Origin of the sequence: Marinobacter shunpengi (genome assembly GCF_045449695.1) — a bacterium.
In the GTDB taxonomy this organism is placed as follows: Bacteria; Pseudomonadota; Gammaproteobacteria; order Pseudomonadales; family Oleiphilaceae; genus Marinobacter.
Genome location: NZ_JBJJKZ010000016.1, coordinates 56,267 through 113,937 on the forward strand (window position 1 = coordinate 56,267; position 57,671 = coordinate 113,937).

At 60.6% G+C, this 57,671-nt stretch carries 50 protein-coding genes and 1 tRNA gene (2 of these 51 running past the window's edge); 37 read left to right on the top strand and 14 right to left on the bottom strand.

Going from position 1 to position 57,671, the window contains the following annotated elements:
- Together ACJO2E_RS14880 and ACJO2E_RS14885 are read left to right on the top strand one after the other, a co-directional pair.
- Nucleotides 1-122: the 3' end of an ABC transporter ATP-binding protein gene (locus ACJO2E_RS14880; protein ID WP_406964856.1), read on the top strand. The gene continues 583 nt to the left of window position 1, outside the view; 122 of the gene's 705 nt are visible here — the last part of the coding sequence; its start codon lies beyond the left edge, outside the window; its stop codon occupies nucleotides 120-122.
- Nucleotides 123-244: 122 nt separating this feature from the next.
- Nucleotides 245-985 (top strand): TetR/AcrR family transcriptional regulator, encoded by a 741-nt coding sequence (locus ACJO2E_RS14885; protein WP_406964858.1) that lies wholly within the window; start codon nucleotides 245-247, stop codon nucleotides 983-985.
- Between the two features lie 77 nt (nucleotides 986-1,062).
- Here ACJO2E_RS14885 and gyrB read toward each other — a convergent pair whose 3' ends face one another.
- The 5 genes from gyrB to dnaA all read right to left on the bottom strand — a co-directional run bounded on the left by gyrB (nucleotide 1,063) and on the right by dnaA (nucleotide 8,602).
- The gene (gyrB, locus tag ACJO2E_RS14890) at nucleotides 1,063-3,477 is read right to left on the bottom strand and encodes a DNA topoisomerase (ATP-hydrolyzing) subunit B (protein ID WP_406964859.1); all 2,415 of its coding nucleotides are present in this window, start codon (nucleotides 3,475-3,477) and stop codon (nucleotides 1,063-1,065) included.
- Complete coding sequence (gene recF, locus ACJO2E_RS14895) at nucleotides 3,474-4,610, bottom strand: DNA replication/repair protein RecF (protein ID WP_406964861.1); 1,137 nt, start codon at nucleotides 4,608-4,610, stop codon at nucleotides 3,474-3,476. The genes gyrB and recF overlap by 4 nt, the downstream gene beginning before the upstream one ends.
- The gene (locus tag ACJO2E_RS14900; protein WP_406964862.1) at nucleotides 4,610-5,893 is read right to left on the bottom strand and encodes an ABC1 kinase family protein; all 1,284 of its coding nucleotides are present in this window, start codon (nucleotides 5,891-5,893) and stop codon (nucleotides 4,610-4,612) included. Before ACJO2E_RS14900 ends, recF begins: the two co-directional genes overlap by 1 nt.
- A 63-nt stretch (nucleotides 5,894-5,956) precedes the next feature.
- Nucleotides 5,957-7,060: a DNA polymerase III subunit beta gene (gene dnaN, locus ACJO2E_RS14905; protein ID WP_406964863.1), complete on the bottom strand. Its 1,104-nt coding sequence runs from the start codon at nucleotides 7,058-7,060 to the stop codon at nucleotides 5,957-5,959.
- A 45-nt stretch (nucleotides 7,061-7,105) separates the two neighbouring features.
- Nucleotides 7,106-8,602 carry a chromosomal replication initiator protein DnaA gene (gene dnaA, locus ACJO2E_RS14910; protein ID WP_406964864.1) on the bottom strand — a complete coding sequence of 499 codons (1,497 nt, stop codon included), beginning with the start codon at nucleotides 8,600-8,602 and terminating at the stop codon, nucleotides 7,106-7,108.
- A gap of 681 nt (nucleotides 8,603-9,283) precedes the next feature.
- On the opposite strand from dnaA, the gene rpmH reads away from it, so the two are divergent.
- The 11 genes from rpmH (at nucleotide 9,284) to ACJO2E_RS14965 (ending at nucleotide 19,365) form a co-directional block, all read left to right on the top strand.
- The gene (gene rpmH / locus ACJO2E_RS14915; RefSeq protein ID WP_406964865.1) at nucleotides 9,284-9,418 is read left to right on the top strand and encodes a 50S ribosomal protein L34; all 135 of its coding nucleotides are present in this window, start codon (nucleotides 9,284-9,286) and stop codon (nucleotides 9,416-9,418) included.
- A 13-nt stretch (nucleotides 9,419-9,431) separates the two neighbouring features.
- Nucleotides 9,432-9,815: a ribonuclease P protein component gene (gene rnpA, locus ACJO2E_RS14920; protein ID WP_406964866.1), complete on the top strand. Its 384-nt coding sequence runs from the start codon at nucleotides 9,432-9,434 to the stop codon at nucleotides 9,813-9,815.
- Nucleotides 9,816-9,820: 5 nt separating this feature from the next.
- Nucleotides 9,821-10,078, top strand: a complete 258-nt coding sequence (yidD, locus tag ACJO2E_RS14925) for a membrane protein insertion efficiency factor YidD (RefSeq protein WP_406964867.1) — start codon at nucleotides 9,821-9,823, stop codon at nucleotides 10,076-10,078.
- A 4-nt stretch (nucleotides 10,079-10,082) separates the two neighbouring features.
- Entirely contained in the window at nucleotides 10,083-11,783 is a 1,701-nt protein-coding gene (gene yidC, locus ACJO2E_RS14930; protein ID WP_406964868.1) for a membrane protein insertase YidC, read from the top strand.
- Nucleotides 11,784-11,877: 94 nt separating this feature from the next.
- Nucleotides 11,878-13,248 (top strand): tRNA uridine-5-carboxymethylaminomethyl(34) synthesis GTPase MnmE, encoded by a 1,371-nt coding sequence (gene mnmE / locus ACJO2E_RS14935; RefSeq protein WP_406964869.1) that lies wholly within the window; start codon nucleotides 11,878-11,880, stop codon nucleotides 13,246-13,248.
- A gap of 498 nt (nucleotides 13,249-13,746) precedes the next feature.
- Nucleotides 13,747-14,685 (top strand): oxamate carbamoyltransferase subunit AllG family protein, encoded by a 939-nt coding sequence (locus ACJO2E_RS14940; protein WP_406964870.1) that lies wholly within the window; start codon nucleotides 13,747-13,749, stop codon nucleotides 14,683-14,685.
- A 50-nt stretch (nucleotides 14,686-14,735) separates the two neighbouring features.
- Nucleotides 14,736-15,887, top strand: a complete 1,152-nt coding sequence (locus ACJO2E_RS14945; RefSeq protein ID WP_406964871.1) for an ABC transporter substrate-binding protein — start codon at nucleotides 14,736-14,738, stop codon at nucleotides 15,885-15,887.
- A gap of 63 nt (nucleotides 15,888-15,950) precedes the next feature.
- Nucleotides 15,951-16,823, top strand: coding sequence for a branched-chain amino acid ABC transporter permease (locus ACJO2E_RS14950; protein ID WP_406964872.1), 873 nt, complete (start codon nucleotides 15,951-15,953; stop codon nucleotides 16,821-16,823).
- A gap of 1 nt (nucleotide 16,824) precedes the next feature.
- Nucleotides 16,825-17,865, top strand: a complete 1,041-nt coding sequence (locus ACJO2E_RS14955) for a branched-chain amino acid ABC transporter permease (RefSeq protein ID WP_406964874.1) — start codon at nucleotides 16,825-16,827, stop codon at nucleotides 17,863-17,865.
- Entirely contained in the window at nucleotides 17,862-18,671 is an 810-nt protein-coding gene (locus ACJO2E_RS14960; RefSeq protein WP_406964876.1) for an ABC transporter ATP-binding protein, read from the top strand. The genes ACJO2E_RS14955 and ACJO2E_RS14960 overlap by 4 nt, the downstream gene beginning before the upstream one ends.
- Nucleotides 18,658-19,365, top strand: coding sequence for an ABC transporter ATP-binding protein (locus tag ACJO2E_RS14965; protein WP_406964878.1), 708 nt, complete (start codon nucleotides 18,658-18,660; stop codon nucleotides 19,363-19,365). Before ACJO2E_RS14960 ends, ACJO2E_RS14965 begins: the two co-directional genes overlap by 14 nt.
- A gap of 46 nt (nucleotides 19,366-19,411) precedes the next feature.
- On the opposite strand, the gene ACJO2E_RS14970 is transcribed toward ACJO2E_RS14965, so the two are convergent.
- From ACJO2E_RS14970 to ACJO2E_RS14985, 4 genes are all read right to left on the bottom strand, one after another.
- Nucleotides 19,412-19,921 carry a MarR family winged helix-turn-helix transcriptional regulator gene (locus tag ACJO2E_RS14970; RefSeq protein WP_406964880.1) on the bottom strand — a complete coding sequence of 170 codons (510 nt, stop codon included), beginning with the start codon at nucleotides 19,919-19,921 and terminating at the stop codon, nucleotides 19,412-19,414.
- A 92-nt stretch (nucleotides 19,922-20,013) separates the two neighbouring features.
- The gene (locus ACJO2E_RS14975) at nucleotides 20,014-21,159 is read right to left on the bottom strand and encodes a xanthine dehydrogenase family Fe-S subunit (RefSeq protein WP_406964882.1); all 1,146 of its coding nucleotides are present in this window, start codon (nucleotides 21,157-21,159) and stop codon (nucleotides 20,014-20,016) included.
- Nucleotides 21,156-21,965 carry an FAD binding domain-containing protein gene (locus tag ACJO2E_RS14980; protein ID WP_406964883.1) on the bottom strand — a complete coding sequence of 270 codons (810 nt, stop codon included), beginning with the start codon at nucleotides 21,963-21,965 and terminating at the stop codon, nucleotides 21,156-21,158. Before ACJO2E_RS14980 ends, ACJO2E_RS14975 begins: the two co-directional genes overlap by 4 nt.
- Complete coding sequence (locus tag ACJO2E_RS14985; protein ID WP_406964885.1) at nucleotides 21,962-24,349, bottom strand: xanthine dehydrogenase family protein molybdopterin-binding subunit; 2,388 nt, start codon at nucleotides 24,347-24,349, stop codon at nucleotides 21,962-21,964. The genes ACJO2E_RS14980 and ACJO2E_RS14985 overlap by 4 nt, the downstream gene beginning before the upstream one ends.
- Before the next feature lie 218 nt (nucleotides 24,350-24,567).
- Here ACJO2E_RS14985 and ACJO2E_RS14990 point away from each other — a divergent pair, with 218 nt between their 5' ends.
- Both ACJO2E_RS14990 and ACJO2E_RS14995 read left to right on the top strand, forming a co-directional pair.
- A complete protein-coding gene (locus ACJO2E_RS14990; RefSeq protein ID WP_406964887.1) occupies nucleotides 24,568-25,830 on the top strand; it encodes an amidohydrolase/deacetylase family metallohydrolase in 1,263 nt (420 codons plus the stop codon).
- Nucleotides 25,827-25,982 (top strand): DUF2959 family protein, encoded by a 156-nt coding sequence (locus ACJO2E_RS14995; RefSeq protein WP_406964888.1) that lies wholly within the window; start codon nucleotides 25,827-25,829, stop codon nucleotides 25,980-25,982. Before ACJO2E_RS14990 ends, ACJO2E_RS14995 begins: the two co-directional genes overlap by 4 nt.
- 43 nt (nucleotides 25,983-26,025) lie before the next feature.
- Here ACJO2E_RS14995 and ACJO2E_RS15000 read toward each other — a convergent pair whose 3' ends face one another.
- From ACJO2E_RS15000 to ACJO2E_RS15010, 3 genes are all read right to left on the bottom strand, one after another.
- A complete protein-coding gene (locus ACJO2E_RS15000; protein ID WP_406964889.1) occupies nucleotides 26,026-26,352 on the bottom strand; it encodes a hypothetical protein in 327 nt (108 codons plus the stop codon).
- A 62-nt stretch (nucleotides 26,353-26,414) separates the two neighbouring features.
- Nucleotides 26,415-27,113, bottom strand: coding sequence for a PspA/IM30 family protein (locus ACJO2E_RS15005; protein WP_406964890.1), 699 nt, complete (start codon nucleotides 27,111-27,113; stop codon nucleotides 26,415-26,417).
- A gap of 17 nt (nucleotides 27,114-27,130) precedes the next feature.
- Nucleotides 27,131-27,535: a YjfI family protein gene (locus tag ACJO2E_RS15010; RefSeq protein ID WP_406964891.1), complete on the bottom strand. Its 405-nt coding sequence runs from the start codon at nucleotides 27,533-27,535 to the stop codon at nucleotides 27,131-27,133.
- A 205-nt stretch (nucleotides 27,536-27,740) separates the two neighbouring features.
- On the opposite strand from ACJO2E_RS15010, the gene ACJO2E_RS15015 reads away from it, so the two are divergent.
- From ACJO2E_RS15015 to ACJO2E_RS15025, 3 genes are all read left to right on the top strand, one after another.
- On the top strand, nucleotides 27,741-28,397 hold the full coding sequence (locus ACJO2E_RS15015; RefSeq protein ID WP_406964893.1) for a hypothetical protein: 657 nt from the start codon (nucleotides 27,741-27,743) through the stop codon (nucleotides 28,395-28,397).
- 17 nt (nucleotides 28,398-28,414) lie between these two features.
- Nucleotides 28,415-30,352 carry a flotillin family protein gene (locus ACJO2E_RS15020; RefSeq protein ID WP_406964894.1) on the top strand — a complete coding sequence of 646 codons (1,938 nt, stop codon included), beginning with the start codon at nucleotides 28,415-28,417 and terminating at the stop codon, nucleotides 30,350-30,352.
- Nucleotides 30,353-30,445: 93 nt separating this feature from the next.
- Entirely contained in the window at nucleotides 30,446-35,689 is a 5,244-nt protein-coding gene (locus ACJO2E_RS15025; RefSeq protein ID WP_406964896.1) for a DNA repair ATPase, read from the top strand.
- A 66-nt stretch (nucleotides 35,690-35,755) separates the two neighbouring features.
- On the opposite strand, the gene thpD is transcribed toward ACJO2E_RS15025, so the two are convergent.
- Entirely contained in the window at nucleotides 35,756-36,691 is a 936-nt protein-coding gene (gene thpD, locus ACJO2E_RS15030; protein ID WP_406964897.1) for an ectoine hydroxylase, read from the bottom strand.
- Nucleotides 36,692-36,963: 272 nt separating this feature from the next.
- On the opposite strand from thpD, the gene ACJO2E_RS15035 reads away from it, so the two are divergent.
- The 19 genes from ACJO2E_RS15035 (at nucleotide 36,964) to ACJO2E_RS15125 (ending at nucleotide 57,271) form a co-directional block, all read left to right on the top strand.
- On the top strand, nucleotides 36,964-37,473 hold the full coding sequence (locus ACJO2E_RS15035; protein WP_406964899.1) for a DUF3833 domain-containing protein: 510 nt from the start codon (nucleotides 36,964-36,966) through the stop codon (nucleotides 37,471-37,473).
- A 35-nt stretch (nucleotides 37,474-37,508) separates the two neighbouring features.
- Nucleotides 37,509-38,603 carry an efflux RND transporter periplasmic adaptor subunit gene (locus tag ACJO2E_RS15040; RefSeq protein ID WP_406964901.1) on the top strand — a complete coding sequence of 365 codons (1,095 nt, stop codon included), beginning with the start codon at nucleotides 37,509-37,511 and terminating at the stop codon, nucleotides 38,601-38,603.
- Nucleotides 38,604-38,605: 2 nt separating this feature from the next.
- A complete protein-coding gene (locus ACJO2E_RS15045; protein WP_406964902.1) occupies nucleotides 38,606-41,752 on the top strand; it encodes an efflux RND transporter permease subunit in 3,147 nt (1,048 codons plus the stop codon).
- 384 nt (nucleotides 41,753-42,136) lie between these two features.
- Entirely contained in the window at nucleotides 42,137-44,023 is a 1,887-nt protein-coding gene (mnmG, locus tag ACJO2E_RS15050; RefSeq protein WP_406964903.1) for a tRNA uridine-5-carboxymethylaminomethyl(34) synthesis enzyme MnmG, read from the top strand.
- A 12-nt stretch (nucleotides 44,024-44,035) separates the two neighbouring features.
- The gene (gene rsmG / locus ACJO2E_RS15055; RefSeq protein WP_406964904.1) at nucleotides 44,036-44,698 is read left to right on the top strand and encodes a 16S rRNA (guanine(527)-N(7))-methyltransferase RsmG; all 663 of its coding nucleotides are present in this window, start codon (nucleotides 44,036-44,038) and stop codon (nucleotides 44,696-44,698) included.
- 2 nt (nucleotides 44,699-44,700) lie between these two features.
- Nucleotides 44,701-45,495, top strand: coding sequence for a ParA family protein (locus ACJO2E_RS15060; RefSeq protein ID WP_328190213.1), 795 nt, complete (start codon nucleotides 44,701-44,703; stop codon nucleotides 45,493-45,495).
- Nucleotides 45,496-45,580: 85 nt separating this feature from the next.
- Nucleotides 45,581-46,456 carry a ParB/RepB/Spo0J family partition protein gene (locus ACJO2E_RS15065; protein ID WP_406964905.1) on the top strand — a complete coding sequence of 292 codons (876 nt, stop codon included), beginning with the start codon at nucleotides 45,581-45,583 and terminating at the stop codon, nucleotides 46,454-46,456.
- 217 nt (nucleotides 46,457-46,673) lie between these two features.
- On the top strand, nucleotides 46,674-47,066 hold the full coding sequence (locus ACJO2E_RS15070) for an ATP synthase subunit I (RefSeq protein WP_406964906.1): 393 nt from the start codon (nucleotides 46,674-46,676) through the stop codon (nucleotides 47,064-47,066).
- Between the two features lie 16 nt (nucleotides 47,067-47,082).
- On the top strand, nucleotides 47,083-47,937 hold the full coding sequence (atpB, locus tag ACJO2E_RS15075) for a F0F1 ATP synthase subunit A (RefSeq protein WP_406964908.1): 855 nt from the start codon (nucleotides 47,083-47,085) through the stop codon (nucleotides 47,935-47,937).
- 49 nt (nucleotides 47,938-47,986) lie between these two features.
- Nucleotides 47,987-48,214, top strand: a complete 228-nt coding sequence (gene atpE / locus ACJO2E_RS15080) for a F0F1 ATP synthase subunit C (RefSeq protein WP_091850834.1) — start codon at nucleotides 47,987-47,989, stop codon at nucleotides 48,212-48,214.
- 85 nt (nucleotides 48,215-48,299) lie between these two features.
- Nucleotides 48,300-48,770: a F0F1 ATP synthase subunit B gene (locus ACJO2E_RS15085; protein WP_406964911.1), complete on the top strand. Its 471-nt coding sequence runs from the start codon at nucleotides 48,300-48,302 to the stop codon at nucleotides 48,768-48,770.
- 12 nt (nucleotides 48,771-48,782) lie between these two features.
- Nucleotides 48,783-49,319 (top strand): F0F1 ATP synthase subunit delta, encoded by a 537-nt coding sequence (locus ACJO2E_RS15090; RefSeq protein ID WP_406964913.1) that lies wholly within the window; start codon nucleotides 48,783-48,785, stop codon nucleotides 49,317-49,319.
- 28 nt (nucleotides 49,320-49,347) lie between these two features.
- Nucleotides 49,348-50,892 (top strand): F0F1 ATP synthase subunit alpha, encoded by a 1,545-nt coding sequence (atpA, locus tag ACJO2E_RS15095; protein ID WP_406964914.1) that lies wholly within the window; start codon nucleotides 49,348-49,350, stop codon nucleotides 50,890-50,892.
- Between the two features lie 70 nt (nucleotides 50,893-50,962).
- Nucleotides 50,963-51,823 carry a F0F1 ATP synthase subunit gamma gene (gene atpG / locus ACJO2E_RS15100; RefSeq protein ID WP_406964915.1) on the top strand — a complete coding sequence of 287 codons (861 nt, stop codon included), beginning with the start codon at nucleotides 50,963-50,965 and terminating at the stop codon, nucleotides 51,821-51,823.
- 55 nt (nucleotides 51,824-51,878) lie between these two features.
- The gene (gene atpD, locus ACJO2E_RS15105; RefSeq protein WP_406964917.1) at nucleotides 51,879-53,273 is read left to right on the top strand and encodes a F0F1 ATP synthase subunit beta; all 1,395 of its coding nucleotides are present in this window, start codon (nucleotides 51,879-51,881) and stop codon (nucleotides 53,271-53,273) included.
- Between the two features lie 40 nt (nucleotides 53,274-53,313).
- The gene (locus ACJO2E_RS15110; protein ID WP_406964918.1) at nucleotides 53,314-53,736 is read left to right on the top strand and encodes a F0F1 ATP synthase subunit epsilon; all 423 of its coding nucleotides are present in this window, start codon (nucleotides 53,314-53,316) and stop codon (nucleotides 53,734-53,736) included.
- Nucleotides 53,737-53,895: 159 nt separating this feature from the next.
- Nucleotides 53,896-55,266 (top strand): bifunctional UDP-N-acetylglucosamine diphosphorylase/glucosamine-1-phosphate N-acetyltransferase GlmU, encoded by a 1,371-nt coding sequence (gene glmU, locus ACJO2E_RS15115; protein ID WP_406964919.1) that lies wholly within the window; start codon nucleotides 53,896-53,898, stop codon nucleotides 55,264-55,266.
- A gap of 25 nt (nucleotides 55,267-55,291) precedes the next feature.
- The gene (gene glmS / locus ACJO2E_RS15120; RefSeq protein ID WP_406964921.1) at nucleotides 55,292-57,124 is read left to right on the top strand and encodes a glutamine--fructose-6-phosphate transaminase (isomerizing); all 1,833 of its coding nucleotides are present in this window, start codon (nucleotides 55,292-55,294) and stop codon (nucleotides 57,122-57,124) included.
- A 71-nt stretch (nucleotides 57,125-57,195) separates the two neighbouring features.
- Nucleotides 57,196-57,271: transfer RNA gene (locus ACJO2E_RS15125), tRNA-Thr, on the top strand.
- Nucleotides 57,272-57,289: 18 nt separating this feature from the next.
- On the opposite strand, the gene ACJO2E_RS15130 is transcribed toward ACJO2E_RS15125, so the two are convergent.
- A protein-coding gene (locus tag ACJO2E_RS15130) for a metal ABC transporter permease (protein WP_406964922.1) crosses the window boundary here: on the bottom strand, nucleotides 57,290-57,671 show its 3' end. The gene runs 410 nt beyond the window's last position; the window shows 382 of its 792 coding nt (coding positions 411-792); its start codon lies off the right edge, out of view — the gene reads right to left on this strand; its stop codon occupies nucleotides 57,290-57,292.

Here is a 57,671-nt window from a genome sequence, read left to right on the forward strand (position 1 = left end):
TTGCCCTCAGGCATGCCCAGCGGGCTTTCATACTGGAGAAGGGCAAGGTGGTTCACGAAGCCAGCAGCGAGGCCCTGCGTAACGATCCGGAGACCCAGGATCGCTACCTGTCGGTGGCCTGATATTGGTCATGTTCCGGTCCTTGGATCGGGGCAAGTTCAACCCCTACAACCTGCGAAGCCGGCCTCGGCATGGCAATAGGACATGGCGTATACTGCTCACTTCGCAAGCAGGCAAGTAAACTATGATTCAGGATTACGAGACATTCAAAGCGGAACTGGCGTTATCCAAGGAAGAAATCTGCAGGGAACTCTACCAGGAAAATACTGACCGGATTCGCATAAAAAAGGAAGGCACGGCAACCCGGAACCTTGCCCGGATTATCGACTCCACTCTCAGGCTGGCGAATTCCAAGGGTTTCCACGCCATGACCTTGAGGGACCTGTGCGCGGACTCCGGCCTCAGTATGGGCGGGCTTTACGCCTACATCCGCAACAAAGATGACCTGATTCACCTGATCCAGAGCCACGGCTTCAAGCTGACCCGTCGTACCGTCCTCCACTATATCAATGGTATTGACGACCCGGTGAGCAAACTATCCCAGGCGATCAGGGCCCATGTATTCCTGAGCGAGCTGATCCGCCCCTGGTTCTACTTTTCCTTCATGGAAGCCAAGAGCCTGCCAGCGGTGGAGAAGCAGAATGCTATCGCCACTGAGCGGGAGATAGAGACCATCTTCTGCAATGTCATTTCGGAAGGCATAGAGCAGGGGGTATTCCGGGAGATCAACGCCAGGCTGCTGTCTTCGCTGATCAAGGCAATGATGCAGGACTGGTATCTGAAACGACGTAAGTATCGCGATCAGGGCGTCTCGGTGGAGGACTATGCCAACCAGCTGAACGATCTTCTGAAGACCTACCTGCTGCCCGCGTCAGAGTCCGGGGCCGGTATCAATGTTGGCCGCACCGCAACCACCGCCTCCTGAGCTAACTACCCGGGCACAAAAAAGCCCCGCTGGCATCATCGCCACCGGGGCTTTTTTCTTCTTTATCGGGAACCTACCTACACATCCAGGTTGGTTACAGACAGCGCGTTGGTCTGTATAAAGTCCCGGCGGGGTTCGACATCGTCCCCCATCAGCGTGGTGAAAATCTGATCCGCGGCAATCGCGTCCTCGATGGTCACCTTCATCATGCGGCGGGTTTCCGGGTCCATGGTGGTTTCCCACAGCTGCTCCGGGTTCATTTCACCAAGCCCCTTGTAGCGGGAGATGTTCAGCCCCCGCTGGGCTTCCTTCATCAACCACTCCAGAGCTCCTTCGAAGCTCAGTACCGGCTGCTTGCGCTCACCCCGCTGGATGTAGGCGCCGTCCTCGATCAACCCGTCCAGGGTTTCGCCCAGACGGGCAATGGCCTTGTAGGACGATGATTCAAAGAAATCATGGCTGAAAACATGGGTGTAGGGAATGCCATGGACGTAGGTAGTGACCTTTGGCAGGAACAGGTTGCGCTCTGTATCCCGCTCCACGGAGAAGGTGTACTTGGTACCGGTGCGGGTATCCAGGTCAAGCCCTTCACCCAGTCGGCCCACCCAACGGGTCACGGCTTCCTCGGAGGGGAGGTCGTCCGGCGCCAGTGTGCTGTTGTAGACCATCTGCTTGAGTACCAATTCCGGATAGGCCCGGGACAACCGGTCGATCATGGCCATGACCGCCTGGTAATCCTTCACCATGGTTTCCAGGGCGGTGTCCTTGATGGCTGGCGCGTCCGGATTAACGAACAGTTGGGCGTTCTCCAGAGCGGTCTGCGTCAGGTAGGCTTCCTTGGCCCGTTCATCCTTCAGGTATTGCTCCTGCTTGCCGCGCTTGACCTTGTACAGCGGTGGCATAGCGATAAATACATGACCACGCTCAATAATCTCCTTCATCTGCCGGAACAGGAAGGTGAGCAGCAGGGTACGGATGTGGGAGCCATCCACATCGGCATCGGTCATGATGATGATGGAGTGGTAACGCAGCTTGTCAGGATCGAACTCCTCCCGGCCGATACCACAGCCCAGGGCGGTGATCAGTGTGCCCACTTCTGCAGAGGACAGCATCTTGTCGAACCGGGCCTTCTCCACGTTCAGGATCTTGCCCTTCAGCGGCAGGATGGCCTGGGTGCGGCGTTCGCGACCCTGCTTGGCGGAACCACCGGCAGAGTCACCCTCCACAATGAACAGTTCTGACAGAGCAGGATCCTTTTCCTGGCAGTCCGCCAGCTTGCCGGGCAGGCCGGCGATATCAAGTGCCCCCTTGCGGCGGGTCATGTCCCGGGCTTTGCGAGCCGCTTCCCGGGCGCGGGCCGCGTCAATCATCTTATTGACGATGGCCTTGGCTTCGCCGGGCTGCTCCTGCAGGTAGTCGGAGAAGGACTGGTAGAGCTCCTGTTCCACAGCCGTCTTCACTTCCGAAGACACCAGTTTGTCCTTGGTCTGGGAGGAAAACTTCGGATCCGGTACCTTCACGCTGATGATGGCAGTCAGACCTTCCCGGGCATCGTCACCAGACGTGTTTACCTTGGTCTTCTTACCCAGGCCTTCCTGCTCGATGTAGTTGTTCAGTGACCGGGTCAGGGCGGCACGGAAGCCCGCCAGGTGGGTACCACCATCACGCTGGGGAATGTTGTTGGTGAAGGTGTAGATATTCTCCTGGAAGGCGTCGTTCCACTGCATTGCCACTTCCACCACAATGCCGTCTTCCCGCTCCCGGGTGAAATGGAAGACGCGGTTCAGGGGCGTTTTGTTGGTGTTCAGGTGCTCAACGAACGCCCTCAGACCACCTTCATACTCGAAGACTTCTTCCTTGCCACTGCGCTCGTCCTGCAGTCGGATACGAACTCCGGAATTCAGGAATGCCAGCTCCCGAAGGCGCTTGGCCAGGATGTCGTAATGGAATTCAATGCTGGTGAAGGTATCCGGGGAGGGGATGAAAGTGACATCGGTGCCACTACGATCCGTGTCGCCGACAACCCCGAGAGGACCATTGGGCACGCCGTGGGTGTAGGTTTGCTCGTAGACCTTGTTATCCCGACGGATGGTCAGCTTGAGCGTGGAAGACAGGGCGTTTACCACCGACACCCCGACACCGTGCAGACCACCGGAGACCTTGTAGGAGTTGTCGTCGAACTTACCACCGGCGTGAAGCACCGTCATGATAACCTCGGCGGCAGATACCCCTTCCTCCTCGTGGATATCCACCGGAATGCCCCGCCCATTGTCCCTGACCGTGACCGATTCATCGGCATGAATCACCACACCAATCTCGGAACAGAATCCGGCCAACGCCTCGTCAATCGAGTTGTCCACCAGTTCAAACACCATGTGATGAAGACCGGTGCCATCGTCGGTATCACCGATGTACATGCCAGGGCGTTTACGCACGGCATCCAGGCCTTTAAGAACCTTGATACTGGAGGAGTTATAACTCTGTTCGCTCATTCGGACGCTCCTGAAGCGCTGGTTTGTTCTTCCATTAGCTGCCCATGTTCCACGTGGAACATTTTGTATTCCGGCAGCGGACTCTCCCACAATTGGGTGGGGTCGGGTCGTTCAATCGCCGTTAAAAACACCTGGCTACCCAATCGGATCAGTCGTTCGGCCAACAGTCTCCGATGGCCCTGATCCAGTTCAGCATTGATATCGTCGAGCAGGAATGTGACCTGTTTTCCCCGGTCAGCGAGTACCTTTCCCTGCGTCAGCTTCATCAGGATGACCAGTGTCTTCTGTTGTCCACGGGAAAAGATTTCAGCGACGGCCCGGTTCTGAAAGCGGAGCCTGACATCGGCACGATTGGGGCCATACAAGGTATGCCCAACCTTCCTTTCCTGTTCTCGGTGTTCCAGCAGGGTTTTATGCAGTCCCTTTTTCCGGTCCCAACCGGGGTAGTAATCCACCTTCAGGGCTTCGGACCATTCGCTGTGACTGTGGGCGAGTGTGACCCTGAATTCTTCCTGGAATGTCCGGAATACCGATTCTCGAAGCCGGTCGACCTGCTCCGATAGCTCGACAAACTGCCGGTCCCAGACCTGCAGCAGGTGATCATCTATTGTACCACTTCTGAGGATACGATTCCGCTGGGAGATGCTTCGCTGACACTGTTGCCAAAGGGATCCAAAGGAAGGTTCCACGTGGAACACCAGCCAGTCCAGAAACTGCCTTCGCTTGCCTGGTCCACCTGCAACGATGTCGAAAACCCCGGGATCAATCACCGATACCGGAAATAGCGATGCCAGTACCGACAGGCTATAGACATTCTCGCCGTCGACCCGAAGCCGGGTTTCCTGAGTCTGCACATCCCGGGAAAACCCCAGCCTGGCGATGCCGCGATCCTCCTTAAGGTTGGCGGATTTCACCTGACCAAAGATCACGAACTGCTGGTCACCCTGGTGACAAACCACTTTATGCCGATGTTGACGAAAGGAGCGACCAAGTCCCAGGTAGCCGATGGCCTCCAGCAGGCTGGTCTTACCACTGCCATTCTGACCATAGATCAGGTTGACCGATGGAGAGAAATCAAGCCGGGAAGGGGAAAGATTTCTGAACTTTTCGGTTTGAAGGGATAGCAGCGCCATCAGTGCAACATGGTCAGGCGATCATCCATGAACACATCCATCTCCGGCGCCAGAATGTGGACGTAACGATCAAAGTACAGGAACTGTTTCAGCAGCAGTGCAAACTCCCGGGGGAAGTGCAGGCCATGGTCTTCACCGATTCGGACCACTTCCATAAGGATATTGTTCACCTCGTCGTCGGTATCCGCTCCCTGCCACTCACTGGCGGAATCATCCGGTACCATGCGATCCATACTCTGGTAGAGGTTACGCAGGTCCCGGGCGAGGGCGGTCACCTCCACCGATTCGCGGGTAATACCGATGCGCACCATGGCATCTGCCATGCCGTCGAAATTGCCAGCCATGACCGCCCCGATAAAGTCCGACACCGCCTGCCAGGTCTGGGGACGGATGCGACCAACAATACCGAAGTCGATAAACCCGATGCGTCCGTCATCCAGCACCATCAGGTTGCCGGCATGGACATCCGCATGGAAGAACTCACACTGGGTCAAACTGGCAAACCAGGTGTTCATGGCGGTAATCAGTGTCCGTTCCGGATCCTTGGTCACCCGGCAGATGGTCTCCAGGTCTGTCAGGGAGACACCATGGAAGCGTTCCATGGTCAGCACCTTACGGGTGCTGCACTGGTGGTACACCTTGGGCACCGCCACCTCCTCATTGTGGGTGCCCTGCAGGAAACGGCGGAAGGTATCCAGGTTCCGGGCTTCCTGGATAAAGTCGCATTCCTCCATCATGGTCTGCTGGATTTCCTCGACAATACCCGACAGTGAGGTCCACGACAGTTTCGGTGCCAGGGTCTCCACCAGCCTGGATGACAGGTAGAGGAAGTTCAGGTCCGTCAGCAACACGGTTTCCACACCGGGCTTCTGCACCTTGATCACCACCTCCTCGCCGGTCACCAGCCTGGCGGCATGGACCTGGGCAATAGAGGCGGAGGCCAGGGCCACCGGATCGATCTCGCTATACACCTCTTCCAGCGGACGCCCCAGTTCCTCCCGCAGGATACGGCGGATCGAGGTATAGGGAATGCTGGGCGTTCGGTCCAGGCATCCCTGGAACTCATCCACGTACTCCCGGGGAAAGAAGGTAGGGGAACTGGCGATGAACTGACCCAGCTTGATGTAGGTGGCCCCGAGGGACTCGAAGGTTTCCCGCAGCATTCGGGGTGCCGGCGGACGATGACCCCGCACCCAGCCCAGGCCGGTGCGGCCGAGTACCGTCATGGTCTGACCAATACGCAGGGCGCCTTTCAAACCCTGGCTTACCGTTACCCGTGCCATCGTGTTTCTCCTTTCAGAGTCCGCTATTCCTTCCGGAGGTATCCGGGAAGGATCAACCTCCGGTTACAGCCTCATGGGCATCACCACATAGAGACTGCGGCTTTCAGTTTCCGATTCGATCAGGGCGCTGCTGTTGGGATTGGACAGGGTCATCCTGACCTGGTCATCATCCAGCGCGTTCATGACATCCACAAGATAGCCCACGTTGAAACCGATCTGCAGTGCCTCGCCCTGGTAGTCCACCGACAGGGCATCTTCCGCCTGTTCCTGGTCCGGGTTATTGGCGAACACCTCCAGCTTGCCGGAGGACAGGTGCAGACGGACACCGCGGATGTTCTCGTGGGACAGGATACCGGCCCGCTGCAGGGTATTCTTCAGTGTTGACCGATCGGCCATCACCACCTTGTCACCGCCACGGGGGATAACCCGGTTATAATCCGGGAACTTACCCTCGATAAGTTTGGAAGTGAACGTGTAGGAACCGACCGTTACCCGCAGATGATTGTCGCCGATCACCAGCGTCGCCGGGTTCTCCACATCATCCAGCAGCCGCGACAGCTCCAGCACCCCCTTGCGGGGCACGATCACCTGGCGAACGTCCTCCACGCCGGTAGCCATGTCGAAGTGGGCCATGGCCAGCCGGTGACCATCCGTCGCCACGGTGCGCAGGTAATCCGGCGCTACTTCCAGCAGCAGCCCGTTAAGGTAATAACGCACATCCTGCTGGGCCATGGCGAAAGCCGTCGCTTCCAGCATGCGGCCCATTTCCTTCTGCGGGACTTCCAGCCGGATACTGGCCTCCTCGTCCTCCACATTGGGGAAATGCTGGGCTGGCAGTGTAGACAGGGTGAAATGACTGGCACCGCAGCGCAGGTGCAGGCGATCCCCCTCCAGGCCCACCTCAATGGGAGCTTCATCCCCGAGGGCCCGGCAGATATCCGCCAGCTTGCGGGCCGGTACCGTAATTTCTCCGGGCTGATCCACATGAACCGGCGACACCCGCGCCACCAGTTCCACTTCCATATTGGTACCGGTCAGCGTCAGGTGGTTATCTTCCGCCACCAACAGCACGTTGGACAGGACAGGCATGGTCTGCTTCCGCTCCACCACACCGGCAATGGACTGTAGCGGCGTAAGCAGTGATTCTCGGCTGATAGTCAGTTTCATGTCACTCGACGTTCCTGTGGATGTGTTCTTATCGGCTTCTCAACGTCAGCTCGTCAGCAGACGCATGAAATTCTGGTAGTCCTCCCGGATCCCCGGGTCGCTCTCCTGCAATTCGACGATCTTCTTGCAGGCATGCAGTACGGTGGTGTGGTCCCGTCCGCCAAAGGCGTCGCCAATCTCCGGCAGGCTGTGATTGGTCAGCTCCTTGGACAGAGCCATGGCCATCTGCCGGGGCCGCGTCACCGTGCGGGTGCGGCGTTTCGACAGCAGGTCCGCCACCTTGATCTTGTAGTACTCCGCCACCGTGCGCTGGATATTGTCGATACTCACCTGCTTTTCATGCAGCGCCAGCAGGTCCTTCAGGCTTTCACGGATAAACGGCGGCGTGATCTCCGACCCGGTAAAGTGGGCATTGGCAATCACCAGCCGCAGGGCGCCTTCCAGTTCCCGCACATTGGAGCGGATTTTCTGGGCAATGAAGAACGCTGCCTCGCTGCTCAGCCGGACACCCGCCTGATCCGCTTTTTTCATCAGGATGGCCACCCGGGTCTCGAGTTCGGGAGGCTCCACCATCACCGTCAGACCCCAGCCGAAGCGGGACTTCAGCCGCTCCTCCATATCGGTGATTTCCTTCGGAAAGCGGTCACAGGTAACAATAACCTGCTGCCCCCCCTCCAACAAGGCGTTGAAGGTGTGGAAAAACTCCTCCTGGGATCGTTCCTTGCGGGCGAAGAACTGGATATCGTCGATCAGCAATGCGTCCACCGAGCGATAGTAGCGCTTGAACTCGTTGATGGCGTTAAGCTGCAGGGCCTTGACCATATCCGCCACGAACCGTTCTGACCGCAGGTAGGCCACCTTGGCGTTGGGATTTCGCGCCACGATTTCATTACCGATCGCGTGCATCAGGTGGGTTTTACCCAGACCCACACCCCCGTAGAGGAACAAGGGGTTATAGGACCCGCCGGGGTTTTCCGCCACCTGCATGGATGCCGCCCGGGCCAGCTGGTTGGACTTGCCCTCAACAAAGGTATCGAAGGTGAAACCTTCATTGAGGAACGACTGGTGCTTGATATCCCCTTCTACCTGTACCGAGGAACGCTTGGATCCCCCGGAGGGCACCGATGCCGCCACTCCTTTCTCTTCCTCGGTGACGTGGCCTGAATCGTCGGATAACGGTGCCCGCGTCGCTCCCCTGCCGCGCTCCGAAGCGGCCGAGCCATGACCATTCACCCTTCGTGATGAGGATTGATCCGGGGAGGGCTGCGTTTGCTGCTGGCCGTCCGCCTTCGGTCGTGACGCCGTGCCCACTTTCATATTGACCCGTGGGGCCTGCCCCCCCTCCAGGTCCTTGATCACTTCCTCGATCCGGCGCAGGTATTTCTGGTTGACCCAGTCCATAACGAACCGGTTGGGCGCGAACAGCACCAGGTAGCCATCATCCAGTTCAGGCTGAAGGGGCCGTAGCCAGGTGTTGAACTGCTGCGCCGGAAACTCATCCCGGAGTACTTCTAGACACTGATGCCAGATCTGCTGCGGCACGTCCGCTTGCCTCCGATGCTGATGAAATTCGTAACCCGTTCGGTTAACCCCGGCCTGCCGGACGGCAGACCACAAGACCGGAAATTGTACCCCCCGTTGGCCTTGAGAAAAAGCCTGAAAAGCGACACCGTGAACAGCCTGTGGAAATATTTTTTCTTTTTTATCAAAATTTTACAAATTTACACACATGGTTGTGTACAGAAAATCATTCTCAAAAACTTATCCACAGGACCCTGTCGACAATCTGTCAGCAAACCTGTTCATGAAACCTTGACGGATCCGGGATAACTACCCTGTTTCGAAAATTACCGACTTCTCCCCATTTCCTACCGTACCTTTCCACAGGGCTCACCCGCACTTCACAACAACCTTACCCCAAGGCCAATAGTCTGTTTTCGTTGACGATAGATCGATTTTCCACAGAAATGCTGCAACCTAATAACAGTAATAATAGAAAAGATTTAAAAGAATCAGAAAAACCTATTGATACTGTTATGGTGACCCTGCCCGGCCGTCTTCGGACATCCCTCGGTAATCCCTGCCCCGGCACTCTCCCCACCCTCACAGAAACCATTGAAATCACCCCCCGATTTGCTTAGAATGCCGCTCCTGTTTTGACTGTTCATTTTGCAGCCAATCAAGGCGCTGCAAACCACCCTCACGATCAATGAGAGCGTAATCATGAAAAGAACGTTTCAACCAAGCGTACTGAAGCGTAAGCGCGCCCACGGTTTCCGTGCCCGCATGGCAACGGCCAACGGTCGCAAGGTCATCGCGCGTCGTCGCGCCAAGGGTCGCGCACGTCTGTCCGCCTGATCCGGATTGCAGTGTGGGGGATCACTCGTTTCCCAAATCGTCACGCTTGTTGCGCCCTGCCGATTATTCGGGCGTTTTCAACAACGTGCGGGTACGGGTTCCCCACCGGCACTTCCTGATCCTGGCAGCGCCCAATACCCTTGGGCAGCCCCGGCTTGGCCTGATTTTCTCAAAACGCAACCTTAAACACGCTGTCCAGCGCAACCGCGTGAAACGGCTGGTTCGGGAAAGTTTTCGCCACCGCAATGACCTGGGGTCACTGGATATTGTTGTCCTTGGCCGGCAGAACCTCGCCACGCAGGATAACCAGGCACTGCACCGGGCCCTGGACTCGATCTGGCAGAAACTGGTCAGGAAGTCCCTTGAATCCGATACCCGTAGCGGCCCTTCTGGATAGGCACCATGCGATCTCTCCTGGTAGTTCCCATCCAAATCTATCGTTACGCCATCAGTCCAATGATGGCCAGCCACTGCCGTCATACTCCCAGTTGCTCCGCCTACGCCCTGGAAGCCATCGAAACCCATGGTGCCATCCGGGGATCATGGCTTGCGGCACGACGCCTGTCCCGCTGTCACCCCTGGGGAACTCACGGATACGATCCGGTGCCCGGTACTGACCGGTCAGATACCCGAGCAAACGCCAACCCAACTGCAGACTAAGTTTATGGACATTCAGCGCATCGTATTATTTGCCGGTCTTGCCATAGTCAGTTACCTGATGGTCCTGGCCTGGAACGAGGACTATAACCAGCCTGTGGAAACCCCCACAGTCCAGGAACAGTCTGCAGATTTTGAGGCACCCTCCAGCGACGATGAACTGTCTCTGCCTGACAGCGGGGAACAGGCCTCCGAATCCTCCGGCGACCTGAACGCACCGGGTGGACAGACCGCCCGCGGCAATACCGATCTGTCCTCGGCGGATCGACTGGTGACTGTCCGCACCGACGTCCTGGAACTGAAGATTGACCGGGTGGGCGGCAACCTGGTGGAAGCCTCGCTGCTGGATTACGATCGGACCCTGGATGGCGAAGAGCCCCTGCGCCTGCTCCAGACCACCGAAAACCGCACCTATTTCCTGGAAAGCGGGATGATCGGTCGTGACGGTTTTGACAGTCGCAAGAACGGTGAAACCCCGGTGTACCAGGTGGCGGATCCGGAAGTAACCCTGACCGAGGGTGAGGATAGCCTGCAGGTGGACCTGATCTTTCAGTCCAGCCAGGGGGTTACCGTCACCAAACGCTATGCCCTGGAAAGGAACAGCTACGAGATTGATGTCCGTTACCTGATCGACAATCAGTCCGACAACACCTGGCAGGGCAACTTCACCGGCAAGATTATCCGTGACGAGGCCCCCGATCCCACGGCCCAGAACAGTATGGGTATCCGGGCCTTCCTGGGACTGGTGATCAGTTCTCCGGACGACCCCTACGAGAAGTTCGATTTCTCTGACCTGGAGGACAACAACGTCAGCCGGTCGGTGACCAATGGCTGGCTGGCTTTCCTCCAGCACTACTTCATCTCCGCCTGGATCCCACCGCAGGATCAGGCCCATCAGTATCAGACCACGACCCGGGGCAACCTCAATGTGATGGGCTTTGTCAGCCCCGCCACCGTGGTGGAACCGGGTCAGTCCGTCGAGACCGGAGCCCGCGTCTACGTTGGCCCCAAGATCATCGAACGCCTGGAGACCGTGGCCCCCAACCTGGACCGCACCGTTGACTTCGGCTTCCTGTTCTTCATCTCACTGCCGCTGTTCCTGTTCATGGACTGGATCCATGGCCTGGTCGGCAACTGGGGTGTGTCCATCATCCTGCTGACGGTGGTTGTGAAGGCCGTGTTCTTCAAGCTGTCGGCCACCAGTTACCGTTCCATGGCCCGCATGCGGGCGGTGGCACCGCAGCTTACCCGGCTGAAGGAACTCTACGGTGATGATCGCCAGCGCATGTCCCAGGAGATGATGGCGCTGTACAAGAAAGAGAAAATCAACCCGCTGGGGGGGTGTCTGCCCATCCTGGTGCAGATGCCGGTGTTCATCGCCCTGTACTGGGTCCTGTTCGAGAGTGTGCAGTTGCGCCATGCGCCGTTCATGCTGTGGATCCAGGATCTTTCCCAGATGGACCCGTACTTCATCCTGCCGATCCTGATGGGTGCCAGCATGATGCTGCAGATGCACCTGAACCCGACGCCGCCGGATCCCATGCAGGCCAAGATCATGAAGCTGATGCCCATCATCTTTACTGTCTTCTTCCTGTGGTTCCCGGCCGGTCTGGTACTGTACTGGCTGACCAACAACATTCTGTCCATCGCCCAGCAGTGGTACATTACCCGCAAGATCGAGCAGGAAATGGCCACCAGGAAAGGATAGCGCTACTCCGTTATCCACAGAGTGTCAGGGGCCTCGTCATGAGGCCCTTTTTCGTTTCCGGGATACAACCTTCGCATCCACACCGGAGTACCAGATGCAGCCGACCACCGATACCATTGCCGCTATCGCCACCGCACCAGGACAGGCGGGTGTGGGTATCGTGCGGGTGTCCGGCCCCTCCGTTGCCGCTATTGCCAGCGCGGTGCTGGGTTTTAAACCCAGACCCCGATATGCCCACTTCGGCCCTTTCCTGGAGGGCGACGGCAGCCTGATCGATGAAGGTATCGGGCTGTTCTTCCCCAACCCCCACTCCTTCACCGGCGAGGATGTGCTCGAACTACAGGGCCATGGCGGTACCGTGATCCTGGACCTGCTGCTGCGTCGGGTCTGCGAGTTAGGGGCCAGACTGGCCCGGCCGGGGGAGTTCTCCGAACGGGCCTTCCTCAACGACAAGCTCGACCTGACCCAGGCCGAGGCCATTGCCGACCTTATCGAAAGCAGTTCCGAGCAGGCCGCCCGCTCCGCGGTTCAGTCCCTGCAGGGGGTATTCTCGAAACGGATCAACGAACTGGTGGAATCGGTGACCCACCTGCGGATCTATGTGGAGGCCGCCATCGACTTTCCCGAGGAGGAAATCGACTTCCTGGCGGATGGCAAGGTTGCGGAGGATCTTGATCGCATTGTCACCGACCTGGATCGGATCCTTGTGGAAGCCCATCAGGGCAGCCTGCTGCGGGATGGCATGAAGGTCGTGATCGCCGGCCGCCCCAATGCCGGCAAATCCAGCTTGCTCAACGCCCTGGCCGGTCGTGAGGCCGCGATCGTCACCGCCATTGAGGGCACCACCCGGGACGTACTGCGGGAACATATCCACATCGATGGCATGCCCCTGCACATCATCGATACCGCCGGTCTGCGGGACAGCCCGGATGAAGTGGAACAGATCGGTATCGCCCGGGCCTGGGACGAAATCCGTCAGGCTGACCGCATCCTGCTGATGGTGGATGCCACCACCACCCCGGAAACAGAACCCCACGCCATCTGGCCGGATTTCATCGACCAGTTGCCGGAACAGGCCCCGGTCACCGTGGTCCGCAATAAGGTGGACCTGTCCGGTGAAACCGTTGGCATCACCGCCGAGCCCCACCAGGCGGCGCCGGTGATTCGTCTGGCGGCCAAGTCCGCCGATGGCCTGGAAGTGCTCCGGGATCACCTGAAGGAATGCATGGGCTTTGCCGCCACCACCGAGGGCGGCTTCCTGGCCCGCCGCCGCCACCTGGATGCCCTCAACCGGGCCCTGGACTCCCTCCACCAGGGCCAGGACCAGCTCCAGGGCTATGGCGCCGGTGAACTGCTGGCCGAAGACCTGAGGGCAGCCCAGGACGCCCTGGGTGAGATCACCGGGGCGATGACCTCCGATGACCTGCTGGGCAAGATTTTCAGCAGTTTCTGTATCGGTAAATGATCCCTTCTGACCCCCCAGGCTGATTTTCCTGTCGGCGCAATCCGGCTGTATTCGCCCTTTTCCATACCTGGCTCAAGCTGAAACCGCATCGCTTATCTTTGGTGCATTAGTCAGTGTACTGATAAATATAGGGGCATGATTCGCTTTTGGGTGGAGCGTTCAAGGAGTTCCTTATGTGATATTTATTTCCAGTTTAAATGTTTAAAAACAGTTGTTTACAAAATTTATTTACTATAGCTCAATACTGTGGCACGTGTTCTGCTTGCTCATCGGATAGCGGGGCATTTATCAAAAAAATCAGTGGACCATGGGAAGTCAATGGATAGTACAGAGGTGAATACAAGAGCCGGTCGTTTTTCAGGGGCGCGTCTTAAGGGTATCGCCCGCGTTAGCGATCTTGTGGCGGCCCCTGATGGCGCTACCTTTCTGCATGCCGGTCCACCGTATGGCTCCTATCCGATACCCCCGGCCGTCCTGAATGCTGCAGCTCATGCGGTGATGTTTGAAAAGCTCGCTGCCCATTTCGATGAAGCTAAGCAGCTCCTGCTTCGGGGAGTTATCAGACTGGCTCCGGCCCAGGAATACGGCGTGGTGACCCCCCTGGCCCAGGTGGTATCGCCATCGATGCCCGTGTTCATTGTGGGCGATGACAGCTATCAGGCATATGCCCCCATTGCGGAATCTCCACCTCCCGCGCTCCGTTTCGGATCATCGGACAGCATTTGCCTGCAGCAGTTTACCGAACAGACATCGCTGGCCCTGGAAGAGCTGGCGCCGGCACTTGCCAGTAGCTCCGTTGCCATGGAAAGCATTATCGCCCACGCCCTTTACCATCAGCAGGAGTGCCACTCGCTGACAGAGGCGGCCAATAGGGCGCTACTATCGATGATCAGTGGCATCCCGGATGATACCCGCCAGCAACTGAACGCCAATCAGGGCTACGTTCTTCCAATCCTAATGGCGGCCAGTTCTTGGCGTCTGCATCAGGGGCCCGGGGACATTGAGGCGGTTGGTGGCAACGGGCATGAATTCGGTATCCGCCTGAGGGGCAGCTCCCGGTGGTTGACCTGCCAGGCGGATCCGCCCGTGGGGCCAAGGTTTTCTGGCAAGCACAATGAACCGGTTCTCGGAGCTATTGGTGACAGTGCTGTCATCGATTTCTGTGGTCTTGGAGGGCAGTCCCTGGATGCCTCACCGGAGCTGGTAATGCTATGGAAAAGCCAGTTACCGACGAACTGGCGGAATCGTCGCAATGCGCTGGTGGATGCCTCCACCGGGGTTGTCAGTGCCCGTCGGATCGCCGACACCGGTCTGATGCCTCTGGTCCATTTGGCCATGGTGGGTGCCGGACCAGAGGCTGGCATCCTTGGACGCGGTTTCTACCAGCCAGACCCGGGGCTGTTCACAGCCCTCAAACACCAGCAGACCCGTGGCTGAGCATCGTCCGCGGGCCCGTTGTCATTGCAACCTCCGAATGGAGTTTCACTATGGGACATAAAAAACATTTCGTTGCGTCACTGTTACTGGGAGCCCTGGTGGCCGGTCCGGTTGCCGCCGAGGACACCATCAAAATAGGTGTCTCCCAACCATTGACCGGTTCTGTGGCTGCGTCAGGAACCTACGTTGCCAATGGTGCCCGGCTGGCTGCCGACAAGATCAACAGCGAAGGCGGTGTTCTGGGCAAGTCCATTGAACTGGTGATTGAGGACAACAAGTCCAATCCCCGGGAAGCGGTAAACGCTGCTGAGAAACTGATTCTCCGTGACAAGGTGCCGGTGATGATGGGCGCCTGGGGCTCGACCTTCACCCTGGCGACCATGCCCAAGTTGGAGGAATACGGCGTACCCATGGTGGTGGAGACTTCTTCATCCAGCAAGATCACCACGGCCGGCAACCCCTGGGTATTCCGGATCAGCCCCACCTCAAAGATGGAGGCCATTGCTTTCAGCGAGAAGCTGGACAGTTTTGACCCGCCCATCGAGAAAGTGGATTTTCTGTCGGTGAACAACGACTGGGGTCTGGGTGCTGCGCAGGAATTCGAGGCCATGTTCAAGGAACACGGCATCGAAATCGGGCGCAAGGAAACCATTTCCCCGGGCGATGTGGACCTTTCGGCCCAGCTCTCCTCCCTGAAGGATTCCGGCAGCGACACGTTGATCATGACCTCCGGCGTGGAGCAGATTACCCTCGGTATCCGGCAGGCTTCGGAGCAACGACTTCCTCATCGAATCGTCACCACCGGCGGTTCGTTCCCGGAGCCATTGCTCGAGTCACCGGTGGGTGCGGATTATGTCAGTACCCATCTGCTGTTCTTTTCCCCCTGGACACCGGAAAGCGCGGTCCATCCGGAGATTGCTACCGGGTTCGTGGAAGCCTGGAAGGTAGAGGGACATTCCTTTCCTGGTCTGAGCGAAGGTTTTCGTGGGTATGACGGCATCATGACGATTGTCCAGGCAATCGAAGATGCCGGCAGCTCTGAACCCGAGGCCATTCGTGACGCCCTGTGGGAGGTTGAGGTAGCCGGTGTCAATGGTGATATTGCTTTCAAAAAGGATGGCCCGGAAGGCCGCGAAAGTGGCCAGAGTATGCCGAATGTCTACATCGTCCACCTTCAGGACGGTGAAGTGACGGCCCAGTAACGCCAGCGGGGGGCCCCAGGTCCCCCGATCAAACCTGTCTGTAAAAGATTCGGGAGTCCGACTGTGGACGAGATTCTTCAACATCTGGTCAACGCCATGGTATTGGGCGCCACCTACGCGCTGCTGGGTATAGGCCTGACGATCATTTTCGGCATCATGCGTGTGGTGAATTTTGCCCACGGTGAACTCTATACCCTGGGGGCCTATGCCGCCTATGGCCTGGTGGCCCTCCTGGAGGTTGATTTCTTCACCTCCATCCTCATCGCCGCGACGATAGGCCTGCTCGTTGGGGCGATCATTGAGTATGTTTTTCTTCGCAAGAAGGATCTGAACAATATTGATGAGGTGATGCTGATCATGATTGGCATCATGATCGTGATGCAGAACCTGGAACTGCTGGTCTGGGGTGGGGTAGCCAAGATCGTGCCTTCCCCCTTCTCCCAGGGCGCAATCGACTTCGGTGTGGTCTCTCTGAGCCCTACCCGTCTGTTTGTCTTCCTGACGGCTGTGGTGCTTCTTGTCCTGTTCTACGTGGGTATTGAGAGGACCCGCTTTGGCCTCGCCATTCGTGCGACGTTCCAGGACCAGGACGCGGCACGAATCGTCGGGGTCAATGTGTCCCGGATCTACACCCTGACTTTTGCCCTCGGATCGGCAATGGCGGCCGTGGCAGGCGCTTTGCTGGCGCCGATATTTGTTGCAACCCCGATGATGGGCGATCTCGCCAGCCTCAAGGCATTCGCGATCGTCATTCTGGGCGGTCTCGGGAATCTGGGAGGTGCCGCCCTGGGAGGGTTCCTTCTGGCTTTCATCGAGGAGTTCGGGGCCGGCTATATTTCCAGCGCCTATCGGGATGCCTTCGGCTTTATTGTGATCATCCTGGTGATGCTGTTCCGTCCCCAGGGGCTGTTCTCAGCCAAGGAGAGGGTGGGTTGATATGAAGCACAAGGGTTTTTTTATCGTTGTGACGATAATGGCGATGCTTCCGGTGCTTTGGCCCGATCCCTATGTTCTGTCGGTCACCGGCGCCGCTGGCATCATGATCATTGCGGCCATCAGTCTGAATCTGTTGCTGGGCTTTACCGGCCAGCTGAGTCTGGGACATGCGGCTTTCTTCGGCATTGGCGCCTATACCAGTGCGTTGATGTCGCTGGGTTTCGACGTCCGGCTGGGCTTCGGCATTGAGCTGGTAGTGGACCCGAAGCCAGTATGGCTGGCGTTCCTTACCGCGATCGTGGTGACCGGCATTTCTGGCTGGCTGATCGGCAAACTGGCGTTCCGTGTACGGGGCGCCTATTTCGTGGTGATCACCATCAGTTTCGCCCAGGTCATGCGCTTGATTGCCCTGAACTGGGTGGACCTGACCGAGGGGCCCATGGGGATGATCTCGATCCCGCCCCTGACGCTTTGGTTACCCGGTGAAGGCGTGATTGCGCTGACGTCCAAGGCAGCCACCTACTGGCTGGTGCTGGTGGTCGGCATTGTGGCGTACCTGCTGGTCGCCAGCCTGGTCCACTCCAGAGCCGGACGGGCGATGATTGCCCTGCGGGAGAACGAAACCCTGGCCACGTCGGTCGGCATACCGGTGACTTACTACCTGACCATTGCAGCGGTGGTGTCGGCAGCAATCGCCGGCGCGGCGGGCGGACTCTACTCCCACACAGTGCGTATTATCGATCCGGATGTGTTCCTGTTTATCTACACCGTCACCATGGTGATCATGGTGATTGCCGGTGGCAAGGGCACCCTGGCGGGACCGGTGATCGGAGGCCTGATCTTTGGCCTGATGCCGGAATTGCTGCGTGGAGTGGTACGTCCCGAAGTCCAGTGGATCATCTATGGCGCGGTGATGGTGCTTATTCTGATGTTCATGCCCAAGGGGCTGGTACCGGCGCTGTCGGACTTCGTGTCCTGGCTGAAGAACGGCATGGCGAGACCGAAAGGCAAATCCCGGCTAGTGGAAGGAGCGAAATCATGACGGCTCCCGCAATGGAAGTCAGCCCTCCGGAAACGGTGCTGTCCCTGAAGGGGATCACCATGCGCATCGCCGGTCTGGTGGCGCTTAATGACGTGACATTCGATATCCCGGCCGGCCAGATTGTCAGCCTGATCGGACCTAATGGGGCGGGCAAGACCACCGCGTTCAACGTGATCTCGGGATACATGCAGCCAACGTCGGGTCACGTCGAACTCTTTGGTGCCAACATTACCGGTGTCACGCCCCATTCCATCGCATCCCGGGGACTGGTACGCAGTTTCCAACGTACCAGTGTGTTCGGTGCAAGGACGGTATACGACAATGTGCTTACCGCGCTGCATCTGCAGGGCTCCAGTTCACTGCTGCAGTCCCTTTTGCGGCTGCCATCGTTTCGCCGGGATGAATCGGCCCTTGATAAGCGGGTCTGGGAACTACTGGATTTTGTTGGCCTGAGACACCGCGCCGATGAGATTGCCACTACGCTGTCGTTCGGTGAACAGCGCCTGTTGGGTGTGGGGATTGCCCTCGCGGCCCGGCCGAAGGTGCTGTTGCTGGATGAACCGGCGGCTGGCATGAACCCGGCGGAAACCGATGACTTCAAGGCCATCGTCCGGCGCATCGGCGGCAGTGGCATTACGGTGCTGCTGGTGGAACATGACATGCACATGGTGATGTCCATCTCGGACTATATCGTGGTCCTCAACCAGGGCCAGATGATTGCCCAGGGTCTTCCGGAAGAGATACAGCAGAACCCGAAGGTGATTGAGGCCTACCTGGGCAAGGGGGTAAAACGTGCTGAAGCTTGAGGATGTGACGGTCTGCTATGGTCCGACAGTGGCGGTGGACCAGGTCTCGATGGAGGTAAAGGAAGGCGAGTTCGTTACCCTGATCGGCTCCAACGGTGCCGGCAAGTCCACCACGTTGCGGGCCATCAGTGGTCTGGAACCGGTGCGGTCCGGGCGGATCCTGTTCGACGGGGATCCGATCCACAAATGCCGGTCCCAGGAGATCCTGTCCCGGGGCATCGCCCATTGCCCCGAGGGGCGGCGCGTGTTTCCCCAGCTGACCGTGCGGGAGAACCTGGAAATGGGGGCCTATCGCCGGTTCGACAAACAGGGCATACGTCGTGATATCGACCATCAGCTGACCCGGTTTCCGCGCTTGAAGGAACGCCTGAAACAACCTGCCGGCACCCTCTCCGGTGGCGAGCAGCAGATGCTGGCGATCGCCCGCGCGCTGATGTCCCGGCCAAGGCTGGTGATGTTTGACGAGCCATCGCTGGGCCTGGCACCGAACTTTGTGGAACAGGTGTTCAGTCTGGTTTCCGAGATCTGCGCCGGCGGGACCACCGTGCTGATGGTGGAACAGAATGCCTATGCCGCCCTGGAGCTGTGCGACCGTTCCTACCTGCTGAATACCGGCCAGGTAAAGCTGAGCGGCACCGCCAGCGAGATGATGGCCAACCCGGAAATCCGCAGGATCTATCTGGGGGCGGCCTGAAACCGCCGGAGGGCAGGCCTGTCCTCCGGTCCCTGCCAACCATGGTTCAGGGCAGCTTCAGCGAGGCCCGGCCATGGTCGTTGCTGGCACTGACGATCTTGATCATGTAACGGATAAAACGCGCCCGTTCCGCTCTGGTCAACGGCTCGACCGTACGGTCATGGGCGGCCTGGGCGCTGGCATCCACCTCATCAAGCAACCGGCGGCCGGCTTCCGTCAGGCTGGCCAGTTGCCGGCGGTTGTCTTCGGTGCATTTCCGCCGCTCCAGCCAGCCGGTCTTTTCCAGTCTGCGTAGCACCTCGGTGGTGGTGGCCCGGTCGATGCCGACGCTGTGGCCCAGATGTTTCTGGTCCAGCTCATCGTCCCGCAGGGCGGTCAGTACACTGTATTGCACCGGCGTGATATTGAAGCGTCCGCATTCATCATGGAACAGGGCCACATGGATCTGGTGCAGGCGCCGGATCAGGAAGCCTGGCCGTTCAGCCAGGGCACCCTGCAGTTCGGAGAAGGCGTCTTTGGTGGTTGCGGATTTCCTGGCTGGTGTCGAGCTGGGCATTAATGATGTCCTGGTTTTCCTGGGCCGGTCGGAGTTGGAATCAGGGGGCCATTGTTACCCAGAAGCCGCCACCAAGGCCAATCCGTTACCGGCTACCGACGTGAAAACAGTTGCCGGATCCAGCGCCGTAAAGCCATGGACAGCAGGCGGAAAAGGCCCAGTGACTGTTTGCGGGGTGCCTCCTCACCGGACAGCAGGGCGCTGAAGTTGTCCTGGAACTGCTCGATCAGTACACCGACGATCTCATCCACCAGGCTGCCACGGCTGAACTGGGCCAGGGTACCGGTCATCTCGAACGTCAGCGCCAGGGTCAGCCGGCACCGGGTATCGTCCAGCACTTCCAGGGTAAAGGAAAGGCTACCCCTGGCCGAGGAGTTGGACCGACTGTCCTTGCCCCGGCCCTCCACCTGCCCCTGCCAGCTGGCGTCATCAAAGTCCGCTTTACCCTCGCCGGCGATGCGGGCGGAGACCGGGCCCAGACGAACGTTGAACACACCCTCAAGGGAGCCGTCCTCCCGCAGCTCGGTCAGTTCCGCGCCGGGCAGGCAGGCGACTACGGTTGTCAGGTCGGTGCTCAGGCGCTGCCAGACCTCGGCGGCCGGGTGAGGCAGGGCGAAGGTGGACTCCACCCGGCGACCATTGCCCTCCTGCTGGCTGCGGGTGGTCGCCTGTTGGGGGTGGCTGGTGGCCGGATCCGACAGGGGTATATCCGCCAGTGGCGGGAGGGCAAGGGTGGCCGGTACTGGCGCCGGGGTTGTGGTGCCCGGATCGGTGACGTCCCGCAACACCCGCTGGATGGCCCGGACAATGCCGGTATAACCAGTACAGCGGCACAGGTTGCCGCTCAACTCCAGGCGAATGCGGGTATCGTCCACGGCCTGGCCGGCAAACCGGAGTACGATATCACGGGCGGTCACCAGCATGCCGGGGGTACAGAAGCCACACTGGAGCGCGTGCTCGGCGGAGAAGGCCGTTCGCAACCGGGCCATCAACGGGTCGTCGTCAAACGCCTCGATCGTCTCAATGCGACTCTGGTCGCAACCCACTGCCCAGGTCAGGCACGACCGCACCGGCCGCCCGTCCCGGACTACCGTACAGGCACCACAGATGCCCTGCTCACAACCGATATGGGTGCCGGTCAGGTGCAGGTCTTCCCGGAGAAAATCCGCCAGGTTACGCCGGGGTTCCACGGCGATGTCCACGGACTCGTCGTTAATGGTGGCTACAGGTATTCTCATTGCTGGTTACTCCGGTCCAGGGCCCGTTGCATGACGTGGATGCGTATCTCGAGGTCAGCCGGCTCCGTGTCCGGGGCCCGTTGGGCCAACGCCTGGCGCCAGCGTTCCGGCACCAGGGCATCGTCGCCCTCCAGGGTCAGGGGGGCACCGGCAAGGGCCCCGAATACAACCCGTTTGGTGGCCGTGGCGGGCACGGAGTAGACCGCACCGATGGCATGGGCCAGCTCCCCGGTCTTGCGGCACATCTTAAAGTACCCGAACCGTGCACTGGGCGGCACGGTTGGCACGAATACCGCCAGTATCAGTTCCCCGGGTGCCAGCATGGTCTGGAAGGCCCCCCGCAGGAAATCCCGCAGGTAAAGGCGTCGCAGTTGGGCGCGGCCGCCCTGGTGCTGTTGCAGGATCACCTGTGCTTCCAGGGCACACAGGCTGGTCGCCCAGTCCGCCGCCGGGTCCGCATGGGCCAGGCTGCCGCCAATGGTGCCGCGGCTGCGAACCGCGCGGTAGGCGATGCCCCGGGCTATCCGGGGCAAAATACCGTTACAGGTGTCCGGCAGCAGGCCGTCTTCGATCTCGGCGTGGGTGGTAGCGGCGCCGATCATCAGGCCGTCCTCCAACTGCTGGTAGCCCTTCAGTTCCGGTAACGAGGCAATGTCCAGCAAGGATTCGGGCTGTGCCAGGCGCAGGTTCAGCATGGGGCCGAGGGACTGGCCGCCGGCGATTACCCGAATGTCTGGATTCTCCAGGCGGGTTCCGACCTGGTGCAGGTCATCGCCCCGTTCGTAGGCAAAGGCATGGGGCTTCATGACGCCTTCTCCTGTTCCGGCTGTGTCGATCGGGCTCCGGCAATCGCGGCCAGCAGCCGGTGCGGGGTGACCGGCACCTGGCAGACTTCCGCGCCGAGGGGGCGGAGGGCGTCGTTGATGGCATTGACAATGGCGGCGGGTGGGCCAATGGCACCACTCTCGCCGATGCCCTTCTGCCCGAATTCGGTATAGGGGGAAGGGGTCTCCATATGGTCGATGTGGATATCCGGCACCTCGGTGGCTCCCGGCAACAGGTAGTCCGCCAGGGTCGAGGCCAGGGGCTGGCCATTACGGTCGAAGGGCATTTCCTCGTAGAGCGCTGTACCGATACCCTGGGCGACACCACCGTAAACCTGGCCGTCCACGATCATTGGATTGACCAGTACGCCGCCGTCCTCGACTACCACGTAGTCCAGGATCTCGGTGGTGCCCAGGTCCGGGTCGATTGCTACTACGACCGCGTGAGCGGCATAGCTGAAGGTTCCGCTGTCACGCAGGGGCTTGTAACCGGTAGTGGCTTCCAGGCCGCCGGAATCCACGTCGTCGGGCAGGTCCTGGGGTCTCAGGTACCAGGTCTCGCAGACCCGGGTGAGTGATACCTCCTGTCCCTCCGGGCCGGTGACGCGGCCGTTGGCGACGGTCACCTGGTCACGGCGCAGTCCCAGCAGGCCGGCGCCGATGCTGGCTACCCGACCGGACAGTTCGCGACAGGCGCTGGCGACGGCCCCGCCGGCCATAACCATACAGCGGGACCCCCAGGTGCCAGTGGAATAGGGCGTCAGTGCCGTGTCGCCATGAATGACCCGGACCCGCGCGGTATCGATGCCCAGCACTTCCTCGGCAACCTGCGCCAGGGTGGTCTCCAGGCCCTGGCCGTGGGAGTGGATGCCCACCCTGACTTCCAGGGCACCGTCCGGCGTCAGTCGTACCACGGCCTGCTCGTGACCGGGCACCATGGGAATCCCCCAGCCGGCGTAAACCGACGTACCGTGGGCGGATTGTTCACAGAAGATGGACATGCCGACTCCGATCAGGCGTCCGTCCGGTTCCGGTGTCTTCTGACGCTGCCTCACTTTGTCCAGTCTGATGGCCTTGACCGCCCGGCGCAGGCACTGGGGGTAGTCGCCGCTGTCGAAGTGTTTATGGGTAATATTGTCGAAGGGCATGTCCTCCGGGCGTATCAGGCAGTCCAGGCGCAGGTCGGACGGTTCCCGGCCCACCGCCCGGGCCAGTGCGTCCATGGTCAGTTCCATGGCGAAGCAGACCCCGGTCCGCGCCACGCCCCGGTAAGGCAGGATCGGGGGTTTGTTGGTCGCTACCGCAGTCGCATCACAGCGGTAGGCGCGGAAGTCGTAGGGTCCGGGAAGAATGCTGGCCACCTGGGCGGATTCCAGGCAGGCGGAAAACGGATAGGCAGAATAGGCTCCGGCGTCCACGACCGCGGTGGTGTCCAGTGCCAGCAGACGTCCCTCGCTGTCGCCATACGCTGTTACCCGGTAATGGTGCTCCCGGCAGTTGGCGTTGGCGGTGAGCTGCTCGCGGCGGTCCTCCAGCCAGCGCACGGGCTTGCCGAGTCTGATGGCGAGCCAGGCGACACAGACCTCTTCCGGCAACAGGATGCCCTTGTAGCCGAAGCCGCCCCCGACATCCGGCGTAATCACCCGGACCTGTTCATGTTGCAGGTTGAGGCACTCGCACAGTCCGGTCCGCACGATGTGGGGCATCTGCGTTGAGGTATACAGCTGGAGCTGTTCTAGACGGCTGTCCCAGTGGGCGACCACCCCCCGGCCTTCCATGGGGGACATGCATTGCCTGGAGGTGCGGTACTCACGCTCCACTTTGACCGCGGCAATGGCTTTCACCGCTTCAATATCGTCATCCACCCGGGTTTGCTGGAACCGGTTGTCGCCCCATTCATCGTGCACCAGAGCCGTGTCCGGGCCCAGTGCCTCCAGCATGTCGGCGATCACCGGTAATTCCTCGAAATCGGCCCGGGTTGCATCCACCAGATCTTCCGCCGTGGCACGACTGCCGGCGACGCAGGCGGCAACCAGCTCGCCCACGTAACGGACCTTGTCGTGGGCCAGTATCGGTTGCACGGAGGACTTGAAACCGGGCAGTGCCGAGTCGGCCAGGATGCCCCGGACATCGCCCAGGTCGTCGGCGGTATAAACCCGGTGATGCAGGCCTTCGGGTTTGCTGATCTCGCGGATACGGCCATGGGCAATGGGGCTTCTCAGGAAGGCCACATCCATCATGCCCGCAAACGTCAGGTCGCCGATGTACTGGCCGCGCCCTCTCATGTAGCGATCATCTTCCTTGCGCACCGTTCGCGCGCCCACGCCACGGGTCTTCAGGCCGGATCCAACTTCAGTATTTTGCACGCCTTGAACCTCCGCCCCGGTGTTTATTCCGGAGAAAAATTTCAATAAACCATGGTAGTGACTGCAAACTCTAAAAATATTAATCAGTACACTGTGTATTTACATGATCCGACTGTATACTATTAATCAGTGTACTGCACATTATTTTGGTGATCGGCCTGGTAATTCCTTGCAGACACCATGCCTGATCTGCCAAACGACGACGGAGGAGTATTCAGATGGGTGCAAAACCTTATGACCTGATTCTGAAGGGAGGCAGGGTTCTGGATCCTGCCAACCGAAGTGACCGGATAAGCGATGTGGCGGTGAGTAACGGTCGCATTGCCGCTGTGGAAAAGGCGATCGACCCGCAATTGTCCGAGCGGACCACGGATGTGACCGGGAAACTGGTACTGCCGGGTCTCATCGATACACACGCCCATATCTTCGAACATGTGACCGGGCGTTTCGGGCTGAACCCGGACAGCTGCGGAGTGAGGGCCGGCGTCTCTACCCTGGTGGACCAGGGCGGACCCAGTCTGATGACCCTGCCGGCATTCCGTCACTACATCTCGGATTCCGCCCATTCGCGGGTGCTCTGCTTCCTGTCCGCCTACCTGGTGGGAGGTCTGGAAGGACACCATTATCCGCAGCTCTACAGCCCGGAGGACGTCGACGTAAAGCGGACCATCGAAGTGGGTCTGGCCAATCGCGACCTGGTGAAGGGCATCAAGGCCCATGCGGAGGTGGGTGGCAAGTCCCGCTGGGGTATGGAGGTCATCAAGAAGGCCCGGGATATCGCCCGGGGCGTTGGTGTTCCCCTTTATATCCACCTGGGGCAGCTCTGGCCGGAACAGGGCAAGGGTATTGATGACCCCGACACTGTGATTGAGGAACTGGTACCCCTGATGAAGGAAGGGGATATTCTCGCCCATCCATTCACCCGCCACCCCGGCGGTTTTATCTCCAGCAAAACCGGCGAGCTACACCCCATTATCCGGGAGGGGCTTGATCGGGGACTGAGGGTGGACGTGGGGCACGGCTCCCACTTCAGCTTCGAGATGGCCGTCAAGGTAATCGAGGCGGGGATCTTCCCCAATACCCTCGGTGCCGACATGCATGGCTACAACACCAATGCCGGTCAGGTGACGGCGAGTGACCGGGAGCAGAATCCCTTCTATGGCAAGACCCGGTTCTGCCTCAGCCACGCCATGACCGAGCTGCTGGCGCTGGGAATGCCTTTGACCGATGTGGTGGCGACCGTTACCAGCAACGCTGCGGCCATGCTGGGTATTGACGACGAGGCGGGCAGCCTGACGGTGGGTCGTCTGGCCGATATCGCGGTGCTGGACCATCTCCAGGGCCGGTTTACCCTGACCGACAACAGTGGTGCCAGTGTGACCGCCAGTGAGGCGCTCAGTCCTGTGTTCTCGCTCCGGGCCGGCGTGCGCCATGAGGTGGATAGCCCGGTCGTGGTTGACCCGCAGGAACTTGCCAGTTGAAGAACCAGGATTGCCAGTGGTCCGGTGCCCTCGCCTCCCTGGAAAGCGAACTGGGCCGGATCCGCCAGGATGTGGACTCCCTGATCCGGCAGATGGAGAACTCCATTGCCGAATCTGACGCCTTTATCCAGCGGTTTCAGACCTCGGAATAGGTTGTCGACGTCTGGTGAGCGTACGCCAGGCGTTGTCCCTGGACTAGGTTTCCGTCAGGTAGGTCTCGGAAAAGGCTCTTAGCTCCTCGGATACCCTCTGGCGGATGGCCACCCGATCAGACGGATCCAGGCCATAGCGTTCCGCCAGTATCTCGAAGTCGGTGTCCTTCAGGGTGAGCGTCAGTCGCGGACGAAGCCGCTTCTTGCGATACGGCAGGTGTAGCACCTTGCGGACCATGTCCGAGGTGCCCATGTCCTGCATGGCGGCGGCCACCCGGAAGGTGCGCTGGATATCGTTCGACAGGTCAAAGGCGAGTTGCACCGCCTGGACGGCGCGTTCCTCGCTGGACCAATCCTGGCGTTTGCTCACGTGGCTATCTCCGGTAACGACAGAGGCCCGGCGGTTAACACCGGGCCTCTGCGGATGCGCGATTACTGCTCGCGGTTCCTGGCCTTGAGGCGGGAAAGCACGTCGTTGACCGCATCCTGGTCGCCGTCGATACCGGCGGCCTTGAGCTTCTCGTCGAGGCCGGCACCGGACAGTTCCTTTTCCAGGTCTGCACTGGCGTTCTGGCGGTCCTCTTCCCGGGCCTGGCGGTCGCGGATGCGCTCCAGGGTCTCCTTGGCGGTGCTCAGGGACGACTGGTTGCTGTTGATGTTGGTGTCGATCTGGGCGGTGGTGCGCAGCACCCGCTCGTTGGTCTTTACCACCTGCAGTTCGCGACGGTACTCCTCAAGCTTCTTCTCCGCCGTGAGCATCCGTTCCTTGAGCTGGACGACGCGCTCCTGCAGGCGGCTACGGGCCTCGGTCAGTTCCGCCGCACGGCGCTGGTGGCCGACGATGCGTTCGGCCACTTCCCGGGCCAGATCTTCCTGACCGGCGCCGAGCGCCTTGGTGGCATCGTCTTCCCTTTTGGCGACCTCGTTTTCTTCGGTCTTGATCTGGCGGGACAGGGAGGCCACTTCCGCCATCAGCCCGGCCAGTTCCTGTTTCGCCTGCTTGAGTTCCTGCTCGGAATCCCGCAACTCCTGTTCCAGGATGCGGTTGCCCTGTGTATCCACAACCGCTTCCCCCAGCTCATTGGCGCTGCCACGCATGGCGGTCAGCAGTTTCTTCAGTACGCTTTTCATGACGGTTCCCTCCGGTCTCAGGCCAGAAAATCTTCAAAGGTTTGCAACAAGTCGATGGCATTATCGGCCAGGGTGACCAGTTCCTGCCGGACCTCGGTCTCGCTCGAGGTGGGCGACAGGGCGCCGTAGACCACGTAGTGTTCACCCACCTTGCCAAGGGCACTCAGGGGCATGGGAACGCTGATGCGCAGCATGCTCTCGTGGAGTTCGGCCATGGAGTCGGGGCGGATTTCCCGTTCGTCGAAAAGGTACACAAGGCACAAAACCTGTGTGTCGGTTACGGTAACATAGACCGGTGTTTCCTCGGCGCCGGAGACCACCACCTGCAGGACCGGTTCTTCCCCGGTAACAGGCATGACATCGAATCGCCGACCGGCGTGGGTGCTGTCACCCAGGGACAGGGTGAGAGATTGAATGTCCACATCAAGCTCCTTTTGTGGCGTGTTCCAGTCGTGACAGGGGAGATGGGCGTCACGTTTTGGTATCCTCAGTGATTGACAGTTTATGTCAATAATCCGAGTCTATACGCGTTCCTAAATTATTTGCAACAAATAGTTTGGATGGGGTATAACTTGCCGGCAGTATGACAGCTTCTGTCATTGTCCAGGGATGAGGATACAACTTGGTATGGAAACCTTTCTCGCAATTACCTTCTCTTTCCCCACGGTTATCTTCACCGTCCTGCTCGCCGTTGCGGTGATCTACTGGCTGATTTCCCTGCTGGGTATCGCCGGTGATGCGGATGTTGGCGATGGTGACCTGATCGACGGCGATCTCGACAGCTCGACCGATTTCGGTGGGCTGATGGTTACCCTGGGACTCCACGGGGTTCCGTTGCCGCTGGTACTGACCCTGTTGTTCCTGGGGGCGTGGTCGTTTTCGTACTTTGCCGACCTGCTGCTGGGCCGCCACCTGGGTGGTGTGATGTACCTGCTGTTTACGGTGGTGGTGATTGCGCTGGCCCTGGTATTTACCCTGTTCCTGACCTCCTTCCTGATCCGGCCGCTGCGCCCGTTATTCCGCCGGGCATTTCACCAGCCGCTGCAGAAAAGGATCATCGGCACGCCCTGTGTCATTGTGTCCACATCGGTGGATGGCAACAGAGGGCGTGCCGAAGCCATGCTTGATGGCGCCCACCTGATCCTCCAGGTGCGCGGCGATCGTCCCTTTTCCCACCGGGACCGGGCGGTCCTGGTGGAATACCTGTCCGACCAGAAGGCCTACTGGGTGATCCCGGAGGCAGATTTCCACGCCGGTGATACAACCGGTTCGTTCCCCCACTGACGCAGGAGAGTAATTACATGGATTTGTCCTGGATCATGCCGGTACTCGTCATTATTGGCGTACTGGTCATCAGCATTCTTGGCCTGCTGGCCCTGTTCAAGGCGTTCTATCGCAAGGTCGACCAGGGCCAGGCCCTGATCGTCAACGATATGTCCGCCACGCCCAAGGTGTACTTCACCGGGGCCATGGTATTGCCGGTTATCCACCGTCACGAGACCATGAAGATCTCGGTCATTACCCTGGAACTGAACCGCACCGGCAAGGAAGGGTTGATCTGTAAGGACAACCTGCGGGCGGACATTACCGTGGCCTTTTACCTGCGGGTCAACGAGACCCCGGAAGATGTCCTGCGGGTGGCCAAGTCCGTGGGCGTGGGCCGGGCGTCGGACCGGGATGCGGTCAACGAGCTGTTCAACGCCAAGTTCAGTGAAGCCCTCAAGACCGTGGGCAAGAAGCTGGACTTCATGCAGCTGTTCGAGGAGCGCCAGCGGTTCCGGGACTCCATCGTGGAGACCATCGGTGAGGACCTGAACGGCTATATCCTGGAAGATGTGGCCATCGACTACCTGGAGCAGACCCCGAAGAGCTCCCTGGACCCCAACAATATCCTCGACTCCGAGGGTATCAAGCGGATCACCGAGATCACCGCCCTCCACAACGTGGAAACCAACCGCCTGGAGCGGGACCAGGAGCTGGAAATCCAGCGCAAGAACGTCTCCGCCCGGGAAGCGGCGCTGGAGCTTGAACGCACCCAGGCCGATGCCGAGGCCCGCCAGAAGCGTGAGATCGAAACCCTGCAGGCCCGTGAGACCTCGGAAACCAGCCAGGTGCGGGACCAGGAGCGTGCCAAGGCTGAGGCCGCCCGCATCAAGACCGATGAGGAAGTGGCCATTGCCGAGGAGAACAAGCAGCGGCAGATCGAGATGGCCACCAAGGCCCGGGAACGGGCGGTCCAGATCGAGGACGTACGTATCCAGCAGGCCCGTGAGCTTGAGGATGTGAACCGTGAACGGGCGGTGGAAATCGAACGCATCGGCATGGAGAAGGCGCTGGAGGAAGAGCGCAAGGAAATCGCCGATATCACCAGCCAGCGTATCGCCGTCGAGCGCAACGTGGCGGAAGAGGAAGAGAACATCAAGGATGTTCGCAACCGTTCCGAGGCCGATCGTGCCAAGGTCACCCGCGTGGTAGCAGCGGAAGCCGAGGCCGAGGAAGCCAAGCTGATGGAAGTGAAGTCCGCCGAAGCGGCCTTCGAGCGCTCCAAGCTGGAGTCCGAGGAAGTGCGGGTTCGCGCCCAGGCGGACCTGGATGCGGCCGAGAAGCAAGCGGTGGCGGACGAGAAGAAGGCCCGGGGCAACCAGGCTATGGCCGCCGCAGATGGCCTGGCACGGGCCCAGGTACAGGAAGCCCAGGCCAACGCCCTGCGCGCTGAGGGCATGGCCCAGGCCGAGGTCAAGAGTGCCACTGCGAAGGCGGACGAGGAAGCCGGCATGGCCGAGGTACGGGTGCTGGAGCAGCGCCTGGAAGCCGACGCGGAAGGCGAGGAGAAAATGGGCCTGGCCCGTGCCCGCGCCCGCGAGGAAATGGCCAAGGCGGAAGCCAACGGCCTGGTGGAGAAGCTCAAGGCCTACGACAACATGTCCGAGGATGCCCGCCACTTCGAAGAGTTCCGCATGAACCTGGAAGTGCACGAGAAGGAAACCATGGCCCGCATCGAAGCCCAGCGTATTGGCATGCTGGAGAACGGCAAGGTCATGTCCGCCGCCCTGAAGGACGCCAAGTTCGAGATGATTGGCGGCGATGGCGGCATCTTCGAGAAGTTTGCCCAGGGACTGGGTTACGGCAAGAGCGTGGAGGGCGTTCTGGACAAGTCACCGGCGCTGCAGGCGGCCCTGGCCGGCCTGTCCAACCGCCTGTCGGGGGACACGTCCTCGAAGTCGGCGGAAAACGCCTGACGACCCGGTCCGACCCGCCGGCCATAGTGCCGGTGGGTCTGGCCTGCCCGTAGTTTTTCCTTTTCCCTGATACCGCTTTCCAGGACCATTGCCATGACGACGGATCGCAGCGAACTCGAAAGTATCGTCACGGAAGGTAACGCCTTCGACACCATCCAGCGCCGGCTGAAGGACCACGCCGGCGAACTGCAAACCGCCGTGGGCCAACTCAACGAGGCCCGTGCCGAGGTTTTCGGCAGCGCCGCCATGACGGTGCTGGGCCGAGCCCGGGTACGCACGGAGAACAACGCCGTGGCCCGGGATGTGGTGCGTATCGGCGATCAGTTGCTGTTCGGTTTCAACCTGCAACTGGGGCTGCGCAAGACCCTGGCCATTGGTGATGTGTTCAGCCTCTACCATCTGGAGGACTCCGACGACGGCTTCCAGGTCAGCGAAACCGCCATTGAGGCCAGTTTCCTGACGGATGAGCGCTTTGCCACCGACTTCCGGGAACTGCAGCAGTACTACAGTACCGCGACCCTGTCCCAGCTAACCGTGCTCAACGGCATGCTGCTGATGGCCTTCCGCATCGGTGAAAAGCTGGACGACCAACGGGTGTTCCGCTGGGAGCTGGAGCCCACCGGTGAGGTGAAGCGTTATGTGGATAACCGGGGTGAGCGGGACCTGACCTTCCCGGACCGTTTCGATTTCCCCTGGATCACGGCGGGTCGGGACAGTCAGGTGCAGGGGCGCTCACCCCACATCAACATCGCTGACACCGTGTTTGTGGATAACCTTCGGGGCGATATCACCTTCAAGGTCGAGAACAACACCAGCTCCGGCGAGGGTATCCATTCCGATCCGGTGGACTCGGACTCCCAGTCCCTGGACGATGCCACCTTCGAATACGCGGACCTGGGCGAGATCCTGCTGGTGCGTATCCTGCCCTTCAACGAGAAGACCTGGCGCTACTACCTTTACAACCGCGCCACCCGCAAGGTGGACCGGGTGGATGCCCTGGGTGGATCGGTGGCGTCGCTGCCGGACAATCATGGCCTGATCTTCCCCACTGGCTACTACCTGAGCACCGGGGAGCTGAAAACCTTCCAGGTGCCCGCCGGTGACCTGCGCCTGAAGCGGACCCTGCGCTCGCCGAACGGGGAAGATGTGTTGTATGTCTTCTACGAGCGGGCGTCCGGCACCGTCGTCCTCTACCGTTACAACCTCATCAACAAGCAGACCGACACCCCCATGGTGGGGCACGGCTATGCCCTGTTCGAGAACGGTCACCTGGTGATCTTCAACGCCGACAACGAGCCGGCACTGGTGCACCCGCTGCAGGTGTGGCAGACACCGTTCATGTCGGACCGGTTCCATGCCAGTGAACAGGGGGCCAACGACTCGGAACTGGGGCGTATCGGTAACCCGGAACTGGTGAGGGGGATTGCCGAGTTCAATACCATTGCCCGGCAGGCCTCTTCAGGCCAGGCGTCCGAGCGTCACTTTACCGGCCTGATCCGGACCATCGACCGGGTCCTGGACCAGTTCTTCTGGGTCAGCCAGGCCCGGGGCGACAGCGACAGCAGCTTCCACGCCCTGTCCGACTCGCTGGTCCGTGTACGGGACACTTCGGAACTGGTACTGGACGAGTATGAGAAAGTCCAGAGCATCCGCGCCCAGACGGAACGGGATATTGCCCGGGTGGCCGAGAGCCAGGGCGCCTTGCTGCGGGACCTGAAGCCGGACAGTTGGAAGACCCCCGACCAGTTCGTCACCCACCTGAAGAAGGTCCGGGACCACCGTGGCCGCGTCCGCACGCTGAAGGACCTGCGGTACGCCGACACCGGGGCCATCGATAAGCTGGAGCAGGAGTTGACCGGCGCCGAGGAACGGCTGACCGAACGCACTTTCCGCTTCCTGGCCACTCCGGAAGCCCTGGACGGTTACCGGAAGACCCTGGCGGAACTGCAACAGTCGCTGGATGAGGCGGAGAACCGCGAGCAATTGGCGGACATTGTCGGGCGCTACCAGGAACTGACTGCCGGGCTGGACATGATCCAGTCCATGCTGGCGTCCATGTCCGGTGAGGACGCCACCCTGGAAACCCGCATCTCCGAGAACATCTCCTCCATCTACGCCACCATCAACCAGCAGCGGTCCGAGGCGGAAATCCGCCTCAAGGAACAGGGCAGCAGCGAGGCCCGGGCACAGTTCGCGGCCCGCATGCGCCTGTTCGAACAGAGTCTGGCCAATGGCGTGACCGCGCTCAGCGAACCCGGGGACTGCGACGGCCTGATGACTCGCATGCTGGACCAGTTGCAGGAGCTGGAAAGCCAGTTCGGCGAGTACGACGAGTTCCTGCCGGTGATCCTGGAGCAGCGGGAAAACGCCCACGAAAGCATCGAGGCCCGCCGCCAGCAGTTGCAGGACCAGCAGCAGCGCCGGGTGAACACCCTGAAGGATGCCTCCGAGCGTATCCTCAAGAACATCACCCGCCGCACCGAGCGCTTCGACAGCCAGGAGGAACTGCACAGTTTCTTCGCCTCTGACGCCATGGTGGCCAAGGTCCGCAGCATGGCGGAGGAACTGCGCGGGCTGGGCGCCAGCATGGAATCCGACGACCTGCTGGGCCAGCTGCGGTCGTCCCAGGATACCGCCCTGCGCAGCGTGCGGGACCGGTCCGACATCTTCGAGGACGGCGGCCAGGTTATCCGCCTGGGCAAGCACCGTTTCAGCGTCAACCAGCAGGACCTGGACCTGACGCTGATGCCCCGCAATGACCGTATCATGCTGCACCTCACCGGGACCCAGTTTCACGAACCCCTGGACGAGCCGGAACTGGATCAACTGAAAGCCTACTGGGGGATCAGCCAGCCCTCGGAGACCGATCAGGTCTACCGGGGCGAATACCTGGCCTGGCTGGTGTTGCAGGAACTGGCCAGCGACCGGGCCGGCGACGTCAACGTGGCGGAACCGGAGGAACTGATCGACTACATTCGCCGCTTCGCCTCACCCCGCTACCGGGAGGGTTACGAAAAAGGTATCCACGACCATGATGCGGCCCGCATGGTCAGCATCCTGTGGCCCGCCATGCAGGGGGCCGGCCTGCTGCGGTTCGGGCCCCGGGCCCGGGCCCTGGCGATGCTCTACTGGGCCCGCCGGCGCCAGCAGGAGGACGATGCCAGAACCCTGCGTTCCCGCTGCCTGTCCGCCGGCATCCTCAGCCGGGTGATGCAGTCCCGGGATCTGCTGGATTCGCTGGTGGAAGAGGTCACGCCCCTGCTGACGGAGTTTGTGGAGCAGATCGGTCTGGTGTTCTCGGACACCGAGATTGCCGGCGCCGGCGACTACCTGATCCGGCAGCTGTCGGAAGACACCGAGGCCTTTGAGGTGACCCGCTACGGCGCCACCCTGGCCAACGGTTTCCTGGAAACCATGGCCCGGGACGGTCATGAAGGCCAGTACCAGGAAGCGCTGTCAGTCGTCCGCGATCAGCCCGCGGCCCGGTGGCGTATCACCGAGCACTGGCTGCGGGCCTGGATGGCCGCCAGCAAAACCGAAGTGAGTGATCACTATCTGCCGGAAGCCATTGCCATACTGAATGTGCGTGAACGACTGCCCACCCGGGAACGTAATGTGGAACTGTCCTTTACCGTGGACAGCCTGCTGGGTCAGCACCCGCGCATCGATAACCGCACGCTGCCCCTGCAGCTGGACGAATTCGATGAACGGCTGCGCTATCACCACCAACAGGTGATCCCCGCCTGGCAGCGCCTGCAGGAGGTGCGTCATGACGTGCTGGAGCGCTACCGGGACCAGCTGCGGCTGGAGGAGTTCCGGCCCCGGCCACTGTCGTCCTTTGTCCGCAACAAGCTGATCAGCGAAAGCTACCTGCCCATCATCGGCGACAACCTGGCCAAGCAGATGGGCACCGTGGGGGAGGACCGGCGCACCGACCAGTCCGGCCTGCTGATGATGATCTCCCCCCCGGGTTACGGCAAAACCACCCTGATGGAATACGTGGCCAACCGGCTGGGCCTGATCTTCATGAAGGTCAACTGCCCCAGCCTGGGCCATGACGTGGTGTCCCTGGACCCGGAGCAGGCGCCCCACTCCACGGCACGGTCCGAGCTGATCAAGCTCAACCTGGCCCTGGAGATGGGCAACAACGTGATGCTGTACCTGGATGATATCCAGCATACCCACCCGGAGTTCCTGCAGAAGTTCATCTCCCTGTGTGACGGCACCCGCCGTATCGAGGGTGTCTGGCGGGGCAAGACCCGCACCTACGATATGCGGGGCAAGCGCTTCTGCGTGGTCATGGCCGGTAACCCCTACACCGAGAGCGGCGAGGTGTTCCAGGTGCCGGACATGCTGGCCAACCGGGCCGACATCTATAACCTTGGCGACGTGCTCAGCGGCATGGAGGACGTGTTCGCCCTGTCCTACATCGAGAACAGCATGAGCGCCAACCCGGTGCTGGCCTCCCTCAGCAGCCGAGGCATGGACGATTTCTACCGCTTTGCCGACCTGGCCATGGGTAAGGAAGTGGCAGACTCGGATTTCGAGCACGACTACAGCCGGGCCGAGCGCGAGGAGATCGTCGGCCTGCTGAAAAAGATGATCCGGGTGCGGGAAACCGTGCTGCGGGTGAACCAGGAGTACATTGCTTCCAGCGCCCAGGACGACGCCTACCGCACCGAGCCGCCGTTCCGGCTTCAGGGCAGTTATCGCAACATGAACAAGCTGGCGGAGAAACTGTCGCCGGTGATGACCGATGACGAACTGGAAGCGCTGATCGACGACCATTACGTGGGTGAGGCCCAGCTGCTGACCCGGGGCGCCGAGGAAAACCTGCTGAAGCTGAAGGAGCTGCGGGGCACCCTGTCGGCGTCGGAACGCGAGCGCTGGCAATCCATCCTGGACGAATTCTGCCGCCGTCAGGCCGCGGGTGGTGACGAAGACACCGGTATCAAGGTGGTACGCCAGCTGGGACTGATCGCCGAGAACCTGTCCGGCTTTGGTGAGCAGATGGCTGGCCAGGAGCGGGAACTGAAGGTAGAACCGGAGATCACCGTCAACGTGGAAGGTCCGGACACCATGGCGGATGCGGTCACCGCCTTTGCCGAACTGTTCGAGCACTCCATCTTCCCGGTGCTCAAGACCATCGACAGCCGCCTCGACCTGGACCTGAAGACCCGCTACGAGATCAGCCAGGTGCTCACCACCATCCGCAAGTTGCGGGTGCAGGTGGCCAACGAGCACAAGCGGTTGCGCAAGCTGAGTCAGCAGACATCCGCGTCATCAGAGGGAAACTTGCCGGATCCGATCACCGATCCGGAAGGAAATCAGGTGTAGATTGTCCGGGTAAGTAAAAGGGGAAGCCGGCAGGCTTCCCCTTTCTTGTCCATGGCTCCCGGGACGTCAGCCGGTACGGCGCCAGTCCTCCTGTTCCAGCGGCTTCAGGGCGGACGTGTTGGTGCGGTTGCCCAGGAAATCCGGCCGTGGCTTGTTGCCGCAGTATGGGTTCACCAACTGGTTCTCCACGCTGTTGAACACGAAGAACAGGTTGCTCCGGGGCCAGGGGGACATATTGGCATTGGACGCATGCAGCGTGTTGCATTCGAAGATGATCAGCGAGCCTGCAGGCCCGGTGGGCGCCTGTATACCACCCCGGTCCGCCAGTTCCGCGAGGTCCTGGTCGTTGGGTACCCCCAGTTCCTGTTTCTTGAGGGAGGACTGGTAGTTGTCCTCCGGGGTGCGGCCGACACAGGGTACGAACCGATTGTGGGACCCGGGGATCAGCATCAGTGGCCCGTTGAACGGGGTGTTGTCGGTGAGGGCAATGGAAAAGCTCACCGCCCGCATGCGCGGCATGCCGTCCTCCGCGTGCCAGGTCTCGAAATCCGAATGCCAGTCAAAACCCTTGCCATGGAAGCCGGGCTTGAAGTTGATACGGGACTGGTGGATATAGGCATCACTGCCCAGCAACTGGCGCACCATGGCCAGGATTTTGGGGTCCCGGGTTAGCCGATCAAAGCGTTCGGATAACTCGTGCACACCAAAAACCGACCGGATTTCCTGTTTGCCAGGCTCGGTGATGGTGCCCTCTGCCCTGAGAATATTGCTGTCGTTTTCATAGTCCCGCAGATCCTGACGGAACCGCGCTACGGTATCCTGGTCAAGGAAGTTCGGGAAGGCCAGGAAACCGTCCCGTTCATAGCGGGCCAGGTGGGTCTCGCTCAGCGGACCGTCGGTGCGGTCGGAGCCGGTGCTGTGGACAACCGGGTCCAGACGATCAAAGGATGGGGTTGGGCGTTCAAGACGACTGGGATAAAGATCTTCAGTACGAGTATCCATATTCGAACCTCCTTCCAGTAGAACTCGATGACTCAACTCATTACTTGGATGACAAAATATTTCCTTTAAAAATAGCCATTTATGAGTAAATTCCTCGGGCGTGAGGGATGTAGGGGCGGCCGGTGCGGTTTTCAAGGCCCATGGTGAAGACAGAACCGGGTACCTGTGTCAGGCGTATCCTTTATTTCACGGAATAAAGGAGTGTAAAGGTTATGCAAACGCCTGCTTCAGCGAAGGTTCATGCTGGTTCCGGACAATGGATATGGGTATTTTTGTCAGTACTACTACTGGCCGGTTGCGCCAGCCCTTCCCTGGAGGACTACCGGGACCGGTCACCGGCGCTGGTACCGGAACAGTTTTTCCAGGGCACCCTGACGGCCCGGGGCGTGGTCAAGGACTGGTCAGGGGAAGTTATCCGCACCTTTGACGCCGAGATCGAAGCCCGCTGGGCGCCGGATGGCACCGGCACGCTGGATGAGGTATTCCGCTACGACGATGGCGAGGTGGATACTCGGGTCTGGACCCTGGCTCCGGAGGATGGCGGGTATCGCGCCGAGGCCGGTGATGTGGTGGAGCCCGGCTTTATGGAATGGCGTGGCAACGCCATCAACATGACTTACGTACTGGAGGTGCCCTATGGTGACGGCACCATCAATGTGCGTATGGATGACTGGATGTACCTGGTCACGCCGGACACCCTGATCAACGAGACCGCCATGAGCAAGTGGGGCATTCCGGTGGGTGAAGTAGTGCTGGTGATACAGCGGCAGGATGGCCAGTGAATTCAGAATCATAGCGAAAACAGGTAGCAGTTCCTATGTGGAAACAATGGCTTACGGCGGCCCTTCTGGTGGTTGTCGCAGTGGGCGGTGCCATGGTGTGGCGCCACCTGGACACCGCATCCGCCCAGCAGGAGGGCCGGCGTGCCTCCGTCAGTGCCGTGGACACGGTAACCCCCCGGCTGGATACGGTGCGGGATGCGGTAACAACCGTGGGCAGCCTGAAGGCGCTGGACGCGGTGGAGTTGACCACGGAAGTCAGTGGCCGTGTGGTGGAAGTGAACCTGCATGCCGGTGAAAGGGTGGAAAAGGGCGACCTCCTGGTCCGCCTGGATGACCGTCAGGCTGCCGCGGACCTGAGGGTGATCGAATCCCAGTTGGCCGATGCCCGTCGCCAGTTGGAGCGGGCCAGCCGCCTGCGCTCCAATAACAGCGTTTCCCAGGCCCAGGTGGATGAACTGCGCACCGCGGTGGATGTGGCCGCCGCCCAACGCCAGGCGGCGCGGATCCGTCTGGAGAACCATCGTATCCTGGCTCCGTTCTCCGGGGTTGTCGGCCTGTCCGATATCAGCGTCGGGGCCTATGTGACTCCCGGCAACACCCTCGCCACCCTGGACTCCACTGACCGTATGGAGCTGTCCTTCTCCGTGCCCGAGCGTTTCCTGGGCCAGGTGTCCCTGGGGCAACTGGTCCGTGGTACCTCGCCGGCGTATCCGGACGACACCTTCAACGGCGAGTTGGTGGAGCTGGGCACCCGCATCAGTGAACTGAGCCGTTCCCTGCCGGTGCGGGCCCTGATCGACAACCCGGAGGGGCGCCTTCGACCGGGCCAGTTCATGTCCGCCAGCCTGACCCTGCGTGAGCGGGAAGCCCTGGTGATTCCCGAACAGGCGGTGCTGATCCGGGGTGACAGCAAGTATGTGTTCATCGCGGAGGACGGGGTTGCCGAACGCACGTCCGTCACCCTGGGCACCCGTATGCCCGGCCTGGTGGAAGTGGTGGACGGGGTCAGTGAATCCGATCAGGTCATCACCACCGGGCAGGACCGGCTGAGCAGTGGCGACCGGGTGGAGGTGAAGGATAGCGAGGGCGCGGTTCCGGAAAACCGCTTCGTACAGTCCCTGGAGTCCTGACCATGGTGCTGTCCGATATTTCCATCAAGCGACCGGTCTTCGCCACGGTCCTGAGCCTGCTGATCGTTGTCTTCGGCCTGGCGGCCCTGCTGGACCTGCCGGTTCGTGAGTATCCGGATATCGACCCGCCCGAGGTCTCCATTGCCACGGACTATACCGGCGCTGCCGCGGAGGTGGTGGACAGCCAGATCACCCAGGTGATTGAGGGGGCCATCAGCGGGATCGAGGGCATCCGTTCCATTGAATCCTCCACCGAGCAGGGGGAATCCCGCACCAGCATCGAGTTCAATATTTCCCGGGACGTGGACATCGCCGCCAACGATGTGCGGGACGCCGTCTCGCGGGTGGCAGACCAGTTACCGGAAGAGGCGGATGCCCCGGTGGTGCAGAAGGCGGATTCCGACGCCCGACCGATGATGTGGATAACCCTGCGCAGCGATGTCTGGGACAGTGCTGAACTCACCGATTACGCTGACCGGGTACTGGTGGATCGCCTCTCGGTGCTGGATGGCGTCGCCGATGTCCGTATTGGCGGTGAGCGCCGCTATGCCATCCGCGTGTGGCTGGACCGCGACCGGCTGGCGGCCCGGGATATCACCGTGGCGGAGGTGGAGCAGGCACTGCGTTCCAACAACGTGGAACTGCCGGCGGGGTCGGTGGACTCCTCCACCCGCAATTTCACCGTCCGTGCCGAGGGCCGGCTGAGCGATGTGGAGCAGTTCCGCAACCTGGTGGTCCGCCGGGACGGCAACAACCTTCTGCGCCTGGGCGAGGTGGCCAATGTGCAGATGGGCGTGGAGTCCGATGTTGGCCGGTTGCGGGCCAATGGCAAGACCGCCATCGGCATGGGCGTGATCCGCCAGTCCAAGGCCAATACCGTGGCGGTTTCCGATGCCGTACGGGCGGAACTGGACGAGATCCGCAAGACCCTGCCGCCGGAAGTGAGTATTGCCGAGAGCTATGACGAGTCCATCTTCATCCGGGCATCCATCAAGGAGGTGATCACCACCCTGGCCATTGCCGTGTCCCTGGTGATCCTGGTGATCTTCCTGTTCCTGAGGTCCTGGCGGGCCACGCTGATTCCGGCGGTGACCATTCCGGTGGCGGTGATCGGGGCGTTTATCGGGCTGGGCTTCCTGGGCTTTTCCATCAACGTACTGACCCTGCTGGCCATCATCCTCGCCATTGGTCTGGTGGTGGATGATGCCATCGTCATGCTGGAGAACATTCAGCGCCGCATCGACAACGGCGAACCCCCCCTGCTGGCCGCCTACCGGGGCGCCCGCCAGGTGGCCTTTGCAGTGGTGGCCACCACCCTCACCCTGGTGGCGGTGTTCGTGCCCATCTCCTTCATGGGGGGTAATATCGGCCGGCTGTTTGCCGAGTTCGGGTTCACCCTGGCGGCGGCGGTGATTTTCTCCAGCTTCGTGGCGCTGACCCTGGCTCCCATGCTGTGTTCCAAATGGCTGAAACACAGTCCGGAAACCGTGGAAGGTCACCGCCTGTGGGCCGCCAGTGAAAAGATCCTCAATGGCATGGCCAATGGCTACGGGCGCGCCCTCGACTTCTCCCTGCGCCAACCCGGGCTACTGATTGGCCTGGGTATCGTCGGCCTGGTGATCGCCGTGGTGATCTTCCCCAAACTGCCCCAGGAACTGGCGCCGATCGAGGACCGGGGGGTGATCATCATGCCCACCAGCGCCCCCCGGGGCTCCACCGTGGAATTCACCGACCACTACGTCAGGCAGGCGGAGGAAAAGCTGCTTCCCTACCTGGACGACGGGGTGGCCAACCGCATGCTGTCCATCGTCGGTTTCCGGGATGAGGAGGACAACGCCTTCATGATCCTGGGGCTCAACGAATGGGACCAGCGGGACGTCAAGCAACAGCAGATCACCAGCGAGATCCGCGGCAAGCTGTCGGACATTTCCGGCGTGCGGGTGATTGCGGTGAACCCGCCAGGCCTGGGCCAGGGGGGCTTCGACCAGCCGGTGGAATTCGTGGTGGCCGGATCGGATTACGACACCGTCCAGCGATGGAGCGAGATGCTGGTGGAGAAGGCCAAGGACAACCCCAACCTGCTGAATGTGGACACCGACTTCGAACTGACCCGACCGGAACTGCGGGTGACCATCGACCGGGAGCGGGCGGCGGACCTGGACATCACTGTTCAGGATGTGGGCCTGACCCTGCAGACCATGCTGGCCTCCAGGCAGGTCACCACCTACCTGGACCGGGGGCAGGAGTACGACGTGATCGTCCAGGCCCGTGACCGTGACCGGGCCACGCCATCGGACCTGAGCCAGATTTTCCTGCGCCCGCGGCAGGGGGGCGAGCTGATTCCTCTGGCGGCCCTGGTCAGCCTGGAAGAGATCGGCGCCAACCCGGACCTGCGGCGAATCGACCGCCTGCCGGCGGTGGTCATCAGTGCCTCGCTGGCGGATGGCTATGACCTGGGGGCGGCGCTGACCTACCTGAACAACCTGGCGGCGGACAACCTGCCACCGGAGGCCCGTATCAGCTACAAGGGCATGAGCCAGGAGTTCCAGGAATCCACCAACGCCATCTACATCACCTTCGGCCTGGCCTTTGTCATCGTGTTCCTGGTGCTGGCGGCCCAGTTTGAGAGCTGGATTCACCCGCTGATCATCATGCTCACCGTGCCCCTGGCGGTGACCGGTGCCCTGATGGCGCTGTTGTGGTCGGGTATCAGCCTCAATATCTACAGTCAGATCGGCATCGTCATGCTATTGGGGCTGATGGCCAAGAACGGCATCCTGATCGTGGAATTCGCCAACCAGCTCCGGGACCAGGGCTACAGCGTACGGGATGCCATCCTGGAGGGGGCGGTCCTGCGTTTCCGGCCGGTACTGATGACCACCATTTCCACGGTATTCGGTGCCGTTCCCCTGGTGATCGCCACCGGTGCGGGGGCCGAGAGTCGGGCCGCCATCGGTATGGTGATCCTGGGCGGGCTACTGTTCGCCACGACCCTGACCCTGTTCCTGATACCGGTGCTCTACAACCTGCTGGCCCGCTTCGCCAAATCCGCCAATGCCGTGGAAAAGGAACTGGAACGGGAAGCCCTGGCGGAAGGTGGCAGCGGTGGCCTGGCCTCGGTACAGAGTGCCGAACGCACGGTTGACTGAATCCGGGGCCGGACGATCCTCCGGCCCCATACCGGACCCGTGTCTCGGTTTTCCGCCAAACCTGTGGATAACATCAGGGATAATTTGGGAATGATCTCTGGGTAAGCAATTTCAGATTCATATAAAACAATCAGTTACATGGATATTTAGGGTCCGGAATCGCTTCCGGTTCTGTGGATAACTTTCTTGAAAAGTTATCTGAACAGTTTTTATCAACCCTATGAAATCACGGCAGAATTAGGTATTTCTCCCTAGTTCTGTCGCGTCAGCCTCTACAAACGCTTCCTCTCTGGTTAAAATTTGCTCACTGGCACTGCAAAGTCCCCGCTGTGACAGGTATACTGCCCTGTCAATTTTTCCTGCTCCTTTCCTTGAGGTGATTCCGTGGATTTTCCGACCCGTTTCGACGTGATTGTCATTGGTGGTGGCCATGCCGGTACCGAGGCCGCGCTGGCAGCCGCGCGTATGGGCTCGCAGACCCTGCTGCTGACCCACAATATCGAGACCCTGGGCCAGATGTCCTGTAACCCGGCCATTGGCGGTATCGGCAAGAGTCACCTGGTCAAGGAAATTGACGCCCTCGGTGGCGCCATGGGGAAGGCCACCGATCAGGCCGGCATTCAGTTCCGGGTGCTCAACAGCCGCAAGGGTCCGGCGGTGCGGGCCACCCGTGCCCAGGCGGACCGGGTACTGTACAAGGCCGCCATCCGCGAGATCCTGGAAAACCAGCCCAACCTGATGCTGTTCCAGCAGGCGGCGGATGACCTGATTGTGGAAAACGACCGGGTCACCGGCGTGGTCACCAACACCGGTATCCGTTTCAACGCGAAGACCGTGGTGCTGACCACCGGTACCTTCCTGGGCGGGGTTATCCACATCGGCATGCAGAACCACGCTGGTGGCCGCGCTGGCGATGCGCCTGCCAATGCCCTGGCCAAGCGATTACGGGAACTGCCGTTCAATGTCGGCCGCCTGAAAACCGGCACCCCGCCGCGGATCGATGCCCGGTCCGTGGACTTCTCCGTGATGGAAGAGCAATGGGGCGACAGCCCCACCCCGGTGATGTCCTTTATGGGCTCCCGGGACCAGCACCCCGAGCAGGTGTGCTGCTACGTCACCCGCACCACCGCCGAGACCCATGACATCATCCGCAGTGGCTTCGACCGCTCGCCCATGTTCGCCGGCGAGATCGAGGGCATTGGCCCGCGCTACTGCCCGTCCATCGAGGACAAGGTAAACCGCTTTGCGGACAAGGACTCCCATCAGATCTTTGTGGAGCCGGAAGGCCTGAACACCCATGAGCTGTATCCCAACGGCATCTCCACCAGCCTGCCGTTCGATATCCAGCTGGCGGCAGTCCGTTCCATCCCCGGCTTTGAGAACGCCCACATTACCCGGCCGGGGTATGCCATCGAATATGACTACCTGAATCCCCAGGACCTGCGTCATACCCTGGAAACCAAGTTCATCGGCGGGCTCTATTTTGCCGGCCAGATTAACGGCACCACCGGCTACGAGGAAGCCGGCGCCCAGGGCCTGCTGGCCGGGCTCAACGCCTCCCTGCAGGCCCAGGACAAGGAACCCTGGTACCCGCGCCGGGACGAGGCCTACATCGGTGTGCTGGTGGATGACCTGATCACCATGGGTACCTCCGAGCCCTATCGCATGTTCACCAGCCGCGCCGAGTACCGGCTGATCCTGCGGGAGGACAATGCCGACCTGCGTCTCACGGAAACCGGCCATCACCTGGGTCTGGTGGACGACGAACGTTGGGCACGGTTCAATGACAAGCGTGAGGCGATTGCCACCGAGCGGCAGCGCCTTGAGAAAACCCGTATCCACCCGAAGACGGATCAGTCCGCCATTGCCGATGGGTACCTCAAGCAGCCCATGGCCCGGGACAACACCCTGGCGGAACTGCTGCGCCGCCCGGAAATCTCCTACGCCGAGATTGCCGAGATCGGTGGCCAGCGTGCCGGTGCCGACGAGGTGGAGCAGCAGGTGGAGATCGAGATCAAGTACGAGGGCTACATCTCCCGTCAGGAGGACGAGATCGAGCGCCTGCGCCGTAACGAGGAGACCCGCCTGCCGGATGACTTCGACTTTGATGCCGTGGGCGGCCTGTCCAACGAGATCCGCCAGAAGCTCAAGGAGGTGCGGCCGGAGACCATTGCCCAGGCCTCCCGCATCCAGGGCGTGACCCCGGCGGCGGTGTCCCAGTTGCTGGTGCACCTCAAGAAGCGGGACCTGCTCCGCAAGCAATCCGCCTGACGGGGCCAGCCAATGAGCGAATCACTCTGGCGGCGGCAGCTGTCCGACGGGCTCGGGGCCATGGGCATCGAGTTATCCACAGACCAGCAGGAGCAACTGCTGGCCTTCCTGGCGCTACTCAACAAGTGGAACCGGGCCTACAACCTCACCGCCGTGCGCGAACCCCGACAGATGGTGCCCCGGCAACTGCTGGACAGCCTGACCCTGCTGCCCTACATCACCGCCGACCGGGTGCTGGATGCGGGGGCCGGTGGTGGACTGCCGGGCATTCCCCTGGCCATTGCCCGGCCCGATATCCATTTCACCCTGCTGGATAGCAACAGCAAGAAAACCCGATTCCTGACCCAGTGCAAACTGGAACTTCGCCTGGACAATGTTGAGGTGATCCATGGCCGTGCGGAGGACTGCCGGCCAGACCAGCCCTTCGAGCAGGTCACCAGCCGCGCCTTCACCGCCCTGCCCAACCTGGTGGACTGGTGTGGCAGCCTGCTGGCGGATGAGGGGCAGTTCCTTGCCATGAAAGGTCAGTTCCCGGATGATGAAGTGTCCGGCCTGCCGTCAGGCTGGCAGGTCGGTGCCCGCCACCGGCTCGATTATCCCGGCTGTGACGGTGAGCGACACCTGCTGATCATCAACCGGGTTTCTCCGCGACAGGATTCCACAACAGGAGGCTAGCCATGGCTCGCGTCATTGCCGTGACCAACCAGAAAGGCGGAGTGGGCAAGACCACCACCTGCGTCAACCTGGCGGCATCCCTTTCGGCCACCAAACGTCGTGTCCTGCTGGTGGATATGGACCCCCAGGGTAACGCCACCATGGGCAGCGGTGTGGACAAGAACGGCGTCGAGCGGTCCGGCTTCGATGTGCTCACCAAGCGTTCCGGCGCCGATGTGGTGATCATGCCGGTGGAGAGCGCCGGCTTTGATCTGCTGCCGGCCAATGGTGACCTCACTGCCGCGGAAGTGGAGCTGATGAACGAGATCGGCCGGGAGCACCGCCTGCGGTTGTGCCTGAACGCGGTGCGTGAGAACTACGACTACATCCTGATCGACTGTCCGCCCTCCCTGAACCTGCTCACCGTCAACGCCCTGTCCGCTGCTGACACCGTGCTGATCCCCATGCAGTGTGAGTACTATGCCCTGGAAGGTCTGGCGGCGCTGATGAACACCATCGAGCAGATCAAGGAATCGGTGAACCCCGACCTGCAGATCGAGGGCATCCTGCGCACCATGTACGATCCCCGCAACAGCCTGACCCTGGATGTCTCCGGCCAGTTGTCCGAGTATTTCGGCGACAAGGTCTACAAGGCGGTGATTCCCCGCAACGTGCGGCTGGCGGAAGCACCCAGCTATGGCCTGCCGGCGCTGAAGTACGACCGTGCCTCCAAGGGGGCCGTGGCCTACCTGGCCCTGGCCGGTGAAATGGTGCGTCGCCACGGCAGCCAGAAGGCCCAGGGCACGGTGGCGGTGTAACGCGTTGGTGGTAATGCACCGGCGGTGTAACATAGGGCGCCTTACGACAAGTCGAATTTCTCACTGTGGATAAATGACAACGACCATGGCGGCAAAAAAACGAGGATTGGGTGAACGGGGCCTGGGTGCCCTGCTGGCAAACTCCCGGGTCAACCTGGATGAGGAGCCCAGCAACCACGACGGTGAACTGCGGGACATTCCCATCGACCTGATCCAGCGTGGTCGTTACCAGCCCCGTCGTGACATGGACCCCGCGGCGCTGCAGGAACTGGCCGACTCCATCCGGCAGCAGGGCGTGATGCAACCGGTGGTGGTGCGCCCCATCCAGGAAGGTCGCTACGAGCTGATCGCCGGTGAACGCCGCTGGCGTGCCGCCCAGATGGCCGAACTGGACTCCCTGCCCGCCATCATCCGGGCGGTGCCGGACGAAGCCGCCATTGCCATGGCGCTGATCGAGAACATCCAGCGGGAAAACCTCAATCCCATCGAGGAAGCCTTTGCCCTGCAACGCCTGCAGGACGAATTCGGCCTGACCCAGGCCCAGGTGGCCGAGGCCGTGGGCAAGTCCCGCACCACCATTACCAACCTGCTGCGCCTGATCGGTCTGTCGGAAGACGTGCGTATCATGCTGGAACACGGCGACCTGGAAATGGGCCATGGCCGGGCCATGCTGTCCCTGCCGCCGGAGCTGCAGCTGCAGGTGGCCCGCCAGGTGGTGGCCAAGTCCCTGTCGGTGCGCCAGACGGAAGCCCTGGTGCGCCGGGTGCAGAACGAGAATCCCCAGAAGAAAAAGAAGAACCAGGGTGAGGTGGACCCCAATATCCGCGCCCTGCAGGATGATCTGGCTGAACGCCTGGGTGCCCGTGTGTCCATCGACCATGGTCAGCGGGGCAAGGGCAAGCTTGTCATCGAGTACAGTTCGCTGGATGAGCTGGACGGAATCCTCGGTCATATCCGCTAATCTGGAACCTCCGTTAAATTTCCCGAGTGAAACAGGATTTCATCGGATCTACCACATATCGTGATGTGATCCAGAATGAGGCACAACTTGTGTATATCGCGCCAGTTTGGTGCCTGAAGTGACCAAAAAACCACCAGAATTTCGCAGTACGTGAGTTGAACAGCTTTCGGTTAACACATATAATTCCCGCGCTTGGAATGGCGGCAGGTTTTTCGTGATGGCAAGGTCCGGACATCGTCTCAACCGGGTGCCGCTGCTCCGCTGGCTGGTTATCGAGAGTACAGCCATCGTTGTTATGGCCCTGTTATGGGCCACGCAGGGTCGTTTGGCCGGTTATTCCGCCCTGGTGGGTGGTCTTATTTTTCTGGTGCCAAACACCTGGTTTGCCTACCAGGTTTACAAGGTTGAAGGGGCTCGGCACATGTCCCGGATGGTAGGTAACCTGTTCAGGGCGGAATCTATAAAGATTGCCCTTACCGCAGTGTTTTTTGCGGCCGTTTTCAACTTGATGGAGCCGATCCACGTACCGGCTCTGTTATTCACTTTTGCTGTGATGGTTGTGATGGGTGCAGCCCTGCGCTGGTTCATGCGGCCAACACCACAGCGATGACTGGACGAGACGCAGTATGGCAGCTGATACCCCAGTAGAATATATACGACACCACCTGACGAACCTGACCTATGGCAAGTTGCCGGCAGGTTACGAGCGCGCCGACGGCAGCGTAGTGGAAGAAGCCACCTGGACCATGGCCCGCACCGGCCAGGAAGCCGCCGACATGGGCTTCATGGCGGTGCACGTGGACACCATGGGCTGGTCCATTGCCATGGGCGTACTGTTCCTTGGCCTGTTCCGGTTTGCCGCCAGGAAGGCCACATCCGGCCAGCCCGGTGGTCTCCAGAACATGGTGGAGATGACCGTCGAGTTTGTTCAGGGCATTGTCCGCGATGTCTTTCACGGCAAAAATCCGCTGATCGCGCCGCTGGCCCTGACCATGTTCGTGTGGATCTTCCTCATGAACAGCCTGAAGCTGATCCCGGTCGACTACATTCCCTCCGTTGCCCATGCCATGGGCCTCGAGTATTTCAAGATTGTTCCCACCACCGATCCCAACGGCACCTTCGGGATCTCCATCGGTGTGTTTCTGCTGATCCTGTTCTACAGCTTCAAGGTCAAGGGAGCGGGTGGCTTCCTCAAGGAGCTGTCGTTCACGCCGTTTAACCACTGGGCGCTGATACCTTTCAACCTGGTGCTGGAGCTGCTGGCCCTGATCATCAAGCCGGTCAGCCTGGCACTGCGGCTTTTCGGCAACATGTATGCGGGCGAGGTTGTGTTCATCCTTATCGCTCTGTTACCACTGTGGGTTCAATGGACGCTGAACGTGCCCTGGGCGATCTTCCATATCCTGGTGGTGACCCTGCAGGCCTTTATCTTTACAACGCTGGCTGTGGTTTACCTCAGCGCGGCACACGAAGATCACTGATAACGAAACTCAAACACCCTTAACCATCTGAAAAACTGAGGAGTCATCAATGGAAATGGTATTTATCGCAGCTGCACTGATCATCGGTCTGGGCGCCCTGGGTGCCGGCATCGGCTTTGGTCTGCTGGGTGGCAAGCTGCTCGAGTCCACCGCACGTCAGCCGGAAATGGCGAACCAGCTGCAAACCAAGACCTTCATCATGGCCGGTCTGCTGGATGCGGTTCCCATGATCGGCGTTGGTATTGCGATGTACCTGATCTTCGTTGTTGCTGGTTAATCCGGTCGTTAAGGGCGGGCGCCCCGAAAACGGCGCCCGGTTTTACGGACACCAGGACGCAACGAATAGCTAGAGGTATATCGCCGTGAATATAAACCTTACGTTGATAGGGCAATCGATAGCCTTCGCTATTTTCGTCTGGTTCTGCGTCAAGTACGTCTGGCCTCCCATTACCGAGGCCATGAACGCACGCCAGAAAAAAATAGCCGATGGGCTGTCTGCTGCAGACCGCGCTTCCCTGGATCTTGAGCTGGCACAGGAAAAAGCCGCCCAGGAACTGCGTACCGCGAAGGAAGAGGCCGCTGCCCTGATCGAACAGGCCAACAAGCGGGCCACCCAGATCGTGGAAGACTCCAAGGGCGAAGCCCGGCAGGAGGGTCAGAAACTGATCGACCAGGCCCACGCCGAAATCGAGCAGGAGCGCGTCAAGGCGCGTGATGCCCTGCGTGCCGAAGTGGCTGCCCTGGCCGTCGCCGGCGCCGAGAGGATCCTGGAGAAATCTGTCGATGCCAACGCGCACAGCGAGATGCTGGACAAGCTCGCTGCCGAACTCTAAGCGAGGTTCATCATGGCAGAATTGACAACGCTGGCACGCCCCTACGCCCGGGCAGCCTTCGAGACCGCCCAGAGCCAGGATACCCTGGCCCACTGGTCCGAAGTGCTGACTGTGGCCGGACAGGTGGCTGCCAACAGCGACGTGAAACAGCTTCTCGCGCATCCCGGCGTCGACCGGTCAACCAAGGCAGACATTATTCTGGAGTTTGCCGGTACCGAGGTTTCCGAACCGGTCCGCAACTTCTTCGCCATTCTCGCTGAAAGAGGCCGTCTGGCACTGCTTCCGGAAGTTTCCGAACTGTTCCGCAAGTTCCGTGCGGATCTGGAACGCACTGTCGAGATCGATGTGACCGCAGCCTTCGAGCTGACGGACGCACAACAGCAGAAGCTGGCCGAGGCCCTGTCGAAGAAACTGGAACGGCAGGTAACGCTTTCCACCCAGGCGGATCAGGCCCTGATTGGCGGTGTGGTTGTACGCACCGGCGACATGGTGATCGACGCCTCTGTACGCGGAAAGCTGAATAAACTCGCCGACACACTGGGCGCCTGATTTCAGCACAAGGTTTGAGGACAAAGGCATGCAGCAACTGAATCCATCCGAGATCAGTGACATCATCAAGAAGAGGATCGAGAAGCTCGACATCTCTTCCGAAGCCAAGAACGAAGGCACCATCCTGTCGGTTTCCGACGGCATCGTGCTGATCCACGGTCTCGCCGATGTTATGTACGGCGAGATGATCGAATTTGCCAACGGCACCTACGGCATGGCTCTGAACCTGGAGCGTGATTCCGTTGGTGCGGTTGTGCTGGGTGACTATGAAGATCTGGCGGAAGGCCAGAAGGTCCGTTGCACCGGCCGTATCCTGGAAGTTCCGGTAGGTCCGGAACTGATGGGCCGCGTGGTTGACGGTCTGGGCAATGCCATCGACGGCAAGGGCGATCTGGGTACGTCCCTGACCTCCCCGGTCGAGAAGGTCGCGCCCGGCGTTATCGCCCGCCAGTCCGTTGACGAGCCGGTACAGACCGGTCTGAAAGCCATCGATACCATGGTTCCCATCGGCCGCGGCCAGCGGGAACTGATCATCGGTGACCGTCAGATCGGTAAGACCGCTGTCGCCATCGACGCGATCATCAACCAGAAGAACACCGGCATCAAGTGTATCTACGTAGCCGTCGGCCAGAAGCAGTCCTCCATTGCTGCCGTGGTCCGCAAGCTGGAAGAGCACGGTGCCATGGACCACACCATCGTGGTTGCCGCCGGCGCCGCTGATCCGGCCGCCATGCAGTTCCTGGCACCGTACTCCGGTACGTCCATGGGTGAGTACTTCCGGGATCGTGGTGAAGACGCCCTGATCATTTACGACGACCTGTCCAAGCAGGCGGTGGCCTATCGCCAGATCTCCCTGCTGCTGCGTCGTCCGCCGGGTCGAGAAGCCTACCCGGGTGACGTGTTCTACCTGCACTCCCGTCTGCTGGAGCGTGCGTCCCGGATCAACGCCGATGAAGTTGAAAAGCTGACCAACGGCGAAGTGAAAGGCCAGACTGGTTCGCTGACGGCGCTGCCGATCATCGAAACCCAGGCCGGTGACGTTTCCGCCTTCGTACCGACCAACGTGATCTCCATCACCGATGGTCAGATCTTCCTGGAAACCAACCTGTTCAACTCCGGCATTCGTCCGGCAATGAACGCCGGTATCTCGGTATCCCGGGTCGGTGGTTCCGCCCAGACCAAGATCATGAAGAAGCTTGGCGGTAACATCCGTCTGGCCCTGGCCCAGTACCGGGAACTGGCGGCATTCGCCCAGTTCGCTTCCGACCTTGATGAAGCAACCCGTAAGCAGCTGGAGCATGGTCAGCGCGTCACCGAGCTGATGAAGCAGAACCAGTACAGCCCCATGACCGTTGCGGAAATGGGCACCGTACTGTTCGCAGCTAACGAAGGCTACCTGGATGACGTCGATGTGGAGAAGGTCGTCAAGTTCGAAGCGCAGCTTTTGGACTGGATGCGCTCCGAACAGAAGGAGCTCCTCGACAAGATCGGCGCTGAAGGCAAGTACGACGACGATATCATCGCCGGCCTGAAAGCTGCTCTGGAGAAATTCAAGACCACTCAAAGCTGGTAATTCCTCTGGCCCGCCCTAGTTGCGGGCCAGTTGGTTCACATGAGTGTCTAACTTGAAAAGGCAGTGACTTATGGCCGTCGGAAAAGAAATACGTAACCAGATCGGAAGCATCAAGAGCACGCAGAAGATCACCTCCGCCATGGAAATGGTGGCGGCGAGCAAGATGCGTAAGGCTCAGGAACGCATGCAGGCGACCCGCCCGTATGCGGAGAAGATGCGTCAGGTTATTGGGCACATCGCGCTGGCCAATCAGGATTACCGCCACAGCTTCATGCTGGAGCGTGAGGTAAACCGGGTTGGTTACATCGTGATTTCCTCTGACCGTGGACTGTGTGGTGGCCTGAACAGCAACCTGTTCCGGCAACTGGTCCGTGACATGCGTGACTGGAAAAACAAGGGTGTCGAAGCCGACATCTGTGCAATCGGTCAGAAAGGCGCCTCGTTTTTCCGCAACTATGGCGGCAATGTTGTCGCGGCACTGACCCACCTGGGCGACAACCCCAGCGCTGAACAGCTCATCGGCAATGTCAAGGTGATGCTGGACGCGTTCGAGGAAGGTCGCATCGACCGGCTGTACGTGGTGCACAACGAGTTTGTGAACACCATGACCCAGCAGCCGAAGGTGGATCAGTTGCTGCCCCTGCCGCCGAGCGAAGACGAAGAGATCAGAAATCAGTGGGATTATCTCTACGAGCCGGCCGCGGCAACCATCCTGGATGGCCTCCTGCCACGCTACATTGAATCCCAGGTGTACCAGGGCGTGGTGGAAAACCTGGCCTGTGAGCAGGCTGCCCGGATGATTGCCATGAAGAGCGCTACCGATAACGCTGGCAACATCATTGATGAGCTTCAACTGGCCTACAACAAGGCCCGTCAGGCAGCCATCACCCAGGAAATTTCGGAGATTGTGAGCGGCGCGGCTTCGGTCTGATGCGGATCATGATCCAACTGGTTTTGAAGACTATTGAGATAACGAGGAACCGAGCATGAGTAGCGGACACATCGTTCAGATCATTGGCGCGGTTATCGACGTGGAATTTCCGCGTGAATCCGTACCCAACGTTTATGACGCACTGCTGCTTGAAGGTGGCGAAACAACTCTGGAAGTCCAGCAGCAGCTGGGTGACGGTATTGTTCGAACCATCGCCATGGGCAGCACCGAAGGCCTCAAGCGGGGCCTGAAAGCAGAAAATACCGGCAAACCGATTTCCGTTCCGGTTGGTACCGCCACACTGGGCCGTATCATGGACGTTCTGGGTCGTCCCATCGACGAACAGGGCGAGATCGGCGAGGAAGAGCGCTGGGGTATCCACCGCAAGGCACCGGGCTATGCCGACCAGGCCGCGTCCGCGGACCTGCTGGAAACCGGCATCAAGGTTATCGACCTGATCTGCCCGTTCGCCAAGGGTGGTAAGGTTGGCCTGTTCGGCGGCGCCGGCGTGGGCAAGACCGTTAACATGATGGAACTGATCAACAACATCGCGAAAGAGCACTCCGGTCTCTCCGTATTCGCCGGTGTTGGTGAGCGTACCCGGGAAGGTAACGACTTCTACTACGAAATGAAGGACTCCAACGTCCTTGATAAGGTAGCGATGGTTTACGGCCAGATGAACGAGCCCCCCGGAAACCGTCTGCGGGTTGCACTGACCGGCCTGACCATGGCCGAGAAGTTCCGTGACGAAGGCCGTGACGTACTGCTGTTCGTTGACAACATCTACCGTTACACCCTGGCGGGTACCGAGGTATCGGCACTGCTGGGCCGTATGCCTTCCGCGGTAGGTTACCAGCCGACCCTGGCCCAGGAGATGGGTGAGCTGCAGGAGCGGATCACGTCCACAAAGACCGGCTCCATCACCTCCATCCAGGCGGTTTACGTGCCGGCGGACGACCTGACGGACCCGTCCCCCGCGACCACGTTCTCCCACCTGGACGCGACTGTGGTACTGAGCCGTGACATCGCCTCCAAGGGTATCTACCCGGCGATCGACCCGCTGGACTCCACCTCCCGTCAGCTGGATCCGCTGGTGATTGGTGAAGAGCACTACGAAGTAGCCCGTGGCGTACAGACCAACCTGCAGCGCTACAAGGAACTGAAGGACATCATCGCGATCCTGGGTATGGACGAACTGTCGGAAGATGACAAGCTGACCGTTGCCCGCGCCCGTAAGATCGAGCGTTTCCTGTCCCAGCCGTTCCATGTGGCCGAGGTATTCACCGGTTCTCCCGGTAAGTACGTCTCCCTGAAGGAAACCATTAGCAGCTTCAAGGGTATCCTCAATGGTGACTATGACGACCTGCCTGAGCAGGCCTTCTATATGTGTGGCACCATTGAAGAAGCGGTCGAAAAAGCGAAGGAACTGAAGTCCAAGGGTGACAAGTAAGTCACCCTCCCTTCGCTGACCGACCTGAGAGGCAACTGAGATGGCTATGACCGTACATTGTGACGTCGTAAGTGCCGAAGAAAAGATCTACTCCGGTCTGGTGGAAATGCTGATTGCCACCGGGTCCGAGGGCGAACTGGGCATACAGCCCGGCCACGCCCCGCTGCTGACTGCTCTGAAGCCCGGCGCTGTCCGGATCCTCAAGCAGGGCGGTGAGGAGGAGATCCTGTATGTCTCTGGTGGCTACCTGGAGGTTCAGCCCTCCATTGTCACCCTGCTGGCTGACACCGCTGTCCGGGCCAAGGACGTGGATGAAGCCGCAGCGCTGGAAGCCCAGCGGGAGGCCGAGAAGGCACTGGCAAATAAGACCGGTGAGTTCGAGTACTCCAGGGCCGCTGCCGAACTGGCAGAAGCCATGGCGCAACTCCGTACCCTGCAGAAACTGCGCAACAAGGTACGCTAAGACGTTCCGGTGGAACGTGCTCACCAGGGCCGCATCCGTAGTGGTGGCGATAACAGACGCTCAGTCTGGACAATCGCCAGCGCAATGGCTGCGGCTTTTTTGTTGAAGGGCCCCCCCCAAAGGGACCTCCGTATCAACCAGAGGAATCAGGAACCCGCCATGACTGCCCCCCTGCATGTCATCATCCTGGCCGCCGGTCAGGGCTCACGCATGAAATCCTCCCTGCCCAAGGTGCTCCACAAAGTGGCCGGCAGGCCCATGCTGCACCATGTCATGGATACCGCCAGGACCCTGGGGGCCGAAGGCATCCACGGGGTGATCGGCCATGGCGCCGAACAGGTCAGGGCGGTGACACCAGCGGAGGACGTGGTCTGGGCGCTGCAGGAACAGCAGCTGGGTACCGGCCATGCGGTGGCTCAGGCCCTGCCCGGCGTGCCGGATGGTGCCGTGGTGCTGGTGCTCTACGGTGACGTACCGCTGATCAATCCGGAAACCCTGGTGGCCCTGGTATCCCGGGTCAATGACCAAAGCCTGGGCCTGCTCACCGTCGACCTGGGTAATCCCGACGGCTATGGCCGTATCCTGCGAAACGATCAGGGCCAGGTGACGGCGATCGTGGAGCAGAAGGATGCCAGCGAATCGCAGAAGACGATCCAGGAAGTGAACACGGGTATCCTGGCGGTCACCTCGGACCACCTCAAACGGTGGTTGCCCCAGCTCTCCAACCGCAATGCCCAGGGCGAATACTATCTCACCGACATCATCGCCATGGCGGCGGACGAAGGGCTTACCATCGAAGTAGCCCAGCCGTCCCATGAGGAGGAAGTGCAGGGGGTGAACAACCGCCTGCAACTGGCGGAGCTGGAGCGCTGGTACCAGCAGTGCGAGGCCCGCCGTCTGATGACCGAAGGTGCCACCCTGGCGGATCCGGCGCGGATCGATGTGCGCGGCGAGCTGACCATCGGTCAGGACGTGCTGATTGATGTGAACGTGGTGTTCGAAGGTGACGTTACCCTCGGCAATAACGTCTCCATCGGCCCTAACTGCGTGATCCGCGATGCCCAACTGGCGGATAATGTTACCGTGCACGCCAACTCGGTGATCGAGGGTGCCGTGGTTGCCGAGCAGTGCCAGGTAGGCCCCTTCGCGCGCCTGCGCCCGGGCACCCGCCTGGCCCGGTCCGCCAAGGTGGGCAACTTTGTGGAAACCAAGAAGGCCGACGTGGGCGAGGGTAGCAAGATCAACCACCTGAGCTATGTGGGTGACGCCATACTGGGTCGTAATGTGAATGTAGGTGCAGGGACCATCACCTGTAATTATGATGGCGTAAACAAGTTCCAGACGGTATTGGGCGACAATGTGTTTGTCGGTTCCAATACCGCCCTGGTGGCACCGGTCACGGTGGACGAAGACGCCGTTATCGGCGCCGGATCCACCATTACCAGCCATGTGGATGCGAAGGAGCTGGCCGTTGCCCGCGGTCGCCAGCGCAACATCAAGGGCTGGAAACGGCCGGAAAAGAAAGACTGACCCCCGGTAACAGGACGACATCAATATGTGTGGCATCGTTGGAGCAGTTTCCCAGAGGGACGTGGAAGGTATCCTGCTGGAAGGTTTGAGGCGGCTGGAATACCGGGGCTACGACTCCGCCGGCCTGGCGACCCTGGACAGCAGTGGCCAGATCAACCGGGCCCGGGAACTGGGCAAGGTGGCTGCCCTGTCGGAGGCGGTGGCCGCCCATCCGGCCCCCGGCCATGTGGGCATTGCCCATACCCGCTGGGCCACCCATGGCGAACCTTCCCGCATCAATGCCCATCCGCACATGTCCGGCGAACGGCTGGCCATTGTTCACAACGGTATTATCGAGAACTACCAGACCCTGCGGGACCAGCTCCGGGAGGAGGGATACAGTTTCACCTCCCAGACCGACACCGAGGTCATTGCCCACCTGATCGAAAAGCATTACCAGCAGGAACGTCATCTGTTCCAGGCGGTCAAGGCTGCTATCAGTCAGTTGCGCGGTGCCTTTGCATTGGCCGTGGTGCATGCCGACGAGCCGGACCACCTGGTGGTCTGCCGTGAGGGCAGCCCGCTGGTTGTCGGCGTGGGCATCGGTGAAAACTTCATCGCGTCCGACCAGCTTGCCCTGCTGCCTGTCACCGACCGGTTCATGTTCCTGGAGGAAGGAGACCTGGCGGATATACACCGGGATCGGGTAGTGATCATTGACCGCAGCGGCGAGCCGGTGGAGCGGGAAGTGACCCGCTTCGAGCACGGCCACGACGCCGCCGACAAGGGCGACTATCGTCACTTCATGCTCAAGGAGATCCACGAGCAGCCGGCGGTGATCAAGGCTACCCTTGAGGGTCGCCTGAGTGACGGACGGGTGCTGGAGCAGGCCCTGGGCATCGAGGCGGGTAAACTCCTGAAGGACATCCGCCATGTGCAGATCATTGCCTGTGGCACCAGCTACCACGCCGGCATGGTGGCCCGTTACTGGATCGAGGAACTGGCCGGCGTGCCCTGTTCCGTGGAGGTGGCGTCGGAGTTCCGCTACCGCAAGCACGTGATCCAGCCGGACACCCTGTTCCTGTGCATCTCCCAGTCCGGCGAGACTGCAGACACCCTGGCCGCGCTGCGCCAGGCCAAGAAGGCCGGCTTCCGCGCTGCCCTGGCGATCTGCAACGTACCGGGCAGCTCGCTGGTGCGGGAATCGGACATGGTGGTAATGACCCAGGCCGGACCGGAAATCGGTGTCGCCTCCACCAAGGCCTTCACCACCCAGCTCACCGCGCTGCTGATCTTCACCCTCGCCCTGGCCCGCCACAATGGCCTGCCGGAGGAGAAAGAAGCGGAAATCGTCCAGGCCCTGAAACTGGTTCCCGGCCAGGTCGCCGATGTACTGGCCCTGGACGACTCCATCGCGGAACTCAGTGAAGCCTTCGTGGACAAGAACCACAGCCTGTTCCTGGGCCGTGGCTCCCAGTTCCCGGTGGCCCTGGAAGGGGCGCTGAAGCTGAAGGAAATCTCCTACATCCACGCCGAGGCCTATCCGGCCGGCGAGCTCAAGCACGGCCCCCTGGCCCTGGTGGACAGCGAGATGCCGGTGGTCACCGTGGCGCCCAACAATGACCTGGTGGAGAAGCTCAAGTCCAACCTGGAGGAAGTCCGGGCCCGGGGCGGCGAGTTGTTCGTTTTTGCCGACCGCGAGGCCGACGTGAAATCCGAGGAAGGCATCCACGTCATGCAGATCCCGTCGGTCCACCCGATTACGGCACCGATTGTTTTCACCGTACCGCTGCAGTTGCTGTCATACCATGTGGCGGTACTCAAGGGCACCGACGTGGATCAGCCGCGGAACCTGGCCAAGAGCGTTACTGTCGAATAAACCGATAGCCAGGGGGCCCGCAACGGGCCCCTTGAAATCCGCCTTCCCCGACCCCTAGATTGCCAATGGCTGCTGCAGTAGCTCAGGCGGTAGAGCAACTGACTCGTAATCAGTAGGTCGGGGGTTCGACTCCCCCCTGCAGCTCCACCCATCGGCCCGCTGTTCCTACTTGCTATTCTGGTGGAATCGCACCTCTCGGCTATCCGGTTCCGGTAACCGTCCGCTGACGACCCTGGCCAGGAAGGCCGTGAATATCAGGGCGAGCACCACGGCAGGTCCAGCCGGGAGGTCGTAGAACGCCGACAGGCCAAGCCCGATGCCCTGGCCCGCGGCGGCCGCCAGCATCGCCTGCCAGAGTGGCCTGCCCCCGTGATGGCAGATCAGCAGCGGCGTGGCGATCAGGCTGGCAAACACCACGTAGATGCCCGCCATCTCCACCGTCAGGGTGACCGACAGGGCGAACAGGACCAGGAACAGCCTGTCCCGAAATCCCTTACCGGGTAGGAGCTGCCAACCCAGTACCGCCAGCGTCACCACGGCCAGTGGC

Excerpts from the sequence above, each read along its gene's own strand:
- ACJO2E_RS14885 (WP_406964858.1), top strand. The coding sequence starts at position 245 with ATGATTCAGGATTACGAGACATTCAAAGCGGAACTGGCGTTATCCAAG.
- gyrB (WP_406964859.1), bottom strand. The coding sequence starts at position 3,477 with ATGAGCGAACAGAGTTATAACTCCTCCAGTATCAAGGTTCTTAAAGGC.
- recF (WP_406964861.1), bottom strand. The coding sequence starts at position 4,610 with ATGGCGCTGCTATCCCTTCAAACCGAAAAGTTCAGAAATCTTTCCCCT.
- ACJO2E_RS14900 (WP_406964862.1), bottom strand. The coding sequence starts at position 5,893 with ATGGCACGGGTAACGGTAAGCCAGGGTTTGAAAGGCGCCCTGCGTATT.
- dnaN (WP_406964863.1), bottom strand. The coding sequence starts at position 7,060 with ATGAAACTGACTATCAGCCGAGAATCACTGCTTACGCCGCTACAGTCC.
- rpmH (WP_406964865.1), top strand. The coding sequence starts at position 9,284 with ATGAAAAGAACGTTTCAACCAAGCGTACTGAAGCGTAAGCGCGCCCAC.
- yidD (WP_406964867.1), top strand. The coding sequence starts at position 9,821 with ATGCGATCTCTCCTGGTAGTTCCCATCCAAATCTATCGTTACGCCATC.
- yidC (WP_406964868.1), top strand. The coding sequence starts at position 10,083 with ATGGACATTCAGCGCATCGTATTATTTGCCGGTCTTGCCATAGTCAGT.
- mnmE (WP_406964869.1), top strand. The coding sequence starts at position 11,878 with ATGCAGCCGACCACCGATACCATTGCCGCTATCGCCACCGCACCAGGA.
- ACJO2E_RS14940 (WP_406964870.1), top strand. The coding sequence starts at position 13,747 with ATGTTTGAAAAGCTCGCTGCCCATTTCGATGAAGCTAAGCAGCTCCTG.
- ACJO2E_RS14945 (WP_406964871.1), top strand. The coding sequence starts at position 14,736 with ATGGGACATAAAAAACATTTCGTTGCGTCACTGTTACTGGGAGCCCTG.
- ACJO2E_RS14955 (WP_406964874.1), top strand. The coding sequence starts at position 16,825 with ATGAAGCACAAGGGTTTTTTTATCGTTGTGACGATAATGGCGATGCTT.
- ACJO2E_RS14960 (WP_406964876.1), top strand. The coding sequence starts at position 17,862 with ATGACGGCTCCCGCAATGGAAGTCAGCCCTCCGGAAACGGTGCTGTCC.
- ACJO2E_RS14970 (WP_406964880.1), bottom strand. The coding sequence starts at position 19,921 with ATGCCCAGCTCGACACCAGCCAGGAAATCCGCAACCACCAAAGACGCC.
- ACJO2E_RS14975 (WP_406964882.1), bottom strand. The coding sequence starts at position 21,159 with ATGAGAATACCTGTAGCCACCATTAACGACGAGTCCGTGGACATCGCC.
- ACJO2E_RS14980 (WP_406964883.1), bottom strand. The coding sequence starts at position 21,965 with ATGAAGCCCCATGCCTTTGCCTACGAACGGGGCGATGACCTGCACCAG.
- ACJO2E_RS14990 (WP_406964887.1), top strand. The coding sequence starts at position 24,568 with ATGGGTGCAAAACCTTATGACCTGATTCTGAAGGGAGGCAGGGTTCTG.
- ACJO2E_RS15005 (WP_406964890.1), bottom strand. The coding sequence starts at position 27,113 with ATGAAAAGCGTACTGAAGAAACTGCTGACCGCCATGCGTGGCAGCGCC.
- ACJO2E_RS15015 (WP_406964893.1), top strand. The coding sequence starts at position 27,741 with ATGGAAACCTTTCTCGCAATTACCTTCTCTTTCCCCACGGTTATCTTC.
- ACJO2E_RS15020 (WP_406964894.1), top strand. The coding sequence starts at position 28,415 with ATGGATTTGTCCTGGATCATGCCGGTACTCGTCATTATTGGCGTACTG.
- ACJO2E_RS15025 (WP_406964896.1), top strand. The coding sequence starts at position 30,446 with ATGACGACGGATCGCAGCGAACTCGAAAGTATCGTCACGGAAGGTAAC.
- thpD (WP_406964897.1), bottom strand. The coding sequence starts at position 36,691 with ATGGATACTCGTACTGAAGATCTTTATCCCAGTCGTCTTGAACGCCCA.
- ACJO2E_RS15040 (WP_406964901.1), top strand. The coding sequence starts at position 37,509 with ATGTGGAAACAATGGCTTACGGCGGCCCTTCTGGTGGTTGTCGCAGTG.
- ACJO2E_RS15045 (WP_406964902.1), top strand. The coding sequence starts at position 38,606 with ATGGTGCTGTCCGATATTTCCATCAAGCGACCGGTCTTCGCCACGGTC.
- rsmG (WP_406964904.1), top strand. The coding sequence starts at position 44,036 with ATGAGCGAATCACTCTGGCGGCGGCAGCTGTCCGACGGGCTCGGGGCC.
- ACJO2E_RS15060 (WP_328190213.1), top strand. The coding sequence starts at position 44,701 with ATGGCTCGCGTCATTGCCGTGACCAACCAGAAAGGCGGAGTGGGCAAG.
- ACJO2E_RS15065 (WP_406964905.1), top strand. The coding sequence starts at position 45,581 with ATGGCGGCAAAAAAACGAGGATTGGGTGAACGGGGCCTGGGTGCCCTG.
- ACJO2E_RS15070 (WP_406964906.1), top strand. The coding sequence starts at position 46,674 with ATGGCAAGGTCCGGACATCGTCTCAACCGGGTGCCGCTGCTCCGCTGG.
- atpB (WP_406964908.1), top strand. The coding sequence starts at position 47,083 with ATGGCAGCTGATACCCCAGTAGAATATATACGACACCACCTGACGAAC.
- atpE (WP_091850834.1), top strand. The coding sequence starts at position 47,987 with ATGGAAATGGTATTTATCGCAGCTGCACTGATCATCGGTCTGGGCGCC.
- ACJO2E_RS15090 (WP_406964913.1), top strand. The coding sequence starts at position 48,783 with ATGGCAGAATTGACAACGCTGGCACGCCCCTACGCCCGGGCAGCCTTC.
- atpA (WP_406964914.1), top strand. The coding sequence starts at position 49,348 with ATGCAGCAACTGAATCCATCCGAGATCAGTGACATCATCAAGAAGAGG.
- atpG (WP_406964915.1), top strand. The coding sequence starts at position 50,963 with ATGGCCGTCGGAAAAGAAATACGTAACCAGATCGGAAGCATCAAGAGC.
- atpD (WP_406964917.1), top strand. The coding sequence starts at position 51,879 with ATGAGTAGCGGACACATCGTTCAGATCATTGGCGCGGTTATCGACGTG.
- ACJO2E_RS15110 (WP_406964918.1), top strand. The coding sequence starts at position 53,314 with ATGGCTATGACCGTACATTGTGACGTCGTAAGTGCCGAAGAAAAGATC.
- glmU (WP_406964919.1), top strand. The coding sequence starts at position 53,896 with ATGACTGCCCCCCTGCATGTCATCATCCTGGCCGCCGGTCAGGGCTCA.
- glmS (WP_406964921.1), top strand. The coding sequence starts at position 55,292 with ATGTGTGGCATCGTTGGAGCAGTTTCCCAGAGGGACGTGGAAGGTATC.